This window comes from Alteromonas sp. KUL106 (assembly GCF_009811415.1).
Lineage (GTDB): Bacteria > Pseudomonadota > Gammaproteobacteria > Enterobacterales > Alteromonadaceae > Alteromonas.
On sequence record NZ_BLIG01000025.1, the window covers coordinates 1 to 57,671 of the forward strand.

The 57,671-nt window shown below is 42.1% G+C and carries 34 protein-coding genes and 1 pseudogene (1 of these 35 running past the window's edge); 17 read left to right on the forward strand and 18 right to left on the reverse strand.

What is annotated here, in order from left to right; all coding sequences use genetic code 11:
- The first annotated feature begins 129 nt into the window (after positions 1-129).
- Positions 130-1,179, forward strand: a complete 1,050-nt coding sequence (locus tag GVO63_RS09175; RefSeq protein ID WP_159579301.1) for an IS110 family transposase — start codon at positions 130-132, stop codon at positions 1,177-1,179.
- Between the two features lie 850 nt (positions 1,180-2,029).
- On the opposite strand, the gene GVO63_RS09180 is transcribed toward GVO63_RS09175, so the two are convergent.
- Positions 2,030-2,374, reverse strand: coding sequence for a lactoylglutathione lyase (locus GVO63_RS09180; protein ID WP_159579303.1), 345 nt, complete (start codon positions 2,372-2,374; stop codon positions 2,030-2,032).
- 815 nt (positions 2,375-3,189) lie between these two features.
- Between GVO63_RS09180 and GVO63_RS09185 the strand changes: the two genes are divergently transcribed.
- The gene (locus GVO63_RS09185) at positions 3,190-4,155 is read left to right on the forward strand and encodes an integron integrase (RefSeq protein ID WP_159495403.1); all 966 of its coding nucleotides are present in this window, start codon (positions 3,190-3,192) and stop codon (positions 4,153-4,155) included.
- Positions 4,156-4,396: 241 nt separating this feature from the next.
- On the opposite strand, the gene GVO63_RS09190 is transcribed toward GVO63_RS09185, so the two are convergent.
- From GVO63_RS09190 to GVO63_RS09200, 3 genes are all read right to left on the reverse strand, one after another.
- Positions 4,397-7,255 (reverse strand): alpha-L-rhamnosidase, encoded by a 2,859-nt coding sequence (locus tag GVO63_RS09190; protein WP_159579305.1) that lies wholly within the window; start codon positions 7,253-7,255, stop codon positions 4,397-4,399.
- A 284-nt stretch (positions 7,256-7,539) separates the two neighbouring features.
- Positions 7,540-8,958, reverse strand: coding sequence for a sugar porter family MFS transporter (locus GVO63_RS09195; protein WP_201281895.1), 1,419 nt, complete (start codon positions 8,956-8,958; stop codon positions 7,540-7,542).
- A 31-nt stretch (positions 8,959-8,989) separates the two neighbouring features.
- Positions 8,990-10,204, reverse strand: a complete 1,215-nt coding sequence (locus GVO63_RS09200) for a DNA-binding transcriptional regulator (protein WP_159495405.1) — start codon at positions 10,202-10,204, stop codon at positions 8,990-8,992.
- Positions 10,205-10,376: 172 nt separating this feature from the next.
- On the opposite strand from GVO63_RS09200, the gene xylB reads away from it, so the two are divergent.
- On the forward strand, positions 10,377-11,837 hold the full coding sequence (xylB, locus tag GVO63_RS09205) for a xylulokinase (RefSeq protein ID WP_159579307.1): 1,461 nt from the start codon (positions 10,377-10,379) through the stop codon (positions 11,835-11,837).
- Between the two features lie 73 nt (positions 11,838-11,910).
- Positions 11,911-13,230, forward strand: a complete 1,320-nt coding sequence (gene xylA, locus GVO63_RS09210) for a xylose isomerase (protein ID WP_159495408.1) — start codon at positions 11,911-11,913, stop codon at positions 13,228-13,230.
- A 643-nt stretch (positions 13,231-13,873) separates the two neighbouring features.
- Here xylA and GVO63_RS09215 read toward each other — a convergent pair.
- From GVO63_RS09215 to GVO63_RS09230, 4 genes and pseudogenes are all read right to left on the reverse strand, one after another.
- Positions 13,874-14,788 (reverse strand): HipA domain-containing protein, encoded by a 915-nt coding sequence (locus GVO63_RS09215; protein WP_236552113.1) that lies wholly within the window; start codon positions 14,786-14,788, stop codon positions 13,874-13,876.
- A gap of 105 nt (positions 14,789-14,893) precedes the next feature.
- Positions 14,894-15,156, reverse strand: a pseudogene (locus GVO63_RS09220) (HipA N-terminal domain-containing protein); the annotation flags it as partial.
- Between the two features lie 2 nt (positions 15,157-15,158).
- Positions 15,159-15,533 (reverse strand): helix-turn-helix domain-containing protein, encoded by a 375-nt coding sequence (locus GVO63_RS09225; protein ID WP_159579313.1) that lies wholly within the window; start codon positions 15,531-15,533, stop codon positions 15,159-15,161.
- 171 nt (positions 15,534-15,704) lie between these two features.
- Positions 15,705-16,307: a hypothetical protein gene (locus GVO63_RS09230; RefSeq protein ID WP_159579315.1), complete on the reverse strand. Its 603-nt coding sequence runs from the start codon at positions 16,305-16,307 to the stop codon at positions 15,705-15,707.
- A gap of 159 nt (positions 16,308-16,466) precedes the next feature.
- Between GVO63_RS09230 and GVO63_RS09235 the strand changes: the two genes are divergently transcribed.
- Entirely contained in the window at positions 16,467-17,438 is a 972-nt protein-coding gene (locus GVO63_RS09235; RefSeq protein ID WP_159579317.1) for a tyrosine-type recombinase/integrase, read from the forward strand.
- A 581-nt stretch (positions 17,439-18,019) separates the two neighbouring features.
- Positions 18,020-21,190 (forward strand): TonB-dependent receptor, encoded by a 3,171-nt coding sequence (locus tag GVO63_RS09240; RefSeq protein ID WP_159579319.1) that lies wholly within the window; start codon positions 18,020-18,022, stop codon positions 21,188-21,190.
- 492 nt (positions 21,191-21,682) lie between these two features.
- Here GVO63_RS09240 and GVO63_RS09245 read toward each other — a convergent pair whose 3' ends face one another.
- On the reverse strand, positions 21,683-22,321 hold the full coding sequence (locus GVO63_RS09245; protein WP_159579321.1) for an RpiB/LacA/LacB family sugar-phosphate isomerase: 639 nt from the start codon (positions 22,319-22,321) through the stop codon (positions 21,683-21,685).
- Between the two features lie 221 nt (positions 22,322-22,542).
- Between GVO63_RS09245 and GVO63_RS09250 the strand changes: the two genes are divergently transcribed.
- The 3 genes from GVO63_RS09250 to GVO63_RS09260 all read left to right on the forward strand — a co-directional run bounded on the left by GVO63_RS09250 (position 22,543) and on the right by GVO63_RS09260 (position 26,157).
- Positions 22,543-24,699: a cytochrome c3 family protein gene (locus tag GVO63_RS09250; protein ID WP_159579323.1), complete on the forward strand. Its 2,157-nt coding sequence runs from the start codon at positions 22,543-22,545 to the stop codon at positions 24,697-24,699.
- Positions 24,700-24,755: 56 nt separating this feature from the next.
- Positions 24,756-25,070 carry a cupin domain-containing protein gene (locus GVO63_RS09255; protein WP_129740752.1) on the forward strand — a complete coding sequence of 105 codons (315 nt, stop codon included), beginning with the start codon at positions 24,756-24,758 and terminating at the stop codon, positions 25,068-25,070.
- Positions 25,071-25,191: 121 nt separating this feature from the next.
- A complete protein-coding gene (locus tag GVO63_RS09260) occupies positions 25,192-26,157 on the forward strand; it encodes a diguanylate cyclase (RefSeq protein ID WP_159579325.1) in 966 nt (321 codons plus the stop codon).
- A 497-nt stretch (positions 26,158-26,654) separates the two neighbouring features.
- Here GVO63_RS09260 and GVO63_RS09265 read toward each other — a convergent pair whose 3' ends face one another.
- The 4 genes from GVO63_RS09265 to GVO63_RS09280 all read right to left on the reverse strand — a co-directional run bounded on the left by GVO63_RS09265 (position 26,655) and on the right by GVO63_RS09280 (position 33,796).
- Positions 26,655-27,659, reverse strand: a complete 1,005-nt coding sequence (locus tag GVO63_RS09265; RefSeq protein WP_159579327.1) for a DNA replication terminus site-binding protein — start codon at positions 27,657-27,659, stop codon at positions 26,655-26,657.
- Between the two features lie 587 nt (positions 27,660-28,246).
- Positions 28,247-29,914: a LamG-like jellyroll fold domain-containing protein gene (locus GVO63_RS09270; protein WP_159579329.1), complete on the reverse strand. Its 1,668-nt coding sequence runs from the start codon at positions 29,912-29,914 to the stop codon at positions 28,247-28,249.
- Positions 29,911-30,456 carry an RNA polymerase sigma factor gene (locus GVO63_RS09275; protein WP_159493080.1) on the reverse strand — a complete coding sequence of 182 codons (546 nt, stop codon included), beginning with the start codon at positions 30,454-30,456 and terminating at the stop codon, positions 29,911-29,913. Before GVO63_RS09275 ends, GVO63_RS09270 begins: the two co-directional genes overlap by 4 nt.
- A gap of 193 nt (positions 30,457-30,649) precedes the next feature.
- A complete protein-coding gene (locus GVO63_RS09280) occupies positions 30,650-33,796 on the reverse strand; it encodes a TonB-dependent receptor (RefSeq protein ID WP_159493079.1) in 3,147 nt (1,048 codons plus the stop codon).
- Between the two features lie 464 nt (positions 33,797-34,260).
- Here GVO63_RS09280 and GVO63_RS09285 point away from each other — a divergent pair, with 464 nt between their 5' ends.
- The 3 genes from GVO63_RS09285 to GVO63_RS09295 all read left to right on the forward strand — a co-directional run bounded on the left by GVO63_RS09285 (position 34,261) and on the right by GVO63_RS09295 (position 39,190).
- Positions 34,261-35,559 (forward strand): DUF1800 family protein, encoded by a 1,299-nt coding sequence (locus tag GVO63_RS09285; protein WP_159579331.1) that lies wholly within the window; start codon positions 34,261-34,263, stop codon positions 35,557-35,559.
- Positions 35,560-35,561: 2 nt separating this feature from the next.
- Complete coding sequence (locus tag GVO63_RS09290; protein WP_159579333.1) at positions 35,562-36,722, forward strand: DUF1501 domain-containing protein; 1,161 nt, start codon at positions 35,562-35,564, stop codon at positions 36,720-36,722.
- A gap of 116 nt (positions 36,723-36,838) precedes the next feature.
- Entirely contained in the window at positions 36,839-39,190 is a 2,352-nt protein-coding gene (locus GVO63_RS09295; RefSeq protein ID WP_159579335.1) for an alpha-L-rhamnosidase C-terminal domain-containing protein, read from the forward strand.
- A 161-nt stretch (positions 39,191-39,351) separates the two neighbouring features.
- On the opposite strand, the gene GVO63_RS09300 is transcribed toward GVO63_RS09295, so the two are convergent.
- Positions 39,352-39,834: a nuclear transport factor 2 family protein gene (locus GVO63_RS09300; RefSeq protein ID WP_159579337.1), complete on the reverse strand. Its 483-nt coding sequence runs from the start codon at positions 39,832-39,834 to the stop codon at positions 39,352-39,354.
- A gap of 301 nt (positions 39,835-40,135) precedes the next feature.
- Between GVO63_RS09300 and GVO63_RS09305 the strand changes: the two genes are divergently transcribed.
- From GVO63_RS09305 to GVO63_RS09315, 3 genes are read left to right on the forward strand one after another with little or no spacing between them, the layout of a single operon-like run.
- A complete protein-coding gene (locus GVO63_RS09305; RefSeq protein ID WP_159579339.1) occupies positions 40,136-41,155 on the forward strand; it encodes a hypothetical protein in 1,020 nt (339 codons plus the stop codon).
- Positions 41,152-42,003, forward strand: a complete 852-nt coding sequence (locus tag GVO63_RS09310) for a hypothetical protein (protein WP_159579341.1) — start codon at positions 41,152-41,154, stop codon at positions 42,001-42,003. The genes GVO63_RS09305 and GVO63_RS09310 overlap by 4 nt, the downstream gene beginning before the upstream one ends.
- A gap of 38 nt (positions 42,004-42,041) precedes the next feature.
- Entirely contained in the window at positions 42,042-42,827 is a 786-nt protein-coding gene (locus GVO63_RS09315) for a polysaccharide lyase (protein ID WP_159579343.1), read from the forward strand.
- Positions 42,828-43,062: 235 nt separating this feature from the next.
- Here GVO63_RS09315 and GVO63_RS09320 read toward each other — a convergent pair whose 3' ends face one another.
- The 4 genes from GVO63_RS09320 to GVO63_RS09335 form a co-directional block, all read right to left on the reverse strand.
- Positions 43,063-44,502 carry a sulfatase gene (locus tag GVO63_RS09320; RefSeq protein ID WP_159579345.1) on the reverse strand — a complete coding sequence of 480 codons (1,440 nt, stop codon included), beginning with the start codon at positions 44,500-44,502 and terminating at the stop codon, positions 43,063-43,065.
- Between the two features lie 65 nt (positions 44,503-44,567).
- Positions 44,568-45,977: a BNR-4 repeat-containing protein gene (locus GVO63_RS09325; protein ID WP_159579347.1), complete on the reverse strand. Its 1,410-nt coding sequence runs from the start codon at positions 45,975-45,977 to the stop codon at positions 44,568-44,570.
- A gap of 115 nt (positions 45,978-46,092) precedes the next feature.
- Entirely contained in the window at positions 46,093-49,686 is a 3,594-nt protein-coding gene (locus GVO63_RS09330; RefSeq protein ID WP_159579349.1) for a glycosyl hydrolase, read from the reverse strand.
- A complete protein-coding gene (locus tag GVO63_RS09335) occupies positions 49,679-53,005 on the reverse strand; it encodes a glycosyl hydrolase (RefSeq protein WP_159579351.1) in 3,327 nt (1,108 codons plus the stop codon). Before GVO63_RS09335 ends, GVO63_RS09330 begins: the two co-directional genes overlap by 8 nt.
- Before the next feature lie 123 nt (positions 53,006-53,128).
- Here GVO63_RS09335 and GVO63_RS09340 point away from each other — a divergent pair, with 123 nt between their 5' ends.
- A complete protein-coding gene (locus GVO63_RS09340) occupies positions 53,129-55,666 on the forward strand; it encodes a heparin lyase I family protein (RefSeq protein WP_236552108.1) in 2,538 nt (845 codons plus the stop codon).
- Between the two features lie 53 nt (positions 55,667-55,719).
- A protein-coding gene (locus GVO63_RS09345; RefSeq protein WP_159579353.1) for a glycoside hydrolase family 2 TIM barrel-domain containing protein crosses the window boundary here: on the forward strand, positions 55,720-57,671 show its 5' portion. 1,144 nt of this gene lie beyond the right edge of the window; the window shows 1,952 of its 3,096 coding nt (coding positions 1-1,952); it begins with the start codon at positions 55,720-55,722; the stop codon falls past the right edge of the window.

Sequence of the window (57,671 nt, forward strand, 5' to 3'; positions counted from 1 at the left end):
GCCCCGCGTGTATGCGTCTCCAGCGAGCGAAGCGAGAGCCTTGAGTGGTTTGATAATCATTGAGCCTCCTCCCTATCAGCATAAACTGAGTTTATCCTGATAGGCGACCAAACCAAGGGAGAAAACTCAATGAACTTTTATACTAATACACATCCGTACTATTGTGGAATCGATCTTCATACAAGACTGCTTTATGTCTGCATCATTGATAATGAAAACAACATTCTCGTTCACGAAAAAATCGATGATTCACCCGATAAACTGTTAGCGCTTCTAAAACCATATCTGGGCAATATCGTTGTTGGTGTGGAATGTATGCACTGTTGGTATTGGGTGTCTGACTTTTGTGAAGAGCACAATATTGATTTCATTCTTGGCCATGCGCTTTACATGAAAGCCATCCACGCCGGTAAAACGAAGAATGATAAAATCGACGCGCTAAAAATAGCGAAGTTGATCCGTGGAGGAAACTTCCCGCTCGCGCATGCGTATTCAAAGGAGCATCGCTCAATTCGTGATGCGCTGCGTCGGCGCACCCATATAATGAGGATGAGTGCACAGCTGAAAGCGCACGTTGCCAGCACGGTCAGTCAATACAACTTACCCGCATTAGAAACGCGTTTAGATTTAAGAAACTCACCTGATAGAGAAAAGATGCGCCACTTTTTTCCAGACGAAGCAGTACAGAAAAGCATGGATTTAAACCTAAACATTATCGAAACCATGGTGAGTGAGCTCTACAAGATTGAACATTATGTAAAGACTCAGGCACAAACACACTGCGCTACAGATTTACATATTCTAAAGTCGTTTCCAGGTATCGGGAAAATTCTAGCCCTCACCATTTTATACGAAGTTGGCGATATTAAACGGTTTCCATCAGTTCAGAAGTTTGCCTCGTATTCACGGTTAGTCAAATGCAAAGCTGAGTCGGCCGGAAAAACATACGGTACGCAGGGAAATAAGATTGGTAATGCTCATTTAAAATGGGCATATAGTGAAGCAGCGGTGTTGTACCTTAAAGGTAATGACAACGCGAAACGGTATCTAGCCAAGCTTCAAAAGCGAATGAGCAAGGCGAAGGCTTTATCTGCACTCGCTCACAAAATTGGGCGATGTACTTATTTTATGTTGAAGAACCAGCAGGTATTCGATGAAGAACGCTTTTTAAACGGGTAAGTCGCACAGTGGCATGAGCTTAAACGTCTAACTGGTTTAATGGTGAGTATCTCTTTTATCGCGCAATAGTCTGCAAAAGCAGCTTAGATAAATATACCGAAATGCCAAAACCTGTTGGTTTGATTAGACGTGTCACCGTTGCGCATTTCTACCTTTTTACGAATTTGCTTACACCTTCACTGAACCTGATACTAACTGGTCAATGCAGCCACTTAGCTTTGAATAGGACAGAGGAAGGTTAACCGATGAATGTCTAGTGCCGTTGCCAGTCAAAAGGAATTGAAAAGCGCAACAACAAGAGCCTCTATATGTGTTTGACGTAGGCAATTTGCCTAACATCAGCCATGACAGACGAAGTAAACGAGTTCTAAAAAGGCAACGGTATTGATCTTGAAATAGTGGTCAAAGGGCTATCTTTTTTCATTGACAGCCCGGAGGCTCATATGTGTTATGCGTAAAAACACCAAACCACCTTTTAGTTAAATGGTGCAGCCACTAAATTTATTACGTTTTTGAGTAACCATTACATTTTTCCCAAATAGCTATCAGTAGTCCAATGCCAACTGAAAACAAAACTAATAATAACGATGCATTAAGAATAGTTGATGGTGTTACTAATTCCCAACTCCCCCCGAATGTGACCTTTATTACCACCAATAGAATTAGTGTAAACAGGATAAAAAATGAATTTTTCCAAAAACGGTCAAAAAATTGAGATTTGAAAAATGAGCTGATTTTTTATTCTCCGATACGCATAACGCTAAGCTAACGGGCACAAATGCAGCGGTAAAATGCGAAGCACCGCTGCGTTTGTGTCCCAGTGACCGTAGGGAACGTGTTAAGCGCCTTGTTAGCTGCCCAACTGCGTAATGTGCAACAGTTCACCAACTGGCCCCCATAAATAAAAAACCTTACCCCAAGACTCCTGTTGAATTGGCGTAATCTTGGTTTTATGTTCCGACTTAGAGCATAACTTATGTGCATCGTAGATGTCTGAAACGCATATTTGCAACATGAAATTCTTGGCTAAATCTTCATTGTAGAAGCGCTGCAAAAAGAAAAGACAATCTCCGTTTTCAAAAAGGGTGAGGTCATCGGTTACGTATTCTGATTTGAACCCAATTTCCGAGTAAAAAGACTTTGAGATTTCATAATCCTTACTTGGAACAAATGTTTTTATATCTATTACATCCATGATTCTTTCCAAAGGCTGCTAACTTTTAAATAAGGGGCGATAACGCGTAGGGCATAATAGCGAAGCGGCCCTGCGTGTTAGCGTCCCAGTGGGCTTTAGCCCACGACTTAATTTTTTTGTTATACACAAACCGTATGTTAACTGCCAGCATGTTGAAGAAAATAGGGTAAAAGTACCGAATAAAACAACTAGTGATTTAAGCTTTTGCTAGAAGCCAGAGAGAAGGGCGGCTTGAGTTGAAAAGCAAGATTTCCAAGTTACCTTCGGTGCTAACCAAAAACTAAAACGAACCCCCAAAGCTGTTGTAAAAAAGCGCTGAACTTTGACTTACTTTTTACTAAAAAATGGGTGGTGTATAACATCTTATTATAGAGACTTCACTGTAACACGCAGTAGGTTTCATGCAACAAAACTCCACAAATGTTCTGGATATCATGCTCTTACAAGATTGATAACGATAAAGTTAAATACTTTTGGTGCATATTACTAAGAATTCTCTTTAATAACGGGCACATTTTGTAAGCTAATATTTCATTATCAATAAGTTATCAGTTTTATATGCTTAAATTTGCTGATTACTAAGACTTCTCATTAAATCCAAAGTTAAACTGTACTCTATTGTCGCTAGAGCCGGGGCTTACAGCGTATTTTGAGGAAATTTCTTGTGTGGTTACTAAGAACTCTTATTAATATCATAAGATAAACTGACCAATGCTTCTGTATATACTGGGCTACAACTCCATTTATCCAATTTTATGATGCGTGTTACTGAGACTTCTCAGTAATTACACAACATCATTTATTGGAGGATTGTTATGGGTCAAAGCCCTTTCATAGAAAAAATTCGTGCTATTTTGCGGACTAAGCATTACTCAATTCAGACCGAAAAAACCTACATACTATGGATAAAGCGTTTTATTATTTTTAATCAAAAACGTCACCCCGAAGAACTAGGTGAGCAGGAAGTGACAGACTTCCTAACATACTTGGCTGTTAAGCGGCATGTAACCTCATCCACCCAAAATCTCGCTCTGTGTGCAATTGTCTTTATGTACAAACATGTGTTCGAACGTGAACTAACCTTGTTGCCAGACACGGTTAGGGCCCGCGCTCCCAAACGCATACCAACAGTACTTAGCCATGAGGAAACACTTTCTATCATCAGTCACATGAGTGAGAAGTATCAGCTAGCTTTCTCGTTGCTATATGGATGCGGTTTGCGAAAAGCAGAACTGCTCAAACTACGTGTTAAAGATATCGACTTTGAGGGAAAAAGTGTTTTTGTTTTTCGCGGTAAAGGAGGCAAAGACCGCGTAACAATGTTGCCCAACAACCTTCATGAGGAACTCAAAAAGCAAATCAATGCAGTAGCGGTTATCCATCAAAGAGACCTTGCTGAAGGTGCCGGTGAAACCAGCCTCCCAACAGGGTTAGCTAGAAAATATCCGTATGCGATTAAAGAGTTGAAATGGCAGTATCTTTTTCCATCGGCTACTCGGTGTCAACATCCAGTAGATGGTTACTACTGTCGTCATCATTTGCACTGGACATCGTTAACCAAAGCCTTACGAGCAGCGGTTAAGAAAGCTGGAGTAAGAAAGCATGTTACCGCACACACGTTTAGGCATTCCTTTGCAACGCAACTTCTTCTCTCTGGGGCTGACATAAGAACGGTTCAAGAGTTGCTGGGACACAATGACCTGCGAACCACGCAAATCTATACGCATGTCATTGGCCAGCATTCCTCGGGCACAATAAGTCCATTAGATAGAAGGAACTAAAATGTCACTAAAGCGGTTGCTATAAGTAGCTTTGAGCAACCGCTTTCCATCTAAATAAATCTGCATTGCATTTGTCAGCGAATGTCCGCTTCACGTCTCATAGGTGCCATTAAATTTTGAATGGGCCAACTTCCGCCATACGTACTTGGCGGCCTTACGACTTAGGCCAAAATTATTCTTTTTCTCTAACTAAAAAAAGCGCCGTTAAGAACAACGGCGCTATTTAACATATCATTATATTCTACTGTTCAATCGTTATTGAATATTGCCCGGCTTCATATATACGGCTTGGTTTACCCTGCAACGAAACCATGGCTGAGGAATTGTTAGGCACCTCGAATTGCCAATGGATATTATTGCCAAGGCGTTGCCAATTACTCACTATTTTCCCATAGCCAGTCTTATAACTCACTTCAACCCATTCTAGATTTTTGGGGAATACGGGCGACAGCTCAAAATGCTGGTAACCTGGATTGTCGCCGAGAGGTCGAATACCGCCTAAACCCTCGTAAAACCAACCGTCATACCCACTGTGAAAAGGGTGGTTTAATGAGCGGCCCGGCGGGTTTCTACCTTCAGGGTCTTTAGTTGGATCCCATACGCCTTTACGCTCCCATAGGGTTGTTGCTTTTAGATTATCGAATTGCCACTGGTAACCTGGATAGCCTTGAGCCGTAAATATACCAAAAGCAGTATCTCCGTAACCGTAATCGCTCAGTGCGCGATATACATAAGTTTGACCCAATGCGCCAATAGAGCCGTGACCATTCCAATTTTCCACGACATCTTTATTCAGTGCTTCGGCAACAGAAGGCCTTAAGTGTATAGGGGTAATACCGAATCTAAGTGCCATGGCATCAGCGGTTTGGCTTCCATAATGCCCGGTTTCTGCGTTGTAAAATTCTTTGTGATATTGCGTGGCGATCCTTTCGAATAAAGCACTATAGTGTTTAGCTTTTTCTGGTTTATTCAGAAGCGTAGACATTTTAGCCATTAGTTCGGCGCCATGTGCTAAAAAGCCAGATGTCGTCATCGTTGGTAGAGTATATTCAGGATTACAGCGCTTGCGCGTCATCCCGGGTACTCGAACTGGGTCACACCAGTCACCATAGCCATCGCGCAGAAGGTTATTGGTGAGTTGTGTCTCCGCAGCGTCCATGTATTCCACCATACTTTCGTACTGCTCGGCGATTACTTGGATATCACCATGATGGCGGTAATGCTCCCAAGCAATAATGACTTCAGCTACGGCCCAATCATACTTTTCGCCATGTGAACGTTTACCAGGTACGACTGCCGGTGCGATGTGACTCGATGTCTCGAAGTCACCTAAGTATTTTTCCCAGAGGTTTTGCATATCGTAATTGTAGTTGCCAGTGATAAGCGCTGCGTGCGCATCGCCTGTCCACCCAGCTCGCTCTCTTATTGGGCAGTCCATCGGTAGCGCCATTAAATTTCCTTCGTAACTCCACAGCGCCATGTCATGAATTTTGTTTAGTAAGTTGCTCGAACTTTTAAATTGCCCAGCAATTTCAACGTCGCTTCGAACTAGGTGTCCGTGTACGGCGTTAAAATCTGGCTCGAAGTCTATGCCTGTTAATTCCAAGTAACGGAATCCATGCCAAGTAAAAATTGGACTCCAAAACTGCGCGTCTTCTCCTGATGCTATATAGGTATCAACTTGTTTTAAGAGCGGGGCTCCGCCACCTGATTTTTGGCTCAAATTACCGTCAATGTCTGCCCACTCTCCGTAGCGCATATGGACAGCTTGCCCAGACTTTAAATTTAGGGCTTCTAGGTTCAATGTTGGTATACCAGTGAAGTTTTGTCCGAAGTCGAAAACCCATACATTCTTTCGCGGTTGATAAAGCTTAATAGGTTCTAATTTTTTTACTGCTCTTATTGGCGGTAGAAGCTGCGGTTCCAATGATTCAGTAGGCCATTCATCCAAGGCTTCAACCGGTTGCCAGTTAACTAGATTATTTGCAGATGTATTTACGTTCCATCCTTCAACTGCTTCGTTTTGGTCGTAAAGCTCTCCAGAAAAAAGTCCTTCTTTTAAAATAGGCGAGGGATGTGATATCCAATTTTCATTGGATGTAATAATCTGACGGTTTCCATCTTCATAAATGAGTTCTAATTGCGCTATAAATTTCGGCTGTCCATAGGATAAAGTTTTCTGATTTCTCTCATTCTTAGCTGCGTCTGGGTTAGACCATTTGCTAAAGGCAATGTTCTCGTCATACCAGCCGCTTCCAAGATGAACAGCGATAGTGTTCTCACCATTTAAAAGTAAGCTGCTAACTTCATCAGTGTTGTAAAGAATGCGCTTATCAAAATCAGTTTGGCCCGGGTCAGCAAGTCGATCATCGACCTTCTGTCCGTTTAAGAATATTTCATAGTATCCACCAGCTGTACTGTGGAGTTTTGCTCGCGTAAGTTTTTTGCCGCTTTCTGTTGTGAAAGAGTGACGGAATAGGCTGGCAGTTGGCTGTAGCTTCAATTGTTCAACAACACCTAACTGTTTTTGTAGGTCGTTCTCTGTTAATTTTTCAGTAATGTCCGGGTGAACATTGGCTGCATATTTTATCCAGTCCAGTCTGTCTTCCGTTATCTGCGCTATTTCGCGTTCTTTAACTTGCAACCATTTTGCCTGCCAGTCGGATTTATTAAGCAAGCCCATTTCCCAGTATGAGGAGTTGCTCCATTCGCTAGGCTGCTCGGCGTCTTTTGACCAAACTCTAACTCTCCAAAAGGCTGTTTTATTTGCCTTTAGAGTTGAGCCCTGATACGGAACATTAACGGATACACTGGATATGACCTTTCCACTATCCCATAGATCTGCTAAGCCAGAAACTAACTGATTTAGACTAGAAGCTACTTGAATTTGATAAGCATACTGGGTTTCAACGTTAGAATACCAAGACAACCTTGGAGCTTCTTTGTGAACGTTTAGCGGATTGATATTATCCTCTACTAGTAAGTTACTAGGCTGAAGGTGCTCAGCGGGTAGTGATTCAATAACACTGTTGGTTGGTTCATTAAAGGAACAAGCAACTAACGAGAGTAATAGGAGTACTAAGTTGAAGTGTCTTAACATGTGATTTTGTTCTTTCTATACGATTCTAAAGGCTCATGATAAATAGGTAGCTTTTTCCTAAACTGATACCCAACATTTGTAATTAAATTGTTTTGTTAAAATCAGGCGTCGTCTTTAAGGCGAAAGGGCTTTGATTCAGCCGATTATTTCAGACCAGCACGCTAAAAACTCTTTATTCCAGCCAGAAATATAATTGAAAAAAAAGAATGAAATAGGTGCCAGTAAAATTTCGTAAAGACACCTATTTAACTAGTAACAGAGTTACGATTCTTGGAGGCAAAGAATTAACCCTGCATATCTTCGAGTTCTACGCCCTTTGTCTCGTATACATAACGAACAACAAATATAATCGACAGCATTGAGAAAATAGCATATAGACCGTAAGCGCCCGCAAGTCCTATACCGGCTAATAGCATAGGGAACGACCAGGTGATAAGAAAGTTGGTAGACCATTGGACTAAGCCACTTACAGCAAGACCTGAACCTCTTATCTGATTCGGGAACATTTCTCCTAACATTACCCACATCACAGGTCCCCATGAAAAGTTGAAACAGAAAACATATAGGTTTGCGGCTATCAAAGCTATTGGGCCCCACTCGTTAAGAGATAACTTTCCATCAACGCTCTGTTCAGCATTTAGGAAGGCAATAGTGACGACGGCGAGCGTAGCTGTCATGCCAATAGATCCCCACTTTAACAAAGGTTTACGCCCAATTTTGTCAATAACGGCCAGGGCGACTAAGCATGCTGCTATACTTATTGCGCCACTTAAAACATTTATCAGTAATGCATCCGACTCAGAAAAGCCTACCGCTTGCCATAGTACAGCACCGTAGTAAAACACAACGTTTATACCTACAAGCTGTTGGAGGGCAGCTAACCCGATACCCACCCACACTATAGGCTTGAGTTTTCCTGAGCTTGGATGAATTAAATCTTTCAATTGAGGTTTATGGTCGTTAGACAAAGTCGCCTCTATTTCTGAAAGTTTACTTTGAGCTTTTTCGCCGTAAAGCTTAGCCAGGACCGTGCTAGCCTTGCCATTTTTCTGCTTAACTACGAGAAAGCGAGGGCTTTCGGGAATAAATAATAGCATTATGAAAAAGAGCGATGCCGGTACTAACTCCATCCAGAACATCCAACGCCAGGCTTCAAATTCAAGCCAAAGTTTTTGTGTTGAACCTGAAGCAATATCTGCAAGAAAATAATTACTCAGAAACGCAGTAAAAAGCCCTCCGATAATAGCTATTTGCTGTATAGATGCCAGCATGCCTCTATATTTAGCTGGAGATACCTCTGCTATGTAAGCGGGGGCCATGACAGAAGCAGCACCCACGGCGAGACCACCGATAACTCGATAAATAACGAACTCGACACTGCTTGTTGCGATACCTGAACCCCAAGCACTGACTACAAAGAAAACTGCAGCGACAAGAAGTAGGGATTTCCGGCCGTATTGGTCCGCTAACCGTCCTGCAAAAAAAGCACCGATTGCGCAACCTAATAGCATGCTGGATACATTAAAACCGGTACCTACACTTTGAGAATTAAAAGCGGTCTGCAAGCCATCTACAGTGCCATTTATCACGCCACTGTCAAAGCCAAAAAGGAAACCTCCTATCGTTGCTACAATAGTGATAAAGAGAATAAATCCAGTGTTTGTTGAGTCACTAGGAATATTATTGGTTAACGTTGTGTCCATATTATTTCGCTCTATTGTTCTTGTTCTAAAACTAGGAGATGTTGACGACCGAGCCCTCTGATTCATTTTCAAAGTAATCAGGTTGCGCTGCTTGACGGTATTCAACGGGCGTTTGGTCAAAGTGCTTTCGAAAAAGCGCATACATGTATTGAACAGAGGGATAGCCACAGCGTTTTGCGATTTCGCTACTGTGCGCGTCAGTTTCCTTTAACATTCTGCAGGCTCTGTTCAACTTTTCGTTGTGTATTTCTGTGTGAATGCTATGGCCTCGTTCTTCTTTGAAGCGGGTTTCTAAGTTCGATCTTGAAATGCCGATGTGGTCAAGCACTTGGTCAACCTTTATCCCTTTACAAGCATTCATTCTTATAAAGTGGGCTGCTTGCATTACGAGAGGGTCTTTTATTGCCTTGAAGTCCGTTGACTGTCTTTCTGCTACGGTTACAGGCGGAATCAGTAGCTGAGACCTCTTTGGTGTATGGCCTTTTAGTTGCCTATGAAGAAGTTTGGCCGCTTGGAAACCCATTTCGAGACAACCCTGTCTGACTGAGGACAAACTAACTCGGCTCAAAAATCGTGTCAGCTCATCGTCGTCAATTCCGATAACAGCAAATCGCTCTGGAATTAGGAGGCCTAAGTGGTCGCATGCTTGAAGTAGATGCCTAGCCCGAGAATCTGTAACGGCTACAATACCCGTAGGCGTGGGTAAACTTTTAAGCCAATCGGTAAGCCTTTTTTGAGAGTACTGCCAAGTCTCTGCTCTAACAGCATGCCCACGATAAACATAACATTCGTAGCCATGCTGCTTGGTAAGAGCGAGCATTGCTTGTTCGCGTTCTTGTGCCCACCGCTGTTCTTGACTGATGGGACTACCATAAAATGCGAACCGTTCAATACCTTTTTGGCGTAGGTGTTCAAATGCGGCTTTTACGAGCGCAAAGTTATCAGTAGCGACATAAGGCACGTCGGGATACTTTTCTTTTTCCTGATAAGATCCGCCGACACCAACTACTGGAACAGACGCATTAGATAATGCGCGCTCAATTGCTGGGTTGTCGAAGTCAGCAATGACACCGTCACCGCGCCATTCATCGAAATGTTCTAATCGAGTTAAGAAATCCTCTTCTAAATATAAATCCCAGTCGGCATCTGATGTCTGCAGGTACTGCCCAATTCCTTCGATAATTTGCCTGTCGAATATCTTACTCGCATTCAGAAGTAGCGTAATACTGTGCGCTTTCTCGAACATATTGGCTTCCTACGTATAAACAAATTACGTAACGATTATTATGATTATTAGTTTAGTGATACTAAACCAGGATGTTGTAATTAACAAAACGATTACAAAATTTCATAATTGATATAAACGCTTTTAGTAATCAACATCTGTACATCAACATTGATATTAAAGAGATAGGTCGATGTACATAGGAATAGATCTAGGCACCTCTGGTGTGAAAACGGTGTTAACCAATGAAGCCGGAGCGGTCGTTCAGTCAGTAAGCCGCCCGCTTGGCATATCTATGCCTCACCCCCGATGGTCAGAGCAGGATCCTAATGATTGGTGGCAAGCAACCTGTGATTGTCTTGATGAGCTAAGTAGTAAAAACAACTTATGTTCTGTCAAAGCGATAGGCCTAAGCGGTCAAATGCATGGCGCAACACTTCTGGATAGCGAGGGTAGCGTTTTAAGACCAGCTATATTGTGGAACGATGGTCGCAGTGGCGATGAGTGTGAGGAGATAACTAGCTTAGTTCCTGATTCGTCTATTCGTACAGGCAATCTTATAATGGCGGGATTTACTGCACCTAAACTTCTTTGGGTGAAAAAAAATGAGCCAGAGGTGTTTGCCAGCATACATAAAGTTCTCCTGCCAAAAGACTTTTTGAGGTATCAACTTTCAGGTGAGTATGGATCTGATATGTCCGATGCAGCAGGCACTGTTTGGCTTAATACCGAGTCTCGTAGTTGGGATGAAGAGCTATTAAAAGCCTGCGGTTTGAGCGTCGACAACATGCCTTCTCTTTACGAGGGCAGCAGTACTTCAGGGCACTTAAAAGACACGCTACAGGCGCGCTGGGGAATGAACAATGTAATTATTGCCGGTGGTGCTGGAGACAATGCTGCAGGAGCAATCGGTTGTGGAATTTTTGAGCCTGGTCACGCCATGTTATCGCTTGGTACATCAGGAGTATATTTTGCGGTTACAGATCGATTCAGGGTAAATACTGCTCAGGCCGTTCACAGCTTTTGCCATGCGATTCCTCATCGTTGGCATATGATGTCAGTAATGCTCAGCGCTGCAAGTTGCTTAGAATGGTATGCAAAGCAAAGCGGATATACTGATGTCGGCAGCATGATTGATGATGTACAAGCAAATACAAGCCATCACGATACGCAAACGCCTCTTTTTCTTCCATATCTAACGGGTGAAAGAACGCCTCACAACAACCCTTTAGCTAAAGCCCTATTTTTCGGGATATCAGCATCAACTGAACGCGTAGATATGGCGCGAGCTGTAATAGAAGGGGTGTCCATGGCACTTGCGGATGGCATTGACGCGGTGCATCAAAGTGGCGTTGCAGCAGATTCTATAAGCCTCATTGGAGGAGGCGCGCGCAGTACGTTCTGGCGTCAGCTGCTTAGTGATATAAGCGGGTATAAGTTGGAATATCGAGAGGGCGGAGACGTTGGCCCGGCTCTTGGAGCTGCTAGGCTGGCACAATTAGCAGCCAACCCAGATAAAGAAGTATCAGATATTTGTTTTAAGCCCAAGCTTGAAGCGACATACACTCCGAACAAACAGATCCATGATATATACCTCAACAAACGACAAAAGTTTAGAGAACTTTACTACGCCGTAGAAACATTTTTCTCGTGACGTTAGGGGTAAGCGTTAGAAATTTAAAGTGACCGTTACGCAACGATATAGTGCGGACTACAAAGGAAACCTTATGAGTAATTATTTTGAAAGCATTCCTTCTATAAAATACGAAGGACCAGAGTCAACGAATCCACTTTCTTTCAAGCACTATAACCCTCAAGAGGTGATTGGTGGCAAAACAATGGAAGAGCATCTTCGTTTTGCAGTGTGCTATTGGCATAACTTCTGTTGGGATGGTGCAGATGTATTCGGTGGCGGCACGTTTAATCGACCTTGGCTGGCAGCTGGGGATCCCATGGAGCGGGCAAAACAAAAAGCTGATGTGGCCTTTTCATTTTTCGAAAAGTTGGGCGCGCCTTTTTATTGTTTTCACGATATTGACGTGGCACCAGAAGGCGATACTATTCAAGATTACATTCGCAATTTTGGGGAAATGACGGATGTATTAGCACGTAAACAAGAAGAAACCGGTATGAAACTCTTGTGGGGAACCGCTAACGTATTTAGCCATCCTCGCTATATGTCTGGCGCGGCAACTAACCCAAATCCAGAAATTTTCACTCGGGCTGCTACTCAAGTTTACCATGCTATGAATGCGACCAAAGCCCTCGGTGGCGCAAATTACGTCTTATGGGGTGGTCGCGAAGGCTATGAGACCCTGTTGAATACTGACTTAAAGCGTGAACGCCAACAATTTGGACGCTTTATGAATATGGTTGTTGAGCATAAGCACAAAATCGGTTTTGATGGCTTATTGCTGATTGAGCCGAAGCCTCAAGAGCCCACCAAGCATCAATATGACTACGACACGGCAACTGTTTATGGTTTCCTCAAAGAATTTGGTCTAGAAAAAGAATTTGCTGTAAATATTGAGGCGAATCATGCGACTTTGTCTGGGCATTCATTTCACCATGAAGTAGCTACGGCTTTTGCACTTGAGATTTTCGGCTCAATTGATGCAAATCGCGGTGACCCACAGCTTGGCTGGGATACTGATCAGTTTCCAAATTCAGTAGAAGAGATGACGCTTATTTGTTACGAGATTCTGAAGAACGGCGGTTACACATCGGGTGGATTTAACTTCGATACAAAATTAAGACGTCAAAGCCTCGATGCTGAAGACCTTTTCTTAGGTCATATTGGCGGTATGGACACATGTGCACTTGGTTTGAAGAAAGCTTATGAGTTGATCTCCAACGGCGTGCTAGATAGCAATATTAAGCACCGCTATGCAGAATGGAACTCCGCTTTTGGACGAGAAATTCTAGGTGGGAATGTGTCGCTAGAGTCTTTAGCTGAACATGCGAAAATGAAATCTTTAGATCCTAAGCCTGTGTCAGGAAAGCAAGAAGAGCTAGAAAATCTAGTAAATCAGGTTATCTATAAGTAACGCCCTGAACTAATAAGCGGATTGAAAATCCGCGTGTCCCTGTGGCTGCATCGCGCGTTACAATTTCGTTCGAGGCAACACTATTAAAGCCCTTGCATAGATGTAAGGGCATTTTTGTTCTTACAGTTTGTTCGTAAGTAAAAGTAACGGATTTTGAATCCGTCATGTCTTCCAAGTTCATTACTCTGGCATTGACGGGATATAACGATAAATTTTCAAACAGCTATGCTTTCTCCACAAACTATCTTCGCGATCCATTTTTCTGTTCTGATAATTCGAAGTTATGTCCAAAAAACGTACAGTACCTTCGCGAGGGTATGCGGTTTGCCAATTGCGGCATAAACTATTTTATATAGGCCCTAAATAAGATTAGAAGTTCAGGAATACATTTATTAAAAAAATATTTGAAATGGTAAAAAAGTAACGGAAAATTCATAAAAAATTGAGTCACCACAAAATTTAGATTTTTAAATTTTAATTTCCTTTACTGGAGTTTAGCGGGATGCCGAAAGCGGTATATTGGCCATCATTTTAGTATGTATGGGTGATAATTATCGTGCGTAAATAAATTGATAAAAATGAAACTTTTTGTATTTAATACAGCGAAACTTGGAATGCATTAAGTGGATTCGGGTACATCCATTTATTTATACAATTTTGACGACACACCTTCGGCAATCTGACTTCCAGTATTCTGATAAAAATCAGAAGAGGCATCCTCAAAAGCTTTGCTCAAAGCAACCTCAATATCTACGTTCAGTGCTTCAATGTAGTCCATAGTTAACTTCTCATTTAAAAAAGTTTTACCTGCGTGGGACGCCCAGTGTCTCATTTGGATGTCTGCCCAGATGTAATGATTATTTTTAGACATTACCTTCATAGCCATTTTCAGCTCATTACGTCGGAATTGGTTCTTAAATGGATAAGCAGAAATTACGTCATAAAGAGGCGTGAGCCAATGGCCTGTATTATCAAGGTAAACACTGAATTTTTTAGCGTGGCCATCAATTCCCATTAGCAGCCAGAATACATACTGCGCAAGAAAGAACTGATACATGTCATTTTCGCTATCAGTACTAAAGCGAAGTAGATTGGCTATCTCACTCGCACCCGGGCCCCCATTTACTTCATACTTTGACTGGCCAGGCCTACCAAGCGCTTGGCACATGTCTTCTTGAGTCAGTCGATATATAAGGCCGTCCTCACCTTGTTGCCTATCAAAACGCTCTACCACCAGCGCCTTTTGGTCACCGAAAGTGTGTATATCCGCTTGAGCAACGTTGAAACCCAAGTAACGCATAAATCTCAGGCAGAACCACTCATTATCTACACTGTTTGTTAGCTTTAGACCGTTTTCCAAATCATGCATTGGCAGTTTGAATATATGTGTTGTTGGAGTGGTACCTAGAGGTCGATGCCATTTATCTTCATGAAGTGTCAGAGCGGTTTTCTCTTGTGCGCCTGCAAGAGATATTCTGAATACGTCATCATCATCTATACCCAGGGTTTTACGTCTTACCGTATTCCTTAGGTGCGCTTCGATATCGGCATGACTCATCGCCTCAAGCTTTAATTCGTCGATCCCATCGACTGGTTTCGGAGTCAAAGAAAGAGAGCCCTCACAATCACGTCCAATTTCACTCAACAAATCCTTTGTGTCTGTAGAGTAGGCGCCAACACGGTCAACAATTAACTTACGAATCTCTTTGTCGTCCGGCAGTAAGTTGTCGAAGTAATAGCGCACCAAGTCACCGGTGTGTCTTTTTTAGTAAGCGACATTGATAGGCTAATTGGGTGTGCGTATTCTGTGGATAGCCACTCATCGTCGTAAGCAAATGCATGTGTGGCACCATTGCGCTCGAATGTACCTACATGCCGGCCATTAATGCCTACTGAGAAATTGTTAGTTTTTCTCCTCTTAGCCATAACTATTCCTTAGCTTTATTCTTACTAACAACCACCGGCGTTCTTATTGGCTTACTGATAAACTTACCTGATTCCACTCTTCTTAATGGGCTTTTACCGTCTTTGGGGGCGTTCGGGGGAAAACGCTGTCCACCAGCTACAGATACTATCTCATCTGTTTTATGAGTGTTTTGGCTTGTCATATCGATATTGATATTGAGAACGTTTAGAACCATCAACACAGTACCAAATGACACGCTGGTGGGGTCATTCTCTAATCTCGATACAAAGCGCTGGTCCTTACCAATTTTAGTGGCCAAGTCTGTTTGAGACCACTTTAGAGCCTTTCGTGTAGATGCTATGTAGTGACCTACGTCTTTTGGGGTCTTAATTCTCATCGTTAACTCAAAATATTCCATAAGAAGCGTATTGGTAAATATGCCGTATATTGCATATTATTCAATATTCCTTAATTGGTATATTTTAAAATATACTTTATATAGTATAATTCATGCCATCTGATAGGAAACAGCGTGTTCGGGATGTCCAATTCTAGATGGCTACACTTACTAGATTAAGTTTATGACTCTATTATATAAATCGAACTTGTTGAGTGCTTCTTTTTGAGGATCTCCGGTGCGTCTCTTTGTCTTTTTTGCTGCTCTCCAGCCTTCATTGAAGGCCAGTTCGATAATTAACGATAAGCGCTCTCTGTCGTAGTTTTTCAGTCTTTTGATAAAGCTGTCGAACATCAACTCTGTGCTGTCAAATTTTTCATCACCCAATCGCTGCTTAGCCTGGTCGACATCGTGTTCATAGTCGCGATAGTCTGGTGACAGTAAAAAATCTATCGCTTCCTCCAATGTTTCCGCGCCCACCTGCGCTTTAAACTTATTAAGCATTTTAAGAGAGTGCGATTTTAATTGTAGGTTTTTTATTCCTCTATTCTTTCTATGTTTGTGCGCTCTAAATCTATTTTGAAGCTTTTTAATGGCTTCTTGAGTAATTATTTTTCTAAGACAATCATACGTTATTTTAGGCTCTGAAAAATCAACTTCACTGTCGTTTATAATCTCTTTTTCGCCACTAATAAAATCGTTATTCCTCAATGAGGAAATGAATTTATCAAAATTCTTTTCCATATATTCATGCCAAATTTTATCTTTAATCACTACCCTACCCTTTTATCGTTACATATAACGATTGTATATCACGACTATCATTACTTTACTAATGTAATTTTATTTTAACGTTATATGTAACGATAAAATTGTTCTTTCCGTAAGGTTAGTCTATTATTATAGATAATTAACATTATATCTAATAATACTATGGAAAATGAAATCGCGTTGGCGCAAAGTGACTTTTCGCTGGATGAAGAACATCGAACGCTGGTGATTCAAAATCTAACTGAACTGAGAGACTCGGTGTGGGAAACTATGTCGTGGAATACGCGAAAGGCCTATCAGTCTGATTTCAATCAGTACCTCAAATTTTGCCGTGCACATGCACTGCCGGCACTAGCGAGTGATTGGAAAATTACAAAGATTGCATGCCAGGCTTTCTTCGATGAGCTTATGACGTCAGAACTCAAGCATCACACCATTAAACGAAAGCTAGCATCAGTCCGTTTTTTTATTGGCGTAAGTGAATTGCCCGACCCATGGAAGCACTCAAAGCTATTCAATCGTTATATCAATGGTAGGCTCAAAGAAAAACCAGCAGTGCAGAAACAAGCAAAGCCATTGAAGTTAAACGATGTTCGGCTAGCAACTCAGGCACTAGATGTGAACTCGCTATTGGGTTTACGCGATGCAGTATTGGTCAACGTCGCGCTAGATACACTATTCCGTGCATCGAATATCCTTGGCATCGAAGTTAAACATATCGACTGGCAGACAAAGACAATTTTTGCCCCACGTTCTAAAACTGACCAGTCAGGTGAAGGTTATTATGGTTATTTTTCTGACGAGGCAGCAGACCTGCTTACAAGATGGTTGGATAAAGCTCAAATTACTGAAGGTTTTGTGTTTCGTAAACTCTCGCCCAAGCAAACTGTCCAAAAAGAGCCTATGCAATACCAAGCACTATTAAAGAGGTATGAGGCAATCGGCATGACCATAGACACCGATGGAAGATTTACCTGCCACAGTACACGTACCGGTGGGGTTCTTACTCTTATAGAAGCAGATGTACCTATGGCAGAAATTGTTCTTTCGGGCAACTGGAAAAGCGAAGCGATGGCTATACGCTACGCTAAACAATATCAAGCCGGTAAAACAGGAATGGCGAAGGTGAGATAGTCCGGGCTATGACTCATCGAAAAGATCTGCGCTTCCTTATAGTTTTAGACAAAAAATATTTGTAAATAAGTTGCTAGAGTTCGATTATTTATTTCGACAAGCACATCACCATTTGCTCACTATTCAATTTAGTGAAATTACAGCCATCCGTTCACCTCATACATAGCAGTGACCATCGAATGAGTTTTTTACATTTTACTCATCAATAAATCATCAAATCTGATGGGAAACAGTTTGTTAACTGATTGGAAATAGAGCATGACTTGATCGTAAAAGATTATTAATGACTATTGCGGCATTAGACTTTAGAGTAATGCATTATACTCTTATGGTTCTTAAAGCCCTGATAAAATTGGATATTATGTAAATATATTTCATTGAATAAATCTTAAATAAAAAGCAAAATTTATTAATTTACTCATTAATATTCAATATCAAGCTGGTGAATAGTCAATTTTTTGTAAAAAATGATGATAAATGACTTGTTTTGATTGTTTCATGTGGTTACTATGGTTTCACAAATCTTTAACAAGGTTTTCGAGAGAGACACACTTAAATCACACAACGAAGAGAATGGGTCGATGCAAAACACAAGATCAAATATAAATAGAAAGCTGTTAGGGAATACGGCGGCACTATTATTAACCATTAGCTCTCCCACACTACTTGCTCAGGAAGTTAATACCGCGGTAAATAACGCTCAGCAGAAAGTAGATAATAAACAACAAGACGACGACGTTGAAGTTATTGAAGTTTCTGGTGTTAGAGCGTCACTAGAAAATGCACTAAACACCAAACGTAATGCCGCATCTATCGTTGATGCTATCTCTGCTACAGATATTGATGCACTTCCAGCGCTTGATTTTGGTGAGGCACTCCAAGCAATCCCAGGCGTACAACTTAATTCAGATGAAGAAGGAAGACAAAGTACTATCAGTCTTCGTGGGTTAGGTAGCGGTTTCGTAAAAACGACCGCCATGGGGCAGACATTTGCAACTCCCTCAGGCGCAAGTAACATTAATTCAGTCGGTGAACCAAATCCATTTGCGGCCTTCGAAGCAAGTATTTTCGACGGCGTAACCGTTGTCAAAAGTCCAACTGCTGATCTTCAAGCGGGTGGTATCGCAGGTATTGTAGATCAAAAACTACAACAGGCTCTTTCAAAGAAAGATGGTACGGCGTCTGTGAGTTTAGGTGGTCGTTACGAAGATTTAACAGAAAATGTGGATCCTAACTTTAGAATTTCTGGTGTTAAACACCTTATCGACAATAAGCTAGGTGTAGCATTTAAACTTGCTGGCTCAGGACAAACTTTTAGACGTGATACCTTCGACATTATCGACTACACATCAGTGGATACAGTTGACGGCGACGTTCGTGCTACCAATATTGCTGAATATCGCGAAAAGTGGGGCTTAGAAGAAAACGCTCAGCTAACAGCGCCCGCTCGAGGCCGTAACGTTAGTGAATACAGTGACGGAGACAGAATCTCTTTCTCTGGAAACATTGAGTACCGCGTAAATGAAAACTTTAAACTCGGAGCTCATTTGCTCTTCTCAGAGCGTGACTTAGCTGATGGTACTAAAGAAGCAACAACAATGAGCCCGGGTTTCAATACCAATCGTCGTGATAGAGACAACTTTGATGCGCGTGTAACGCTTGATATGGACGCCGCACCATTCGTCTACGATAGAGTCTCTGATGAAGAAGGCGCTCCATTAGTTTATGCAGTGAACGCTTATGATTACACTAACGGCTCGTTGCAAACCGAAAACCGTAAAACAACCTTCAGAGAAAAAACAGAAGGCATTATTCTATACGGTGATTATTTCACAGAAGACTGGGCCTTTGATGGCAAAATTACGCATTCAGAAGCGAGTAATCAGTTTCAAAATGTTGGCTTTACCTTCCTTCATGACCAAGATTGGCGCGACAGCTTTAATTTTACAGATGCAGATGGCAGCAGAAACGGTGTTGAGAGCGTGCCAACAGGATTTAACGGCTCGATTAATTCTGGAAACGGAAACCTAGATAACATTGTGGTACGAGGACAGTTTGACCAGCCATATGTATACAATGACCTAGTATGGCAAGTTCCAAACCTTAATGCATCGGCTATTAATTCCGTTTCTGATGCGAATCAAGGTCGCAGACTTGCATTTAGGATCACTGGCAGAGTCAGAGATCTTGCTCGTGAAGTTAGCAGTGTTGAGTTCAACGCAGAACGTTTCACTGATTTTGGTCTTGGTAATGCCCTCAATTTTGAGTCGATTAAATTTGGCGGGAGATTCTCTCGAGAATCACTTGAAAGTATCGATCAAAGACAAGGGGTGGCTGGTATTGATACAAGCAACATTTCTGGCGCGTTCTTAACATCAAACATTTTATCTTCTGATCAGAATGACTATTTCGGGGGCAACATTCCGGGCACCTTTGACAATACGTCAGGTTGGATGACAATTGACAATGCCCTAGCAATACAGATGCTACAGGATGGTATTGAGACAGACGTCAATAACATACCTACGGCAACAAGTTTTACAACTCCTTATCCAGACTTAATGCGCAACAGAACTGGATTCTGGGACCAGCAAGATAGAAATACTGGATTGCCTATCAATCTTGGTTTTAACTTTGGAGCCGATCAAGATATTTTAGCTATGTATGTAATGTCAGATTTCGGTGGTGAGCTAGGCTCGATTCCTTACCGCGGCAATATTGGCGTTCGTCATATTCAAACAGATAATACTTTTGACGGTTTCGAGACTCAGGTGGACGAGCGAGGTCGCAACGGTGTAGCAGCGCCGGTTACTTTTGAAGACGACTACCAGCACACGCTCCCTATGGCTAATATAACATTTGAATTACACGATGATGTCTTACTTCGTGCTGCTTACTATGAAGGGATTGTGCGCCCGAACTTACTGGCTCAACGTCCAACAGCTGCCTTGAGAGGAGGCAACCAAACCGTTCGCTTAGATCTTCCTACAGCAACAGTTAGACCATATGAAGCAACTAACTATGATGTTTCACTAGAGTGGTATAACCGCGAAGGCAGCGCGATTTCGATTGGTTATTTTAAAAAGGAAATCTCAAACCTGTTTGATCAAGAGGACGGTTTTTGTCCAGACCCAGGTACTAACCCAATCGTAGATAGATTATTGGGTGATATTGAGCGTACTCCTGGAACTAACGGCCGCGAATTCGGTTGTATTCAGACAACTCCGATAATAGACGATGATGGTAACGAGAACCTGAGAGAAGTTATCATAAATTCTCCTATCAATGTTTCTGACACAATCAAAGTAGAAGGCTATGAGGTCGCAATTCAGCAGAAACTAGATTTCTTGCCTTACCCTTGGAACGGCTTTGGTGGTGTATTTAACTATACAAGTCTAGACCAAGAGGGGAGCGAAATTGAGCTTACACGTGTTTCACCGGAATCTTTTAACGTAATAACGTATTGGGAAAATGACGGAATTAGTTTACGACTGTCGTACAACTGGCGAGATGACCAAACGCTAAGGGGAGCTAACTCGTTCTTGGGTACCAATGCTCGTACTAGAAAAGCAATTGGTCGTTTGGACTTCGTTGGTTCTTATGCTCTTAATAAGAAAACCAAACTGTTCTTACGCGCTTTCAACTTAACTGATGAAGTGGGTGAGGAATTCTTAGGAACAGACGAGCGCGCTATCAGCCGCCTTACTTATACAGGCCGAATCTACCAGGTAGCAGTTAACTATAGATTCTAATAATTACATCATTAATAGGCGAGCGTGCAATGCGTTCGCCTTTTTTAGCTCTAATGATTATGTCCAATTTTTGACCCTACAGTTTCTAATATTTCCTTTTCAGCACTGAACATTTCTTTATTGCGTTTTGATTTTTTACATTCACTTTTTCAAGTAGAGGTGACCTTGTCCTAGTAGGCTTGATAGCGTTTACCGTATCTATGCATTGCGATAAGGGAATTGGTTTTCAAACACTTGTTACTTTGGATCTCGTTTCAGAATGTTAGCTAACACCTGGATGATTATTTATACTTTAGACGTCATGGGGAATATAATTGCTTGAATGAGCATTATTGGCTGTTAGAGAGGTAATTAGGCTCGAAGAAAGTAACAAATTTTCTTGTAGGGTCTTATTAGATAAGAATTAAGTAAACAAATACTGTGCTATACATTGTCAAAAAGTGGCGACAGTGTAAGACATGCAGTCATCGCCTTACACTGTCTACGCGTAGCTTAGGCCATCAGCGTTTTTATATATTCTTTGATAGACTCGTCTTTCGCATTCTCGAACAAGCATTTTTGGAAGCGTTCACCGGATACCGCAACTTTTACCAGTTCTTGGTCGATCTTCTTCAAGGTGTTAACATAATCGTCACATGCTAATGCCGCTTTTAGCTCTGACAGGATACCTGCGTTACGAACTTGCGGTTCACGTCTTTCAACCGGATAACCAGCTCCGCGTTCACCAGTGAAGGCTTTTTCGAAGATATAGCGTGCATTGAGTTCAGCACCCCAACCAAATCCTTTCGCAAAAGGAAGGGCTAACGCATTACCATTATTTACTTGGTTAAACAAAAAGGCGTCCGAAGGATCGATACAATAGCCACAGAAAACACCAGGTTGCGCATTCAACGACATCATAGCGCCCTGCCCTGTACCGCAGCCAGCGATAACAAAATCTACAGCACCGGAGTTCAATATAACGCCGGCCATAATGCCAAGGTGTACATAAGTTAAGTGATGATCGGCTTCACTTTCCATACCTACGTTGTGAACACTATGTCCCAACGAGTCAGCGACAGACGTCAATTCCTTTAGAATGACTGGGTTCTTCGCTGCTTGGCTATTTTCCATCATTAAGGCAATCTTCATGACTACTCCTGAGTAAATTTGAAATTCAAGCAAATTATACCATCTTTATCTGTCATTAATAAGCACATTAAGTTAAATCATCGTCTGATTTGTTTTTACATCTACGAAGAATTGCATGCTATATACATAATTTGAGAGGGTAGGTTAATCAAATGTTAGCGATCCAGCGCCTATCGTGATATTTTATGATTGTTTTTTATCGTTTTTGGCTTTCTTGTTTAATGTTTCGACTGTTTTTTCTACTTATTCTTATTGGAATTTCTCTCAATTCTTTTGCAAGCGAGGCTCAACAGTGTGGTGCCTGTCATCAAAAAGAGTTAACTGATTGGCTCGATTCAGATCACAGTAAAGCAATGAATGTCGCGACAGATAAAACGGTATTAGGAGACTTCAACAACACCACTTTCGAACACTTCAATCAAAAGGCTACGTTTTACAAGCAAGACAATAAGTTTTTTATTAAATTTCAAGAAAATAAGAAACCAATAGTTTACGAAGTAGCCTATGTGTTTGGCCATTTTCCTCTTCAGGAATATCTCATCAAAACTGAGCGAGGAAAAATGCAAGTGTTTCCTTTTGCGTGGGACTCACGAGATAAGTTGAGCGGCGGGCATAGGTGGTATCCGATATATCCCGACGAGGAAATAAGCAGCCAAGACAGATTGCATTGGCTTCAACCTTTACAGAATTGGAACGGAATGTGTGCAGACTGCCACTCGTCTGGATTAAGAAGAAACTACGACAGTGAGAAAGACTCATTCAGTACGGAGTGGAACGAGATAAACGTTTCTTGTCAATCTTGCCATGATCACATTGATGATAGTCACTACACTGATAATGTTCCTACGCTTACAGCTCTCTCAAAAAGTGAACAGAAAGGTATTGGTAACTGGCTATTAGGCAAAGACGATAAAATAGCTTCATGGAACGGCCCCGAGCGCGATAATAGTTTCATGGAGCGTTGCTTTGCATGCCATTCACTGCGTACACCACTCACTAACGGCATTTCACCATCTGAGCCTTTCTTATCACAGTTTAAACCCGCGTTGCTAGCTACGCCCCAATATCATGTTGATGGCCAAATACAGGATGAGGTCTATGTTTATGGCTCATTTTTGCAGAGTAAAATGTTTGAGGCTGGAGTGAACTGTAACGACTGCCACAATCCTCATACAGCGAAAGTGAAGGTCGAGGGAAATGGCCTATGCTTACAGTGCCACAAAGCGTCGGAATACGATGACATTAAACATCATCATCACGAACCTAATACCCAAGGTTCACAATGTGTTAATTGTCATATGCCTGCAAATACTTACATGGGAGTAGATAAGCGAAGAGATCACAGTTTTCGCATTCCGGCACCACATCTAACGGATACGTTTGGCACGCCTAACGCCTGCAATAGCTGTCACAACGATAAGAGCACACAATGGACACTGGACAGTGTTAAAGAATGGCATGGGTCGCCACAATTTTACCCTGCTGAAATGCAGTATATATCTTTGCTTAGTGGCGAAAACTTAACACCTAATAGTCTCTTTTCCTTAGCGAAAAACACAGCATTGCCTGACATTAAAAGAGCGACCGTCGTTTCACTGTTTCCTGCTTCAATTCAAAATCTCGCATATAAGTATGCCAAAATGCTAGCGAATGACGAGAGTGCACTGGTTCGATTAGCATTTGCAGACATCTCGTTTCTTGTCGATAAACACAGACGCATCGAGCTTCTAAAAGCGCTTATAGCGGATGAATATAAAGCGGTTAGAGTTTCGGCTGCTGAACAGCTAATAGCTTCGGGGGAAGTAGCGCTTATTTCCACAAAGGTATTGAACGAATTATATGAAGCAACCCAGCAGTCTCTCTGGCGAGGTGAAGGAAATTTGAACGCCAGTCTTATTCAAGCTAATCAAGGTAATTTAGAAAAAGCTAGAGCTTTTCTAGAAGCTGGAATATCTCGAGACCCATTCTTTGTACCAAACTACATAAATCTAGCAAATTTGTACCGATCTTTGGGTGATAGTACGTCAGAAGCATTACTACTGGCAAAAGGTCTCGATACCAATCAAAACTCATCTCTCATGCACTATGCCGAAGGTAAGCGTTTAATACGAAGCCAAGATTTGCAGACTGCGATAATGCACTTTACTGCTGCTAATAACATTGACCCAAATAACAGCAATTATTTATATATTTTGTCATTAGCGCTAGACAAAGCTGGAAAGACAGCACGGGCTGTAGCGTTACTAAAGAGCCAGACCTCTGCTGTTGTAAGCACATTTGAGTTGCTTCAACTCGGTTTGAATTTTTCACAAAAGCTAGGGCTGCGTGCGGAATACGCTTACTTCAGGGAAGAACTAGAGAAAATTCAGCGCCAATAAGATGTGCGCAAGTTACCAGATTGATAGTTAAAACACTGTTAGAAGGAGAAGTTGATATGTCTGAAAAATTAGGTGTGGTTGAAGATATGGGCGGCGGTATCAAACGTCAAATACTTGCATATAATGACGATGCCATGGCCGTTAAAGTCTGGTTTGAAAAGGGCGCGGAAGGTTACGCTCACAGTCATCGTCACACCCAGATTGTTTATTGTGAAGAGGGTGAGTTCAACTTCGTTATAGACGGAAAACTGAAGGTTTTGAAGGCAGGAGATAGTTGCGTAATCAATCCACATGTTGAGCACGGCACGACAACAGAAACGGGTGGTATCCTGATTGACATGTTCAGCCCAATGCGAGAAGACTTCTTGTAGAAGATGAGTTGAGAATCAGAGTTTACGTATAAAACGACATCCCTTCTGATGTTCAACATAAGCAGCAGAAGGGGCAAAATTTATGCTTACTAAAATAAATTACTCACAGGTGGATAGCTAGGTGATCGAGTCTCTTGTTTCACAGCAAGCTGAAATTAACGAAAGTGATATAGAGCTGTGCTCCGTTCTAATCGTTGATGATGATGAAATTAGCGCTTTAGCGGTGTCAGACATGCTAGCAGAAATAGCAAATACAGAATTTTTATGTGACAGCACTCTAGTGCTGAAAAAGTGTATAGCTATGAAACCAGACTTAGTTTTACTAGACGTTAATATGCCAACGAAGAATGGGCTGGAGGTCTGTAAAGAAATCAAATCTGCACGTGAGACGGAAGATATTCCAATTATGTTCCTAACGAGTAGTCTTGAGCATGATGTTCAAAAAGCATGCTGGGAAGCTGGCGCAATAGATTTTACCGTGAAACCTATACTCGCGATGACACTTAAGCATCGCGTGAAAAACATTCTTTTGAATGGAATGAGAATAAAGTTTCTAAGTAAAATTTCATTTAGGGATCCACTGACAGGTTTATATAACCGCCATTTCCTTAATACAGAAGTGAGCGCAGCCTTTAAAAGTGCCTCGCGAAATATGCATTCTTTCGGGGTTATCGTGCTCGATATCGATTTCTTCAAAGGTTTTAATGATAGCTATGGACATTTAGCTGGTGATTCTTGTTTATTAAATGTAGCACAGGTGATAAAAAAGTCATTACATCGTCCGAGCGATATGGTGATACGTTTTGGCGGGGAAGAATTTATTGTTGCGTTGCCTGAAACGGATAAAAAAGGAGTATTGTTAGTTGCTAATCGTATTTTGAAGAACGTAGAGGCGCTTAAAATCGAACATGTTGGCAGCCCAAACCGAAGAGTAACTGTTAGTGCTGGCTATTCCGTAACGAAAGCCACCGCTTCGGCTAGCCTTGAGAGTATTATTAATCTGGCAGATTTAGCATTGTTTGAGGCGAAACAGAGTGGTAGAAACACAGTATGCGGGTTCGAAAACTTCGAAGCAGCTTTTAAATAACGTAAAAGTAATAATTTCTCTCTAAGAGGCGGCTCCCGTCCTCGAAAACGTTTGAACATATTTTTAAAGCTTCTACTAAAAAATGATGGGTAAATTGCTCGTTTTAGTATGCAGTAGTCTCATTTTTAATCCTAGTTCATGCCCTTTGTAAAATGATGTTTCCCAGATTGGTAAACCGCTTACCCACGCAAAGGTACTATTCGTTTTTTGCGGAAAAATTTTAGACACTCAGATTGTTAAATCGGATCGCAAAGATAATATAGAAAGAACTGAAGCGAGTGATGATTTCGTGTCCGTCAGCGTCATGTAATCCACAAGGGCATGCTGAACATCAATTATCTTGACCGGTTGGCGCTCTATAAAGTTAGATTTAATATTTGTGGTAACTAGCTGAGCCCGCGTATTCAAAGGGGGGGATAAAAAAACGTGAATTTTGGAGATTGTGGAAAGAGCAAAAAAGCTTAGGAAATTTCGTAATTCTCTGCACTCAGCCAGTCTCATTGTGCATGTGTCTCAACACTTTCAACTCTCTCGTTACTACCTAGATTCTCTAGAGTTGAGTGTTCAAGCTCCCTCTTTTTGTCCGCTTCAGTGATCGGGCGCGTGTAGAGTCTCAGAGCTTCATTCAAGCATTCCCACGCGTGACCTTGTCTATTTGCTTTACGCTTTTGCGGCACATGGGCACTTAACGGTCGAATAGTGGGCACATCCACGTAATTATACAGAATAACGGGTTGTGCGGCGTTGATGGTATTTACCAGCGGCTTACCTTGTACTGCCCCGTAATACAGCGACAAATTCACCGACGCATTGCGAGTTTTACGCACATAAAACCGATGACTATATTGCGTCTCATCGATGCGCGTTGAGATCGCTTTAAGCTGCTCATCATTAAGGCCAGAGTTACAGTTGTAAAGGTAATGCTTCGCCCTATCTGGCAGTAAACGTTGGTCTGCGTTCTTGTAGGCCCAATAAAAATTCACGCTTTTAAGCTCGGTATCTGTATCAGGGCGACAATTGACAACATCGATATGCCGATACAGCTGATAAGAGATTATTTCGGCGCCACGGTGTTGGTGCAAGAACTCGTGTTTCTGTAAATGATTGCGCCCGTGCGAGCCATCGGGCTTTCTATCTTGCACGCAGTGTTTGATAGCCGTCTTCGTACTGTTAATCGCGATAATGGTATCAATGACGTCGTCATGGTTTTCAAGTAAAAGGATGCCAGGGTATTTGCCCGCCACCCGGCCTGAAATATCATGAGAAGGACGATGGAAGCACTTTAAGGCGTTAAGGCAACGCATCTGCGCTTGGACGTTGAACATATCGCGGTGACCAAGCATAAGCTCACCGGTAGAGAACGCTTTAAAGTCCTCTTTGGTGACGTCATCAATATTGGCAAAATACGCGGTGGGCGCTAACCGCATTTCGCTGTACAACGACTCATACAACTCATCCAAAGTGGTAAGCAAACCATTAAAACGCGCAAAGTCATTTACCATCACCACATCCTCTTATCAATCAAACCTATTACCCTATTGTATTATATTTACAGACCACCTTCATATAAAAAGACCAATAATACCCACCCGCGACAGCCCAAACCTGGCATCAACCATGCCCCCGCCCTACCAAACCAGCCGAAGGCGCGCGCGAGTTGAGCAGGAGGGGCACCTCGGTGGTGGATGAGGGACACTACTCTTTGGAATACGCTTTTGAAGGTGGTCTGTAATATTGCGATGGCAGATGTTATTACCAGGATTTGCTTTAATTTGAAATGTAGTAAGGCAGAGCTAATTTATGATGCTGACTGTATTCCCACCCCATTCACACTCGACTGAACCGGTCATTGCTCCAACTATCTTTGTGCAATGACCACCAATCTATTCATTCACTGGATGACGATATCAAACCCATGGTTTACTTATCTGCAAAGCAGAAAAGTAACGACCGGCTAACTCTTATCTATAACCAACCTCCATTCATTCTTCAATTAAGGCACACGGTTAATTTGAAAGCTTGAGAGGCGTAGCAAAGAGAATGTTTAATATAGGACTGAGTAAGATGAAACATTAACTGCTGAAACGTATCATTGAGATCTTAATTCAGAGATCGGCTGGCCAGTTTCCATGTCAATTTCTATCCATTGCGAATGAGGTAATTGGAGATAAAAAGAAGAAGGCAGTTCTTTCACAAAAGGACGGGTTCCATAATATGTAAGGCCGTCCTGTGTGTTTTTATAATGATCTCTTATTGTATAAGATGTAAGCGCGAAATCGTAGAATGCCACTTCGTCAATCACTCCTGAATAGGCTTCTGAATCACTGTTTAATGTGTTTGGAGAGTTACCTATGTTGGCTCCGCCAGTACCACCACTTAACACTTTTGAACCCGCAGGATATTGAAAGCTAGCTAGCATTTCTCCGTCTACGAAGATTGCTTTAAGGCCCGTTTGCACATTGTATGTCGCAGCTATGTGATGAAACTTTCCATCTTTGAGCTGTGGCAGTGTTGGCCTGCCAGACTTCCCATCAAGGGGGAGTTTTAGCTCGTGATAGCCTTGTCCAACAATATAGAGACCAAAACTCAAAGACTCTCGGTACTCTCCTGTTGGACGAAGTATTGACTTACCTTTATCATTTTGGAAGCTCAGCAAAAGTCTATGCTCTTTATCGCTTTGGTCTTTGCGAAAAATCTCATCAATTTCACCCAATCGGCCTAATTTTGGAGCTCCCCCTGTATAACTGGGAATGATCAGCGCCTCAATTGTAAGCCCTTCAGTTACCGAAAATGTACCCGTAGCTGGCGCTATTCCCCCACCACTCCCTACGTCTACTCTCGCATCAGAGCTATTGTCAAAGTGTAGAGCCCCCTTCCCTACTATTCCATCGACTCGCGTTACACCTTTCCCTAACGTACCCGTAGCAGATCCAGCGCTGTCGAATGCCTTAACTCCTCTCTCATTAAACGTCCAAAGATGACGAGGTTTCCAAATAGATGGTGAGAGCTTTACTTCCCTGCTTGCTTTAATGAATGCTTTATTATCTAGGATTTCTAGGGCAAAACTTCCACCGAAGGTATTCACTTCAAATGCATTTGAAAGTAACTGTAAATTACCTTTTGAACTGGGATACACCTCAATAGAACCTTGAGTCAGCTTTAATTCTCGAGCATTAAAAAGCTTAAAGCTTGATCCAGCATCAAAAGACAAAACTACTCCCGAGCCTAGCTCTATCTTTACCGGGGAAAGGCTTTTATATGTACCTGGCGTTAAGTGAGTGAGGTTTTCATTTTTATATTCTTCGGTTGTAAGGTCGCCCTGTAAAACTGAAGCAATAACCAATTCATTTTTTAGGGAGTGATTAAAGAACCAAATAGAGCTGGAGATACACATTATAAAAAGTGCGCCTATTAATAGGCGGTGAATAAAATTTCCCCTCTCAGGCGAGTCGCCCTGCAGGCGATTATGCTTGTTTGTTGAGCTTTCGCTTTCGAAAAGATGCTGTTTACTCGCAGGGTATAGCGGCCTTACAATAATTTCATCGACAGTCGCGCGTCTCCTTACTATTTCAACATTAGGAGCCAAGTCAGATTTAAGCGCTGAATGCAGTTGCATGTAATCCAAATAGAAGCGCTGTGCGTCAACATTGTCAAGTAACAAAACGTTGAGACGCTCTAATACGGAATCAGGAGCTTCACCATTGATAACCCGTTCAGCGATTTCTATTAATTCGGCAAACCGCTCTGTTCTTTTCAACGGTCAGCCTCAGCATTTTTTTCCTCTACACATTCGAATAGTACTTTCCTAACTAACATTAATGATTTACGCACGCCATATATTGAACGACCAGACTGTTTTGCAATGTCGTACGCGCTTAAATTTTCAATGTAAAAACCATGATAGACACGATATGCGGAAGCGGTTAATTTAGAAAGACAAGACTGAATAACCGCCCATTTGCTATCTGTTAGATCGTGGTCATCGATCGTTTTGGTGAGTTGTTCGAATGTATCTTCGTTTAAGCCGACCACATAACGTTTATTCTTATGCCTGTAAGTACGAACGCAGTTGTACACAATTGCGTTCGACCATTTTGCGAAACTACTTCCGGGAATAAATGAATTAAACTCTTGCCAAAGTATTCCTGAAACATCTTGAAATACATCGTCTGCAACGGTTGGGTTTTGTACAAGCGCGAATATGTAGCCGTAAATTCGTTGCTTCTGGGGTAGAAATAACGAAAGAAAGTGGTCTGATGTATTCGTCAACTCTGGTGTGTGTTGTTTATGTAACTGCATTTCCTATGGCTCTTAGACTCCTGCCGCATCCAAGCATGAACTAGCATTTTCTCAGTTGGGGAAGACCTCTTTACGTTAAATTAACACCAATAAACCATAATGACCAGTGTTGACTATTTTTGATTATTTTTTTCGTTTATTAAACGCCAATACAATAGCCACTCATTCGTGAGTGGCTACTAAACACAATTAATTAAAAACGATAATTGACTGCGAATTGATAAATTCGCCCCGTATATGTCAATCGACTTAACGCTTGTTCATCAGAACCCAAATACTCAACGCCAACATCATCTGTTAGGTTAAACGCCCGAAGGAAAAGCTTAGTTTTTTGATTAAGCTGATACGAACCCACAAAATCGAGTCGCTCTGTAGCTTCGCGAGTTCGTGCGTTGGTGCCCAAGAACGAGTTCGCGCCACGTAGAGTCTGATCGTCTCTCCAGTTGTATGCCAAACGCAAACTAATACCGTTGTGCTCCCAGTATCCGATTACGTTGAATGATTCAGGAGAAACGCGCGTCAACTCTAGCTCACTACCAGACTGCCTTAGATTGGTATAGTTAAACACGCCTCCAAACCCGCTCCATGGAAAAGGTAGGAAATCTAAGTTTTGTTGAATAGCAAGCTCAAAACCTTCTACCGATATTTCATCTGTCGTATTGACAGGTGAAGTAATATTCACTTCACGTAGGTTCTCGTTACCATCATCATCGATTATTGGTGTTAATTGAATACAACCAAACTCACGACCACCAGTTCCGGGGACGCGTTCAATTGGACCTAACAAACCGTCAACGATTGGATTCGTGCCAGTAGGCGGACAGAAGCCCTCTTCTTCGTCAAATAGATTGGTGATATCTTTTTTAAAGAATCCTAATGTAATAGCGCTTCCCTCGCGATTATACCACTCTAGTGACACATCATAGTTTGTTGCGTCGTAAGGTCTTACTGTTGCAGTTGGGAGATCTACATTTACTAAGTTATTGCCTCCGGATAGAGAGGCAGTAGGCCTTTGCGACAGCAGATTGGGGCGCACTATTCCTTCGTAATACGCCGCTCTGAGTATAATATCGTCTGACAGCTCAAAAGCGATATTTGCCATCGGTAGTGTATGCGAATAGTCATCTTCAAATTTAGTAAGGATAGCTATGCCATTGCGGCCCTGTTCATCTACACGCGTTTCAAAACCATCAAATGAATTGTCGGTCTCCACATAACGTACACCAATATTCCCAGTGAACGGTATTGACCTAATTTCACCGGTAAAATCTGACATCATATACAGCGCTGTAATATCCTGTTGTGCACCAAAATTAAAGCCTATATTCGTCGGTAAACCCGAGTTTCTGTCTTGTGTATCCCAAAAACCTGTCCTATTCCTCTCTAAGAGAGGTGAAGGTGAACTAAACGACGTAGCCGTAGGAATATCAGATGCGTTGAGCGCGATATTTTGCTGCAAAATGGCAATCGCAAGGTCGTTGTCTATCGTCATCCATCCTGACGTATTATCAAAAGTACCTGGAATATTACCGTTGAAGAATCCATTTTGAACTGCTGAAAGAACATCCGAGGTTAAAAACGCATCCGATATATTGGTTGTGTCGATGCCAGGAGCGCCCTGACGCTGATCTAAACTATTGAGTTTTTCTCGTGAAAATCGACCACCAAATTTTACTGTCTCAAGCCTAAAGGCATCTCCTAAGCCTAAATCAAGTAAGCGCTCGCTATTAAGCTCAACACTGCTATAGTCTCTGTCTAGGTCTTGTACCCGCCCGTTGATACCAAAGATGAGCTGTCTTCCTTGGTTTGCGTCTGAAATGGAGCTCACTGTTGAGGAACTTAAGTTAGGCTCTTGCCAAACTAGACCGTTATATACATAGGGGACCGCAAAACCGCCTTGCACTACGATATCGTTTAAATTTCCGTAACCGCTATTGATGGTGCCATTAAAGCCGGTAGGCACAGTGACGAGATTGCGTCGCGTACCTTCTGAATCAGTGAAATTAAATTCACGTCGCCAGTCTTGGGTGTGATTAAAATTAATCCCTACATTCGCAAATTGGTTAGAGGCTTCGGAGTGCGTCACTTTGCTATCGAAATTCCAATCGCCTGCGATATAATTTGCATAAAGGATAATACCCTCTGATTTTTCCCTGAATGTAGTCTTCCGGTTTTCAGTTTGTAAGTTTCCATTTACAAATTCATACCCTGGAGCGGCGTAAACTAAAGGCGCGTCTGTGTCATCTGAAACCCTGTCATAAATGAATGGGGCGGCATTTAAATCAAGTGTTATCCTTCCATCAAAATTGTCTCTGTCTCTACGAGTCGTGTTAAACCCAGGACTAAATGTTGTTGCCTCTTTCGTGCCATCATCAAGATTACGCTCCGACAACAAAATATGAGCGCCGATTTTCAAATCATCTGTTACACGATATTCAATATTACCTGTAAAAGAGACACGATCGCCTTCACTGAATTCGCTTACATTCCTTGCTCTGGCAGGCGCTGTTAACTGCGCGTCCTCTGGTAGCCCCCAACGCACACGATATTCATCGATGTTCGTTGCTCGAACAAAGTCACCTTCTGTATCTACAGTAATGTAGTCGATGATATCAAACGTGTCGCGACGAAACGTCTGCCCAGACCCCGCAAATTTGAATGCCACGGCTAATTTATCGTCGATAATGTGTTTAACACCAGCGAGCTTGAATTCTTCATCAATTTCGCCAGTTAGTTGCTCGTATCGCCCTCCAACACTCACATTCCAATTATTATCCTTTTTAGACAGAGCTTGCTGAAGCTGCATATCGACAATACCTGCAATTCCACCTTCTTGAAGATCTGCAGTCGGACTTTTTATGACGGTAACGCCATCAAACACACCAGCTTCAAATGCCGCAAATGGATTTGGTGAACCTACCGCATTCAAATCACGGGCTCCAGAGGGTGTAGCGAATGTTTGACCAAAAGCGGTAGTATTGACGAATCCACTGCCTAAACCTCTGAGGCTAATGGTGCTTTGCCGCCCCTCCTCATCGCTGTTTAGTTGGATACCAGGAATTGCTTGGAGCGCTTCACCTAAATCAAGCGCTGGAAGAGCGTCAATATCGGTAGCTGAAATAGCGTCGACAATAGAGGAAGAATCACGTTTTACGTTTAACGCGTTTTCAAGCGAAGCTCTAACGCCTGTAACTTCAATCACTTCGGTATCGTCGGATACGTTGTTGTTAATTGCGGCGTTAACTTCTTGGGCAATAATAGTTGGGGAGCTTACAGCTAATAGAAAAGCCGTCGTACTGTTTAGTATTATATGAGAACTACTAAATTTGTTGGTGTGCATGAACGCAATCTCTAAAAATACAACAAAGTTAAATATGTTTTTATGAAACCCAACTTCCTCAACGACATTGCATGTTAAGGAATTGTGAAAGATATTATCACCCAACACAATCATAACAAATCACTTTCGGTCATTATTGATCTCAGATTTTTTAATCTTGAGCATTAATAATTTAAATGGAAGAAGCCTTCAAATTGAGACTGACAAATACTCCAACTGCACTTTAATAAAAACTTCATTGTTTAAAGCTATTTATCGTGAACAAGATCCCATTAACATCTCGAACGATGATAGAACGGCAATTAGGAAGGGAATGACGAACATCAAACAAAAACGCCATTATCAATCACTTAAATATCACGCATGTAAAATTTATGTAAAGACCAGCCTATTTGAGCGATTATTTTGTTCAGTAGTATTATTGTCCTATCAAACGACTTCCTATTTGTGATATCACGAAAAAAATGAACGGCGCAATAGCAACAAATCGATTTGGCTTAGGAGCGACACCATTAGAGATCGAAAAGGCTTCTGAAAGCCCAATCGAATACGTTTTAGCTCAGATGAAACCTATATCCTTTGATAAAGTTTATTCGTCTCAATCAATCGCATTAAAGATGCAACATTTTCGTAAAGGTACCTCTGAAGCATCCAAGGATGAGGCACGGAAATTCAGACAAGCGACGTATAGACAACTCTCACTAGCAACGCTTAATAACGCAATAAGCAGTAAACAACCTTTTATGTGGAGACTACTAGACTTCTTTTCTAACCATTTTAGTGTTACTGCTCAGGGAGCATATCTCACCGCGATATCTCCAACATTAGAGCGCGAAGCCATAGCTCCAAATCTTCTGGGAAAGTTTTCGGATATGCTACTTTCCGTTTCTCGTCACCCAGCGATGCTAATATATCTAAATAATGAAAAGTCATATGGCAAAAATTCGCAATTGGGAAAAAAAGGAAAAGGACTTAACGAAAACCTAGCGAGAGAAATACTTGAGTTGCATACGTTAGGTGTAAAGGGCGGCTTTACTCAAAGCGATGTCCTCGCGTTAGCTAACGGTATATCGGGATGGAGTATTCGTGTCCCTCAAATAGCAGAACCTGAGCTTTTTTACTTCAGGAAAGCAGGACATGAACCTAATGAACAGACTTTGTTGGGCCACTTATTTAGCCAAAAAGATGAAAAGCAAGGCGAAGCTATGCTCCGATATATCGCTGCTCAGCCTGCCACTGCTAAATTTATTAGCGAGAAATTAGTCAAACATTTCGTGAGTGATACCCCCCCACCTGCCTTGCTAGAGCAGGTTCAACAGACTTGGTTGAAAACAGAGGGAGATCTAAAAGCTGTTTACCATGCACTCGTTACTCATCCGCATGCTTGGTTTGATACGCTTGAGAAATTCAAGACTCCGAGAGAATTTCTAATCTCTACTTACAGAGGAATAGGACTTAGCTCAATTAAAGAAGGGTTTGCGATGCGTAGCCTGACAGAAATGGGACAAGCGCCTTTTAAAGCAGGAAGCCCCGCTGGCTATGAAGACTCAGAAGATTTCTGGAACAGCGGTTACGGTTTAATCGCGAGAGCAAATTGGCTCACTTCTTTGCGCATAAACCTAGAGTTTGAAATCCCCGAACTTGCAAACAGGTTATTAGGCTCAACGCTATCGGAGCACACGCGGATGTTAGTGTCTCGAGCCGAGAGTCGTGAACGTGCTTTTGCACTATTATTTATGAGCCCAGAGTTTATGAGGAGATAGCTATGCAGAGACGTTCATTATTAAAGGCCTTAGCGAGCGGTGCAATCATGCTACATTCTCCGACACTGTTCGCCAGTAATAAAGTAGTAAACAAGAAATCATTAAAGCGAGTGGTTTGGATTCTGCAACGGGGTGCTGTAGACAGTTTGCACACTATTATTCCGACTTTTGAGAAAAACCTTACGTCTCTTCGTCCAGATTTAATGACTGGGCTTGAAAACGCCTTTCCGTTAGATAGTCAATTTAATCTTCACCCATCTCTCTTCAATATACACGGTCTATATATGCGCAAAGAACTGTCGTGTGTGGTGGCAACATCCACCGGATATAAAGGCCGCTCTCACTTTGATGGCCAAGACCATCTAGAAAGTGGTTTAGAGAACGCTAGACTTGAGTCTGGCTGGCTCGGACGCGCTATGGATACACTTGGTTCTGAGGGTATCGCAATATCAAAAACACAACCCTTAGCATTTAGAAACTCTCCACGAGGAAGTAACTTTTATCCATCCAATTTTAACAATTCGATCGACGGCTTAACCGACGATCTCGCTGCTCTTTATCAGTATGACGAAAAGCTCACAAAAACGCTGAACTCTGGTATAGAAATAAAAAATACCCTAATAAGTGATGGAAAAAAGCATCCACAAGTGTCTTTTTCTAAATTATGCGGTGAATGTGCTGACATAATGAAATCAAAACCAAACATTCAGTTTGTAATGCTAGAGTCAGGTGGCTGGGATACCCACAAAGCGCAGAATGTCAGGCTATCCAGAGAGTTAAGAGAATTAGATAGTGGTATTGCGCAACTGAAGTATGGACTGGGTAAAGACTGGAAAAACACGCTTGTTTTAGTCACGTCTGAGTTTGGTAGAACTGTTCGTCAGAATGGCACACAGGGCACAGATCATGGAACCGCTGGTTGCATATTTATTGCGGGAGGTTCTCACCTAGGAGGAGCAATTTTGGGAACATGGCCTGGGCTTTCCGACGCCGCCCTTTTCGAGAAACGTGACCTATTTCCTACAAGCAATACGCTTTCTTGGGTGTCTACCGCGATAAAACAACACATAGGATTAGACTCGACTCAGATAAAAGCTATATTCCCCGACCACTCACCTTACAATAACAAACTTTTCAACGATGAAAAAAACCCGTTGCCGTGAACAAATACATTGTTTAGCAAAAATAACTTAGCAAAAGTCAAAAAAACGGGGCATCAGGGTATCAATTCTCAAAGCCATTACCTTATTACTGGTATTAGTAATTTTTTGGTAAAAATATGAAACGATTTAACTGGCTGATGTTGATAGCGGCTATCAACTTTTCTCTTTTCATCCCCGTACAGGCAAAGACGTGGAATGCGAATTGGATTTGGGTAAAAGAGCGCTTTACTGAGCCCAATTCATGGGTAGCGTTTCGCAAAGAAGTCGAACTGAAGAATATTCCAACACAAACACTTGCCTATATTAGCGCTGATACAAAGTACTGGCTTTGGATAAATGGCGAGCTTGTCATTTTTGAAGGAGGCTATACCGGCGGGCCGTCACCGGTTAAACCCTCTCCTCGAGTAGATTTCTACCCTATTGCGTCTAACAAGTATTATGACACAGTCGATATAGGTTCATATCTTAAGGAGGGTAAGAATACAATTGCCGCCCTTGCGTGGTATTACGGAGACAATGGTCAAAAAGGCACACACATTTCCTCTAACAAAGGAGGATTTATTTTTGAGTCTCAGGTAGGCGACACGCTTATTGCAACTGATGAAACTTGGAAAGCTCAGACGCATAACGCTTATAAAAAAGTAGAGAAAAAAAGTCCCTACCGTATTGCCGCGTGGAGTATTAACTACGACGCAAGAAACGACATGCAAGATTGGACTAAAGAAGCTTGGTATACTTTGGACTTTAATGACGAGGGCTGGTCCAACGCTCACCCTATCAAGCAGCCTCCTAGGCCACCTTTTTTCGATTTATTCCCAAGCGAAATCCCTCCCCTTATAAATTTCGGTCTATCGCACTGTACTAATTTATCTGATGAATCATTTCCATTTATTTCGGACGGAACACCCATTCAGTGTAAGTTGGACTTTAATAAAAATTTTACGCCTTACTTTGATATAGAAGCTGATGAAGGAAAAACAATCCGTGTAGCGTCGAATATGCGCTTGAATACAATAGAAACGATATATACGACTAAATCTGGGCGTCAACAATTCGAGGGCTACTCTTGGAGTAATGGTCGAACCATTGAATTCAGTATCCCTACAGGTGTAAAAGTGCACGCACTTAAATATCGCTGGACTGGCGTAGGTAAAACTCCCGGCTATTTTGATTCGGATGATGCTTGGTTAAATCGAATCTGGCAAATGGCTGAAAATACACTCTATATCTGTGCCAGAGACAATTTCATGGATACCCCCGATAGGGAACGAGGCCTATGGATTGGTGACGTCGCCGACCAAGCAAGCTATTTGTTCTATTCTATGGACCAACCTGGTCGTGACCTTTTGAAGAAAGCCATTAAAGTTACGCTGGCGTTTAGCGACACTGAATCCGGCATTTTTGCAGGCTTGGGCCCTGGAAGATTCCGAGAACTCCCCGCACAGAGCCTTCAATTTATTGAGCAAGGCATTTGGCACTATTACTACAATACCGGTGACATAGAGACATTGTCATATGCATACCCTTTTGTACATAAATACTTGCTACTCTGGGATATAAAAGAGAACGGGCTTCCAACATTCAGAACTGGAGATTGGAAATGGACTGATTGGGGCCCCCAGGAAACTATTGATTATGACGTTATTCAAACCGCGTTGTACTACAGCGCACTTATGGCCGCAAAAAAAATGGCTAACGAACTCAGAAGGGGTGAGAACCTTGAATTTTACAATACCCGTATCGAATCTATACGTTTAGCCTTTCAAAAAGAATTCTGGCAAGACGGTTTCTTCAGTAGCGATAGCAACGTGTTTAAAGATGATCGAGCAAATGCCGTCGCCATCCTTTTCGATTTAGCATTGCCTGCGCAATTTCAGCAAATCGTTGATAACGTGTTAGTGCCAAATCATTATGCAAGCCCTCATTTTGAATGGATGATTTATAACGCAATGGCAAAAGCAGGGCGTTATGAGGATGCTATCGTTAGAATGAAAGAGCGCTATGGTCCGCAAGTCGACAATCCAGAGCTATCAACATTAGCTGAATATTTACCTGCTCGAGGAACAGAAAATCACGCATGGAATGCACCGAGTACTGTATTGAGTAAATATATCGCTGGTGTGAAGCCAACGTCAGTCGCTTGGAAACGTTATGAAATCATGCCGAACCTTGCACACTTAACTAAGGTTAGCCAATTGGTACCTAGTATTAAAGGTGACATACTCTTCAAATTAGAATTAGAAGATGACAAGTTGAGTATAGTGCTCAAATCACCTGGTAACACGACAGCGAGAATCGGTGTTCCCAAAGTAATAACCAATACGACAAGCATTTCATTTAATGGAAGTGAAGCATGGAATAGGGGCGATAAAAACAATAAAGTAGCAGGAATAGAATTCTTGGAAGAAAGTGACGATTATTTCATTTTCTCAGTAGAATCGGGAACTTGGTTTATCACCGCTCAATAGCAGTGGAGAAACAACAGTTTTTTATTTCTGTGACGCAGTGGCATGCCTTACATACCTATACACCTCAATTTACCGTATAAAAGTAAATTGAGGTTATTAGGACATTGACAAAAAAGAGAAATGCCACACACCGGACGAAATAGCCGCAAAAAAACTCTACGTTATAACCTTTGATGTTGTGGGACGTAAACCTTTGAGGCAATTTTCCAACCATGTTTGGTTTTCACCAAGGTCACGACTTCAAAAACTCGGTCTAGCATATTTATTTGTGCTGTAGCTAGTCGTTCGTCGATAATATCTAGTTTAAGAATTTTCACTTTATTGATATCAATATTACTGTTAGCAACAGCTCCCCATTTTTCTGCCTCTGAATGCATATCTAGCCATCTATTGAGAGAGTTTTCGCTCTCATCAGATAAAATTGGACTGAGCATGACAGCATCTGGACTGAAAGCGTCTTTGATCACATCAGCACGACCAGCTATTTGGCCACCAATATATTTATCAAATATAACATCTTTAATTTCTCTAACCATCTCGGGGGAAGCTGTAAATGGGTTCGCTGAATATTCCTCTTCAGCAATAGACAGATTTATCACTAAAAACGCAATTACCACTGAAATCACAAAACGATAATACCTCATAATTTTCCTCTCAAATTAAGTTGCTTAACAGCTGACTTTCGACTTTAACCCGTGACCAAGTATGATTGATATTGACACACTACGAATGTGCGTATTTATGCGATGAGGATGCAATTTTGTACAAATATAATTAAACAGAGGGCGTCACAAATTTTTCCAAGACACATAAATTTCTCACCTGACGCAAGATAGAACCTGTAAAAGCACAGCATAACCATAATAAAATTGCTTTGACACATCTCCCCTACATAAAAAACACAAAATGTTTACATTTGGCTATAAATGATCAAAACTACATAAAATGATTAATTTGAGTCATATAAGGTCAGGAATGGGGCTGCGATCACGGTTAAATATTAATATTTGCTACCTGATAGTGATTGCCGCCGCAATTTTTTATTGGGTTCACAAGTCTGTCATTGTTAAATCTGCAGACGCTCTTACAATTTGTGAGCAGGTAAAAATAAGCAAGTCTCAATCAGAAGAACACATTACCAAACGCTTTTCGGATTGGCAGGCACAAAACCAAAATAACGTTGCCGAGATTGTTCATAATGCGTATGAACAGAAAGAATCTTCTCTTAATAGCCAACTAGTGACTGCACTAGCAATGGATTTAAAGGAAGAACAACGCGAGGTACTTGCGGAAATCCCTAAAGATTTCGAGTTTGTAGAATTAACGGAAAATCTACATTTGCTGCCTGATGTAGTTTTACGCATCACAAATCTCGAGTCGGTATCTGACACCCGAAATTACCTTATTTCACTAATAAAAAGCTTATCTTCCAAAGAAAAAGAAGAGGCGATCGAGTTATTATCACGTTCTCACAGAGACGAAGACAAATTGGTCGCAATCGATCTTCTTTCAGCAGTTGGGGACCAAACCAAACCAAAGATACTGAACAGACTATTGTCTGAAAGCCCTTCTGAAACACTGCTATCTTCCCTCGTATCCTTTTCAAAAACGCAAGACAAAAAACAGATAATAGCTTTGGTTTCTGATGTGATTGAGAAGCGACTTTTCGCAGAAAAGGATGAGACTAGAAAGCTTCAATTATTATCAATAAGCGCTTTTCCCGACGGGTTTAGGGAATACGCGTTTTCACTTGTTCTGAGATCGCTGGAATCTGATGACGTTAAACACCAACAACTAGGATATGTCATCGCTAAGAATTGGGTTGGCGAAAGCAAAGAAAAGCTAACAAACAGGCAATTGCAGGCAATATCGGATAGTGCAAAAAGCGTACTTAACGACACATCTTTACCCGTGGAGCAGCGTCTAGCCTCTCTGCAATTATTAGAAGTGATGCCCAACATATGAAAGGAGTGAAGCTTTTAGGTACGCTCATTATTTTTCTTACTCTAACGTGCCTAGTTATTGAAGATTACTTTGACGAATCGCCTTTCAATAGCGATAAAACTTTTCAGAAGTGCGGGAAACATGCTTATGAAGTTAATCAATCTGAACATTTTATCTATAAATCTCATGAAATAGCATTGAAGAATGAGATAAACAGCAAAACGTCAAATCACATCGGTTTTGAAGACGAATACTCTATAGATTTTATCTTAAAGCTGTTAACTACACTCCCAAACAATCTTAAAAGAAGAGAACTACTACAAAGCGTCCAGCAGCTAAAAGATGCACAACAAGAAGAGATTGTTTATCTCCTTACTAGCTCTGAGAGAGAGTTAGACCAAGAATCAGCCGTAGATTTAGCCATTAAGTTAAAGAGCGAATCTGCAAGGCTTCGTACCATACGTGAAATCTTGGATAGCAACATATCTGACGACGTAAAATTGATGCTTTCACACGAATTGAACCGTGCCCTGCCAAACCACGCGTTGGAACTTGCTATTTCTACATACTACGAAACCCAATCGGTCAAAATCAGAACAGCGCTAATTGATTCAATTTTTTCTTACATGAACTCTCCATCTTTGCCCTTGGAAGAAGTTTTTTCCATTGTAAGAAGTGCTCCGTCGCCTTCCATGACAAAACAGCTAGAGCCTTTTTTTGAATGGCTTAAATTCGGACACGGTGCCTTAAGTGAGTCACAAAAGAAAACCATCGCCTTGTTCAGTGACGACCTTTTCTTTGAAACAAACCATCTAGAACAAAAAAAAATGGCTTTACTCATTAGACAGTTGGTTTCGTCTGAAGAGTGATATTCACCAATAAGTGAGAAAACAAAAGGAAACATAAAGTGAAAAAGAAAAATCGGATAATAACCTCAATTGGCGCGTTGTTTACATTAATGATGGCAAGCGCAGCAAGCGCGTCGGGCGTACTGTACAGTGAAAACTTCAACTCAGGTTCGGCCGGTGATTGGTCACACCCTAACGTCCAGTTTAGAAGTGGTGCAAACAACATACGCATTAAATATCCACAGTACAAAGTGAATTCAAATGGAAAAGTGGGATCTCACCCTATGATGGTAGGTCAAATCCCTATTTCAGCCAATGCCATTGATGCGACATTTAAATACAGGATTAAGCTAGAAGACAATTACGATACAAATATGGGCGGTAAGTTTTTTGGCTTGGGGCCAGAAGAGCCTGTCACTGGCTGTCGCGACATTACGACAAATGGCTGGAGTGCGCGAGTTGGCATTAGAGATAAACATCCACAGCTCTACATTTACAGACAAGGTAAGCCTGATGGTGAATGTGGCGAAATCATAAAAGCTGAACAGTTCACGTTTGAAAAAAATAAATGGTACGACATAGCTCTTTATGTAAAGGTAAATAGTTCGAGTACTAAGAGCGATGCCGAGGCTAGACTGTATATTGACGGAACCGAAGTTGCGAAAAAAACAGGCTTTAAATTTTTTGGCGGAACAAGTTCTAATGTTCCACCTGCGGCTAAAATTCAAAAAATTATTAGAACCAGCTTTTTAGGTTCTATGCCTAGCTTATCAGGTGCAGTAAAAACTGGTGAAGTATCTGCTCTTTATGACAACTTTGTCGTGGTACGTGGTAATCAACCCTAAATTTATGGCGTAGCATCATAGCCTTTTTAGTTATTTTGTTACGCTTTTCTGCAACTAGAGCCACATTCACTTGCTCAAGATACAAACCGGTGTTGCTCGGCCTACTGTATTACACTTAGCGCTCTATATAAAACACAATTCGCTGGTATAGATTTTCATCTATACCAACCTTTCCCCCATACATGGTTTGTGCGAGCTTTAATCGTTTTTCGAATAACGCACAATAGTATTATTTTCACTTAGTTTGGCACTCGAGTTCTCTCATACACGTTGTTAGTAACTTGTATAGCTTACTTTTAACATCCAAGTAATTTGGATCGCTCACGATGTTATTAGTTTCATCAGGGTCTTTGTCTAAATCAAACAGCATTTCTTCAGTTGTGTTGTTTTCCGTCTCATATAACGTATAGATGTAGTCTTTACTCACTACAGAGTCACCAGCCTTAAATCGGCTATAAATTTGATTCTTGTGTTCCAACTCAGGATTTCTCAAAACATGGGTAAAGCTCTCTCCAGAAATGTCAATCTCGTTACTAACGTTAGCCATATCGGTTATAGTCGGGAAAATATCAATTAGCTCTACCAATACATCAGTTTCTTGGTTTTTAGCGATACTTGGCCCTGCAATAATCAAAGGCACCCTCAATGCCGTATTCAACATATTGTGCTTGCCCCAAAAGTTATGCTCACCGAGGTTAAAACCGTGGTCGCTTAAAAGAATAACTGTTGTATTCTCTTCAAGACCAAGCGTGCTTATTCGTTTAATTAAGTCGCCAACTAGCGCATCAACATAGCTCACTGAGGCGTAATAACCACGCTGTGAAGCAACATGAAAATCATTACTGTTGTACTCATAATCTTTAAAGTGATATGTCTGTATTTCGCCTGACCCTTTTAACCCGTTTGGCGAAAAACGAGGCTTTTCACGATGATAAAACGGTTCAAATTTATTTTTAGGGTGCAAATCGTAATAGCGCTTTGGTGCATTGAAGGGGAGATGTGGGCGAATGAAACCAACACTAAGAAAAAAAGGTTGGTCTTGCTTTGCTAGTTTATCAAGCGCCGCAAGCGCTTTTACTTTTGCCTTACCATCCCCGTAATCCTCGTCAGCAACGTTGGCAGATTCATACCACGGACCTTTTGCATTGTTTGGCCGTGTTTCATTTGGCTTTTTGTACTTCTCTGATTCAGGGTTTAATGTTGTTGCATGGGGCAAACCTCCAGATACAGGACGTACACTCCAACTCTCATCGGCGAGATCACTACTGTGATGAAATATTTTACCTATGGCCATAGTGTAATAACCGGATTCTCGCAAAACTTGAGGTAGCGATTTCGCGCCTGGCACGTCTTCTTCGGCTTTTGCATTGAAATTGAGAAAGCGTGTTTTTGTCGGCCTGAGGCTGGTTAACAAACTTGCTCTTGAAGCACCACATACAGGTACATTTGCATATGCACGATTAAACATTATTCCTTTGCTAGCCAGTTCATCTATATTGGGAGTATGCGCTTTTTCGTCTCCATAAGCGCCAATCGCAGGACGAAGGTCATCGATAACAATCATTACGAAGTTATGCTGAGATTTTTCAACCTTATCTGTACTATCGGCGAGTGCAGCACTGCCATGTGCGTACATAACAATTATCAATAAGACTGCGTTCTTTAAAGTTTTCATATTTCTCCCGAGTCAGAAAATTCGATTTAACTTCAATTAAGTCGTGTGCAAAGATGTGCTCAGTATTAATGCAGGTTTATCACCTGCAAATAGGTGGTGCGTCTATCACCACTTCCCTCGGCGAGCAAATAGAAATACAGCTTACCTTCTGATATGTGAACGACGCCTTTTGAAAAGTTAGCAGAATGTTTAATACCGCTATACACTCTAGTAAATGCATTCGTCCCACCCTTAGCCTGTTCGACGTAAGGCTGTCCGTTTTCCAAGCCAATGATGTAAACATTGTCTGCTGACGTGTAAATATTGTTGGCGCCAACAAAATCTTCAGACGTAATAAACTCTTTGGATCCAACTGGCTTATAATGATGCAGATTAACTACAGTTTTATTTTCTTTGTCTTGAACGCGGCTAATGATATGAACGTCTCCATTATCTGTGATGGTCCAATCGAAACCACCCACAATGTGTACGCTGTCTTTTTTCTGTGTTTTAACCCAATCTCCGGTTTCAATAACTAAAGCGGGAGATGCATCAATTAATGGAAGTTGAATGGTTTCGCCTTTGTAATTTTTCCAGTCAGATAAACCCAATGGATTGTCTGAATACATAAAGTACACGCCATTTTGATAGCGAAACTTGTCTTCCTCGTTATTTAGTCGTCGTTGAAAGGCAAACCCTAACGTATTATTAGCAAACTTCATGTTTCCGTAGTTGCTCCACGTGTAGGGTAATCCATCCTCTTTGACGTTAAGCTTGTTTATGCTCTTAAACGGTGACCAAATACCATTACCTATGTATCGATTGAAAATACCTTTCCCGTCATGCGAAGTCCCCTGCCTAATATAGAAAAACAAGTCACCTTGACCATTTTGAAAAAACTTGGGGTAAGTGAGTTTGGAGAATGCAGCGTGGTTTTCTTCTCCCGTCATAGATATATGGTTATAGTCGCTATCACCTTCACTATGAACACTCGCGTCCTTTACAAATAGGTCAAGACTGAACGCATCGTCATTCACAGATGCTGCACCTGGCACACTGTATGAGTATCGAAAATAATCTTTCTCAAAACTACCGTTACCGCCTGTATCTGAGTGCTTGCTATAAGCATGCACATCGAACACTAAATGAATGGACTCATCTCTAGGACTTATTCCAACAGCAATGGTGTTGTGTGTTTCACCAATCCACCATCGACCGACCAGACCTGTGTGCCTGTGAGGAAATTCTATATGCTTGAGTTGACCATTTTTAAGGTTTAGGCGCGATAACATCATGTGCCGGTTGTACTTTCCGCCTTTGTACCACGTCATAAAGACGTAGTGCTTGTAAGTTTTAATCGCATCGCCATGAGGAGATATGGCCGAACCATACTGGTAGTTATAGCCCCCTTCTTTGTTGAACACAGAGTTGAGTGACTCGTGTACATTGCCCATTTTTTTGCCGTCAAAAAATAACGCACTATCGGTGATTTTCACTTCTTTTTCTAGAAACACAGTTTGGCTAGGGGCTGATCTATCCTCACGCGTAGAAAGACACCCTTGAAGAATAAGTAAGACACTTATGATGCATATATAACTAGTTATTTTCATTCTACAGTTTTGTCTTCTTTATCGGTTTTAGCAGCACTGGACCAATTAACCCCGAGCGCTGAAGCTCAGTTGTCTCGGTTATTCTGGTCTCAAAGGTGATTTGCGTATTGAATGCTTTAGGCTCAATTGAGTCAGGAAACGCCTCGGGAAACGTTAAATCACCCACGAGTCTGTTTAACCAGGTTGTTGCAACTTCGACTTTTATTTCGTTGTCGCCTACACGCAGCGCCTTAGTTATATCGGCGGTGAGTGGCCTACTCCATAGTTCTGCAAAACTCTGTCCGTTAACGAATAACCGCGCTATTACCCCTACCTCGCCCAAATCAATAAACCAACGCAAATCCTCATTCAATTGCTCGCTATTCATGGTGATCGTAGTTTGATAGATAACTTCACCAGAATAATGCTGTAGCGCAGTTGGCGAGAGTTCTGTCAGTGAGGTTAAACGCTCCAACATTAGCGATGTATCTACATCTCGCTTATCCTCAAAATACACATTCCATGGGCCTGTAACCTCTAAAGCAGAGGGTATAGAGCTTATTGACACGTCTTTGACTGAGCCATCTGAAAAGGTTACTTCGTATTCGCCATTTTGGGGTGATGTGAAAATAAGCGCGCCATCGGCGTCGATAGTGCTGTCTACCCATACAGATGCTGGAACACTGTCAGCAATATCAGAAGTGGTTTTTGATTTGATGCTTCTTACCTTTTTATTTTTGAGATTGCTCTGGCGCTTTGCACTTTCCTCTTTTTCAAAAACGACAAACGCCGAACCTAGCCCGTGAAGGAACAAGGGTACTGTTATTTTATGTTCCTCGGATGTGTACCGTGAAATCTTCACAATTTCACCCGTTATTGGATCCCATAGTTGAGGGGTCACATTTGGGTTATGCAAGCGGAAACTTGGAGAAATCTCTTGCGGCTCGTCCGATTGATTCGCCACAAAGTAAATATCATGGGTTTTACTACGTCGATGACTCCAAATCACGGTCTCAGGTAAATTTCCCACATCTGGCGGAGAACCTACCTTTGCTAAGATATGCTTTAATTCCGTCTGCTGAGAATTTTGGTAAAAGACATTCCCCAAACCATAGTGTCTGTGCGTAATATCGACGCCGTTTATATCCTGCCACAATAGATTTGAATAGTGCTGCACTTCAGTATCTGCATGTGTAAAATTCTCTAGGCTTGGTGAACTGCTTGGTTTAGGTCCGTATATGCTGCCTCCAGCTTCAACGAGCTCTGAAATTTTCTTCAACAACTCAGGACGTATAGTGCTCACGTCAGGAAGTACAAGCAGCTTATAAACACTACCGTTAGGTAACTCGAACTGGCCATTTTTAACGCTGAGCTTGTTTAGAATAATTTCAGCGTTGATGAAATCATAGCTATAACCAGATGGGACTCCTGGCTCAATGGCGCCAGTCATTTTCGGTGCATCTTCACCAATAAAATACAGGATATCTGCAACATACTGTCCTTGCTGCAACATATAATTTGAACGTTTAACATAGTCTAGCCAGCTTCCCATGTAGCTGAACCAAGTATTGTTTCGATTAAATTCTGAACCAAACCATGCGTTCACGCCCGGTTTTTTATCCTCGTATGCTTGCTGAATGTAGACATGCAAAAGCGTGTGGTTTACACCTTCGACAAACGACCAATCGCCTCGTTTTTTAAAACTCCATGGGTGGTTTTTAAACGATTCACTTCTTCCAGAGGTAAAGGACTCAGACATGACCGTTCTATGCCCGTAAATGTGAGCGGCTGACGAAGCGGCTTTAAGTTCTATAGCGCCCAGATTGCCAGAAGCCCAAAATTCGCCACTTACAATATCGGCTTGCCCACCGTATTGCAGAAATTCGCCGGGAAAGCCCCAATGTCCATAATTCTCCAGCCATAATTTCAAGCCATGCTCGTGCGCCCGTTCTCTCAAGCCAGCAGCATAAGCATACGCCACCTTATCAGCAACTAAGCGTCTGACATCCCATAAAAACCTCTCGCTCTGATCTGCGCTGTTAACAATTCTTCCACTGTAAACAGGTAAAAACGGGGTTGGATCGTAGCCGTATTGATGCTTAAACTGCTGCTTGAAGTCATCTGTCCAGTTTTGCGCCCCTTTTTCATAACTATCAACCACGACATACTTGAGCGCAGTTCGCTTTTCGGGTGGCAAAGCGCTTAGTATTTTTCCAACGTAAGCGTCGAAATGGTACTGCGCAAGTTGCTTATTGAGCTTGTCTACTTCAGGACCTCTTGCTGAACTACTCGAAGGTCCATTAGTCGCCCCCGTGGGACGCATAAAGTAGTGAACAATTGTCCAATTACCCTCGGGCGCCTCCCAGTTAAGCTTTTTACCGTCAAAGAACTTTGTTACATCAATAACATCATCGGCTTCAATGGCTAATTCTGCATTCTTATTAGGCTCCGGCTTTTCCCATACATAGCTATCATGTTTGGGCTGAGGCGTTGGATGAACCTTGGCTAGCTTTTTTTCAACAAAGCGTTCTAACGTATACTGACCGCTTAACTTTATCTCTTTCAAACCCGGAGACAGCTCAGCAGGGGCTCTTCCGCTCTTTATGTTACTAATTAAAATCCGAAACTCTGTTGATTCTACTTCTGCAAAAGAAACAGCTATTGGCGCATCGTGTTCAGGTCCAAGCTCCGGCCTGGAAGGTGGTCGCTGCATCGAGAACGTCGTGAGTGTCTCGAATTCGCCGTTTCTATTCATGTACTGTAAGTCAACTTCAGCTGAAAAGGCGTGTTCTGGATAAATTAAAAGCGACCTTACAACCTGACGTTTTTCATGACTTATATCTATTTGCAGTCTGCTGTGCTTGTCTAGCGCATGTTGGGGAAATGACCAGGATGAACTCAAATCATCATCAACAAGCACTGATACATCAGTAGGTATACTTCTCTCTTCTGAAGATAAAGTCGCCGCTGTTGCTAGAAAGCCTTTTCTCTTGTGCGACATGAGTTCAGCTTCTGGCGTCTTAAATGCTATTAAACTTACTGTCTGGTGAAACCCTTCAGGAGTAGTTAACTCAAGCGGTTTGTTATTTATGTCACTAAACTGATATTCATTGCTGTCTAGATAACGCATCGATTTTTCGGGGGCTATCCAAGGCCCTCCAGACTGACTCCAGCCCGGTGAATTAAAGATCCCAACATCAATATTGTACTCAGCGGCTTTTTCGATAGCGAAATAAAGATGCTCCCACCACACATCGCTCAATGCTCTGGTTTTTCCATATTTTCCATTGCTTGGATTTAGATGGATAATGCCGATTAACGCAGTACCAATTCCCGCTTTTTGCATCGCGGCTAAGTCGTTTTCAATACCACTTTTGGTTATGTGATCATTTACCCAATACCAATATACCCATGGCTTCACTGCATCAGGAGGGCTCATAAAATTCTGAACTAACTCCTTGGCATCAGCATCGTAGAACTCTTCAGGCATCGGCGCATCGGGTATGTGAATCGACTTTGTTTCAGTCTGGGTTTTGTGTGCCCAAGCTAGCAGAGGTGTTCCCAAAGCTAGAGTTACCAAGAGCAGATTAGCAGACTTAAAAATAAATCTAATCATGCTCTGATCTACTTCCTTTTTGAATGGTGTAGAGGGTCACAGGGCCTATAAGCCCTGAGGGCTGAAGATTCTTAGGCTGCTTTTCAAAAAAGTTATACCCTGTAAAAGTAACGCGTTCACTAGGCGGAGGGGGAGTATTTTCAGTAATCCACGGAACCGTATCTCCCGTCATTGAATAGCCGCTGGTGTCTGGAAGCGCTTCATCACCTATTAAACGATTAACCCACGTGTTTGTGATGCTCACTTCAAGTTCATTGTGTCCCGCTTTTACATAATCTTGAATATTTAGAACGAAGGGGGGCTTCCACAGCGTGGCGATAGACTTACCGTTTAAAGAAACCTCAGCAATTTGCTGAACGTCTCCAAGGCTAAGGTAGAGCGGCTGCGATTGATTTATAAGCGCTTTATCGATAACAAGTGTGTTTTTGTACACCGCCTTACCGGAATAATGTTTAATACCCGATACATCACTCGTCGTCCAATCAATGAGATTTTCAAAACGGACATCACCTGGACCAGCCCATTTCTGATCAAAATGAACTTTCCAAGGGGAGTCAAACTTGCTCAATATGTTATGCTTATTTGCATAAGTATCGACTAGCAGTTGATTCCTTGAACCGTCGTAAGGTGGTTGTTCGTCATCTCTTCTTATCAAAACGAAACGCGATCCAAAAGGTTCCAGTGGGATTGTTGTCACAAGACGCGTTTCATTGCGAACAAAATCTGTTATTTTCTCTATAGTTCCATCATCAGCATGCCAAATTTCTGGTACGCCATCACCTTCTCTAATATCTATTTCAACAGACTTAAATGATGGTTCGTCATTATAAAAATAATAGAGATCGTTGTTATCTATTCGGCGATGTGCAAATGCATGCGCAGGCTTGCCATCAATAAACAGATCGGGCTCATAACCCAATACTTTTATTGTTCCTTCGAGATCGTAAGTACTTATTATGCCTTGCCCGTAGTGCAATACCTTACGATCATTTGAAGAAGGCTTGCCCCATAGTTCATTAACAATTGCGTCAAACTCGTGTTTTTCCGGCCACTCACTGAAACCAATGACTTTTTCGGGCCTATCGCCAATAACAGTGGCGCCATCTGACACCAACTCTTGTATTTTACGCAGCGTCTTTAGGTGTAAGTACTGAGTTTTATAAAGATGTAATGCCCGATATCGCGTGCCCTCCGGTAACACTAAGTGGCCATTTTCTACTCGTATTCGGTTAATTAGAACGTCTGTATTGACATAATCGTACCCAAATCCATCTGGTACTGATGTATTGTTTGCGTTAGCCACGCGTAAAGGAGCGATATCTCCCAAATGCACAAGAAAATCAGCATCTGGGACACCTTGCTGCAGCAAGTAAGACCCCCTAGCTAAATATTTGAACCATTCAGCACCACCATTACTCCACCACGTTTGTGTTCTATCTATATGGGAGCCAATGGAGTCCATTGTCATGCCTGGTTTTACATGATTATTGGGTTGATGAGCAAAACGGTGAAACATAGTTTCATTAATGCCCCTAGCCCACATTTCATCGCCGTAGTGTTTATAAAAATAGGGATGGCCGTACCAATTGACCGTTCTTATAGAGGTAAAGGATTCTGCTGAAACTACTTTCTTTCCATAGACGTGTGCTGACGAAATAGCCGCCATCACTCTGCCGTTGTACTCTTGATCTCTTACCCAAAACTCTCCCATTAACCGATCTGCCTTTCCACCTGCAGCTAACTCGTCGAAAGGTCCCCAGCCGTAAGGCTCTATATAAGATTCGAGGCCATGTTTATTTGAAAGCTTGGTGAATTCGCCAAAATAGTTTTCTACCATTAAATCAGAAAGATGCTGCCGAAATTCTTGAAGTACAGCACCCGTATGCGCGGGCGATTCAATAACCCGCCCTGTAAGTAAAGGTAACCATGGGATAAAGTCATATCCAAATTTATCTTCAAAGCTTTTTTCTATTCCTCTTGTCCAGTTCTGGCCTCCGACTTCATAACTGTCTATTTCTGTGGTTTTCAGTGACTTAATTCCTTGTTCATTCACCTTTTTGACCAGCTTACCTACGTAATTATCGAAGTGATGCTCCAGGGCATTAGGATCGAACTTGTCGACTTCTAATCCCTCGCCCTCAATTGTCGCCGGTACATTAAAGGCACCTGTGCTGGTATAACCAAATCGTAAAATTCGCCAGTCTCCGTCGGGTATTGCTATTCCCTCTGGGGGCATAATTCCGCGATGTAAAACGAGAATATCTCTTGATGCGACTATTGCAGCTTCTGCAATAGTGGGCGTCATACTCAGCTTCCCACGTTCCATGGAATTCATGGATAGCCAATCATTTATCCTTGGTACTGACCACAAGTCAAAACGCTTTATTGTTATAGGTTTAGTAAACGAAATTCTGAAATATTTGGCTGTAAATCCATCTTGGCTTTCATCAACAAGTTGCGGACTAAACGCCCACATTCTCGCACCAGTTCTAGGCCGACGTAGGTTTTCAACTACCGTTTTAAAGTTAATACCGTCATTTGAAATATGTAGTGCGGCATCCCCATGCCGATCAGGTGTTTCTATTTGCAAACTTCTCAGCGTAGCAACATCATCAAGCTCGACTTGCACCCAATATTCATCGTTTTCATTTTTCTCGAAAATAAATTCTGTATCCCAGTCGCTGTCTGACAAAACTTCAGCATTTAATGTCGAATCTGATGAACTTATTCTCCCTATCGAAAATAAATTGTGAGTAGAATACTCATCTTGAGGGATAGCAATTACTGCAATATCCTTATAAAGCCCTTCCGCGAAACCCGGTTTTGAAGGTATAAGTGTATTTCCGCCAGAAACAGATTGCTCAGACCACGTTATCCTCTTCATTGATTGCTCTGGCGTAACCCATGGTCCACCACTCGATGTCCATCCGTCAGCGTTATGAATGCCGAACTCAATATTGTGCTTATCTGCCTGTGCCGCGGCGTGGACAAGGTGATCATAAAACTCTTCAGTACCGAATCTAACCGGCCCACGAGAAGAATAAGGCCAGTTACGTCGATGTACGTGAAAAAATATAGCACCACCGATGCCGGCTTCTGCGAGTGCTTTGAAATCCTCAGAAAAGCCCTCTTTTGTCAAATTACCGTTCATGGCGTGCATCCACGTTTTGGGCAGATACTCATTCTCAGGTTGCATAAACGCATGAGTCGACAGTGTGTCGCCAATTGCACTTACAGAATATAAAACGCTGATTAAGAGAACGTTCGGGAAAAAATACCTAGCAGACACTAACAACTTATTAATTAAGTTTTGATTCATATTGATTATTTTTGTAACATTGTGATTACATATGACCGAATATACACGACCTCGATTAACTTTGAAAGAAGGGTCGATTCTTAATCTATTGGCAGCTCTATAAGTAATGAGAATGATGACACGATGAACAACACGGCAGAGTCTTTATTTAGAAAGAAGCTTCAGACACAAATCAGCCGTGCCCTTTTCATAGTGCTCGCAATGGGTGCTCTAGGTTCAGCTTGCAAACCTAATAGTGAAGAGATGGGCATAGCCGAGGGAAGCGATTTTTACTCCCAACGCGAAGTGTTGATAGAAAAATATTCTCGAACAGATAGCGTGTTCGAAGCGCTAGCAGCTCAGGTTGACCGAACAAATCCTGAAAGCGTTGATTACTGGCGCTGGCGCGTAGACCAGTATATGTATGGCCAATACCCTGACTACCAACCTATCTATGACGCTTATAGAGAAGGTAAAGCTTTCGAAGATATTTACTCAATACCAGAAGAAGGGCTGGGCTCTAAGCCTACCGTGCCCCAAAATGACACGGAACTGCCCACGGGCTATTTCACTGACAACTTGCAAGGTAATCCTCACCGGGGTTGGCACTACGTTGATGGTGATACCGTATTTATTACCTATCAAGGCCATCTCACCGACCCCTATGTTGCCGCCTATAACCTTGAAGCGCATCAATGGCAAGGACCTATCAAAGCCGCTGACAGCACACTTTCGAAAGGCGAGAGAAAAATAGACAGTCATGGAAGACCTATCATTGAAATGGATACGCAAGGGTTTCTTCACATAGTTTATGGCGGGCATGGCGGAGAGCGAGAGGATGGACTTAATCCGCTTTCTATAGACACACCTCATGCTGGCGGTAGAATGCTGCATGTTGTATCTAAAAAACCCTATGACATTAGCGAGTTCGAATACGTAGATGATATAACGCCTTTTGCGTCATACACGAAAAGCTACAAAATGGGGAATGGAGATATCTACCTGTTTACGCGGGCTGGAACCCATAAGTCCCCGTGGGTGTATTACAAAATGCCAGCAGGCTCAAAGCGATTTGAAGAGCCAGTCATCATTACTTGGCCAACGCCGCAATCAGACGACCCCATTAACGTTGATACATTTTACATCAACCCCCTTAAAATCTCAGATACCGAGATAGCCATTAGCTTTCTTTGGCATAAATGTAACTTTTTAGAAATTCACGATAAAGAAACCTATGCCCGTATCAACGCCTATTACATGCGTTTAGATACAACTAACGGGCTTTTCTATAACGCGCAAGGCGAGAACATTGAGCTTCCGGTGACAATTGACGTGGCGAACGAGAAGATGCTGGCATTCGATTCAACAGATAAAGAGGAAACACCTTTTGGCACCTCCCCTGTATCACTTAACGATGGCGCGCCTGCTGTTGCCTATGAAGCTCGTACAAACGACTATCGAAAGTGGCGAATGACCGCCTTTAGAAATGGTCAATGGGTACACAGCCTGCCTATGCCTGACACCGCAAATCGTAAACTTAAAAACCAAGAAGGTGCTCAGATAACGTCTGTCATAGATTTGCTCCAACTGGGGCAGCAGCAGAATAAACTTGAGGCAGTGGTCACTTATCGAGATGAAAATAACACCATGAATTTCGCTTTAGCTACCAGCAAAGACGGGGCTAACTGGTCTGTTCAACAGGTATATATCTCGCTTGAAAACGCGCGTATGCAAATGGACCCGATTAAAGACGAAGAGGGCAACCATCACGGTATCATTTTGAATTTGAGAAAGGGTGCATCTCAACGCCTTTATCTATGGCACGATGGCAAATTTCAGGCCCCTAATGCCAGTGAAACTAATATAGATATTACCTATGAATCTTTTGAAAACCGAGGTTGGAATGCAGCATCTCCGCGAGGCTTCACTCCTGGGTTAAAACGGGCAATACCCCCAAATTTTATGTTTAATCAGCTCCAAAACGAACGTGCCTTTTCTATAGAGGAAGACACAGTCAGAAGCGGGAAACATGCCGCTAAACTGTTTTGGGATCATAATAATCCAGCGGCTTTTAACGGCGATAATACAAAGATTGACAACGTCGACCGCAAGGCAATGTTTCACGGCTTTAAAACACAGAAAGTAGCTGGCGCAGAGGCATGGTATGGCTTTAGTGTTTTTTTTCCTAACGAAGGAACGCGCGATGAACCTAATCCGTGGCTATTTTTTCAGATACACGGAAGCGCAGATAAGCGTCTGAAGGAACATTCTCGGAACCCACCATTTAGTTTAACGTTAACGCCAGATGGACTTCGAGGGGCCTGGAAATGGGATCCCCATGAACTGAGTCCAACGCGAAATGGTGATGGCACAGAGTATTTCGAAATACCAGGAGCGAAAACTGATTATTTGGATAGGTGGGTAGATTTCGTCTTACATGTAAAAGTGGATTATTCAGAAAATAAAACTGGCCTTTTAGAGCTGTGGGTTGATGAAGAAAAGGTTTTAGATAAACACAACATCCAATTTGGATATAACGACGACAAAGGAATTTATCCATCATGGGGTATGTATTTCAACGGCGATCTTAGTGGTATGCAAAATGACCACTACCTGTATTTAGATGAAATACGAATGACCGACTCAGATAAGGCATCGTACAACGATGTTGCCCCCAGATAGCCCCATAAATGGCGCGTAAAAACATATTTGATTTCTAACAAGGACTACTCAACATGTTGCTCATGACACGAAAACCCTTTATTCATGATTATCTTCTGCTTGCTCTACTTACGCTAAGCGTACTGATGACCGCTGCCGGCGCTCGTGCCGAAAGTGACACCAGACAGTATATAAATTTCAACGGTGGATGGAAATTCACATTAGGTGACAACGATATTTATAAAAAACCTACGTTCAATGACAGCGGGTGGACGACGGTAGATGTGCCTCATGACTACATCTATGAAGAAGGTGTTAGTGAAGCAGGTACTCAAGGACAGTCTGGCGGATATCATGGTGGAGGCACGGCGTGGTACAGGAAGCATTTTGCTTTTGATAATGCATGGAACGGCAAACAGGTTTGGCTTCAATTTGAAGGCGTTTATATGAATAGTGAAGTGTGGGTAAACGGCCACTTTTTGGGTAAACGTCCATACGGCTACATAAGCTTTCAGTATGAATTAAGTAAATATCTGAAAGAAGAAAACAATGTCATAAGCGTTCGCGTTGATAATGAACTGCAGCCTTCCACACGTTGGTATCACCCAGGGGGTATTTTCGCCCCAGTAAAGCTTGCCGTATTGAATTCGACGCACATAAAGCACAACTCTCTATTTATCCGCACCCCACAAGTGGGGGAACAAACAAAGGTTGAAGCCAGCTTCCAGTTGAGTACGCGCCCAGGCGACAATGACAATTACACGATTCGATATCAAGTTTACGATCAAGAAGGTAAACAACTTTTGTCTCGTAAGACGCCTCTAGAAATAACGGGAGAAGACGCTTCTTATTCGTTTGCTTTTGATTTACAAAACGCACAAATGTGGATGCCTCATAACGCATACTTATACGACTTAGACGTTAAACTGGTTAAAAACAACATTGAAATTGATCGAAAGAACGTGAAATTTGGCGTTCGTGATATCGAATGGAAAACAGATACAGGCTTTTGGATAAACGGCGAAAATGTGAAGATTCAGGGTGTGGCCGAACATTATGAGGGGGGCCCTGTCGGAGGCGCTTGGACAAAACCGCTTCTACGATGGAAACTAAACCTCCTAAAAGAGATGGGCGTTAACGCTATTCGAACCGGGCATAACCCCTATCCCACCATGTTTTATGAGCTTTGTGATGAGCTAGGCATAATGGTGATGGATGAAGTATTTGACGGGTGGAAACAAAAAGCACGTCACGACTACGGCCGATATCATTTCAATGAGTGGTGGGAGAGAGACTTAACCGAGTGGGTTACACGCAATAGAAATCACCCTTCAATCATTATTTACAGTGTAGGTAATGAGACTCACGGTGAAATTGTTACTGAGCTTGCTGCTACTGTGAAAAAACATGACCCAACCCGACTTGTTACCTCTGGCTCTACCAACAAAGAAGGACTAGATGTAATAGGTATTAACGGAGGGTCAGAAAGCAAGAGTTTCTTCGAACGACGGTTTGACCGCCCTTTCGTATCAACGGAAGCCCCTCACACTTGGCAAACTCGTGGTTACTATCGTACCCAAACGTGGTGGAGAGACGGTCCTAAGGGAGACACGTTCGAATTACCTAATATCACAGAAAAGGAAATATTTTTTTACGACTGGAAAGATCCCAAAGAATGGTCAAATCAAAAACAGCATCTTAACTCGTCTTACGATAATGCAACAGTTCGGATTAATGCGCGTAAAAACTGGGAGCTTGCACGTGACTTGCCTCACCACGCGGGGCACTTTCGTTGGACCGGTTTCGACTACCATGGAGAAGCTGGGTTAGCACACGGAGGTTGGCCTTATATTGCTTTTATGGGTGGCGCATTAGATTTGGCCGGCTTCAAAAAAGACCTTTTCCACTTTTATCGAAGCCAATGGCTAGATGAGCCTTCACTTCATATTCTCCCTAGCTGGACACATCCAACAATGGAGGAAGGTACGTTAGTGCCAGTATGGGTATATTCTAATCTTGATGAAGT

Coding starts and splice junctions, on each gene's coding strand:
- GVO63_RS09175 (WP_159579301.1), top strand. CDS start 130: ATGAACTTTTATACTAATACACATCCGTACTATTGTGGAATCGATCTT.
- GVO63_RS09180 (WP_159579303.1), bottom strand. CDS start 2,374: ATGGATGTAATAGATATAAAAACATTTGTTCCAAGTAAGGATTATGAA.
- GVO63_RS09185 (WP_159495403.1), top strand. CDS start 3,190: ATGGGTCAAAGCCCTTTCATAGAAAAAATTCGTGCTATTTTGCGGACT.
- GVO63_RS09190 (WP_159579305.1), bottom strand. CDS start 7,255: ATGTTAAGACACTTCAACTTAGTACTCCTATTACTCTCGTTAGTTGCT.
- GVO63_RS09195 (WP_201281895.1), bottom strand. CDS start 8,958: ATGGACACAACGTTAACCAATAATATTCCTAGTGACTCAACAAACACT.
- GVO63_RS09200 (WP_159495405.1), bottom strand. CDS start 10,204: ATGTTCGAGAAAGCGCACAGTATTACGCTACTTCTGAATGCGAGTAAG.
- xylB (WP_159579307.1), top strand. CDS start 10,377: ATGTACATAGGAATAGATCTAGGCACCTCTGGTGTGAAAACGGTGTTA.
- xylA (WP_159495408.1), top strand. CDS start 11,911: ATGAGTAATTATTTTGAAAGCATTCCTTCTATAAAATACGAAGGACCA.
- GVO63_RS09215 (WP_236552113.1), bottom strand. CDS start 14,788: ATGAGTCATGCCGATATCGAAGCGCACCTAAGGAATACGGTAAGACGT.
- GVO63_RS09225 (WP_159579313.1), bottom strand. CDS start 15,533: ATGAGAATTAAGACCCCAAAAGACGTAGGTCACTACATAGCATCTACA.
- GVO63_RS09235 (WP_159579317.1), top strand. CDS start 16,467: ATGGAAAATGAAATCGCGTTGGCGCAAAGTGACTTTTCGCTGGATGAA.
- GVO63_RS09240 (WP_159579319.1), top strand. CDS start 18,020: ATGCAAAACACAAGATCAAATATAAATAGAAAGCTGTTAGGGAATACG.
- GVO63_RS09245 (WP_159579321.1), bottom strand. CDS start 22,321: ATGAAGATTGCCTTAATGATGGAAAATAGCCAAGCAGCGAAGAACCCA.
- GVO63_RS09250 (WP_159579323.1), top strand. CDS start 22,543: ATGTTTCGACTGTTTTTTCTACTTATTCTTATTGGAATTTCTCTCAAT.
- GVO63_RS09255 (WP_129740752.1), top strand. CDS start 24,756: ATGTCTGAAAAATTAGGTGTGGTTGAAGATATGGGCGGCGGTATCAAA.
- GVO63_RS09265 (WP_159579327.1), bottom strand. CDS start 27,659: ATGGTAAATGACTTTGCGCGTTTTAATGGTTTGCTTACCACTTTGGAT.
- GVO63_RS09275 (WP_159493080.1), bottom strand. CDS start 30,456: ATGCAGTTACATAAACAACACACACCAGAGTTGACGAATACATCAGAC.
- GVO63_RS09280 (WP_159493079.1), bottom strand. CDS start 33,796: ATGCACACCAACAAATTTAGTAGTTCTCATATAATACTAAACAGTACG.
- GVO63_RS09285 (WP_159579331.1), top strand. CDS start 34,261: ATGAACGGCGCAATAGCAACAAATCGATTTGGCTTAGGAGCGACACCA.
- GVO63_RS09290 (WP_159579333.1), top strand. CDS start 35,562: ATGCAGAGACGTTCATTATTAAAGGCCTTAGCGAGCGGTGCAATCATG.
- GVO63_RS09295 (WP_159579335.1), top strand. CDS start 36,839: ATGAAACGATTTAACTGGCTGATGTTGATAGCGGCTATCAACTTTTCT.
- GVO63_RS09300 (WP_159579337.1), bottom strand. CDS start 39,834: ATGAGGTATTATCGTTTTGTGATTTCAGTGGTAATTGCGTTTTTAGTG.
- GVO63_RS09305 (WP_159579339.1), top strand. CDS start 40,136: ATGATTAATTTGAGTCATATAAGGTCAGGAATGGGGCTGCGATCACGG.
- GVO63_RS09310 (WP_159579341.1), top strand. CDS start 41,152: ATGAAAGGAGTGAAGCTTTTAGGTACGCTCATTATTTTTCTTACTCTA.
- GVO63_RS09320 (WP_159579345.1), bottom strand. CDS start 44,502: ATGAAAACTTTAAAGAACGCAGTCTTATTGATAATTGTTATGTACGCA.
- GVO63_RS09330 (WP_159579349.1), bottom strand. CDS start 49,686: ATGATTAGATTTATTTTTAAGTCTGCTAATCTGCTCTTGGTAACTCTA.
- GVO63_RS09335 (WP_159579351.1), bottom strand. CDS start 53,005: ATGAATCAAAACTTAATTAATAAGTTGTTAGTGTCTGCTAGGTATTTT.
- GVO63_RS09340 (WP_236552108.1), top strand. CDS start 53,129: ATGAACAACACGGCAGAGTCTTTATTTAGAAAGAAGCTTCAGACACAA.